At 65.2% G+C, this 47,994-nt stretch carries 47 protein-coding genes, 2 riboswitches and 1 other annotated feature; of the genes, 25 read left to right on the top strand and 22 right to left on the bottom strand.

All coding sequences use genetic code 11. The features are described from left to right. On the top strand, positions 1–341 hold a 341-nt coding region (locus RT513_RS03255; protein ID WP_313533556.1), incomplete at its 5' end, for a hypothetical protein. Here RT513_RS03255 and RT513_RS03250 read toward each other — a convergent pair. Then, positions 298–987: a helix-turn-helix transcriptional regulator gene (locus RT513_RS03250; RefSeq protein WP_290688970.1), complete on the bottom strand. Its 690-nt coding sequence runs from the start codon at positions 985–987 to the stop codon at positions 298–300. The genes RT513_RS03255 and RT513_RS03250 overlap by 44 nt on opposite strands. A gap of 141 nt (positions 988–1,128) precedes the next feature. Between RT513_RS03250 and RT513_RS03245 the strand changes: the two genes are divergently transcribed. From RT513_RS03245 to RT513_RS03210, 8 genes are all read left to right on the top strand, one after another. Continuing rightward, positions 1,129–1,488 carry an antibiotic biosynthesis monooxygenase family protein gene (locus RT513_RS03245; RefSeq protein WP_088214629.1) on the top strand — a complete coding sequence of 120 codons (360 nt, stop codon included), beginning with the start codon at positions 1,129–1,131 and terminating at the stop codon, positions 1,486–1,488. After that, positions 1,481–1,858, top strand: coding sequence for an amino acid-binding ACT domain-containing protein (locus RT513_RS03240; protein ID WP_088214630.1), 378 nt, complete (start codon positions 1,481–1,483; stop codon positions 1,856–1,858). Before RT513_RS03245 ends, RT513_RS03240 begins: the two co-directional genes overlap by 8 nt. 3 nt (positions 1,859–1,861) lie before the next feature. Further along, the gene (locus RT513_RS03235) at positions 1,862–2,605 is read left to right on the top strand and encodes a sulfite exporter TauE/SafE family protein (protein ID WP_290688974.1); all 744 of its coding nucleotides are present in this window, start codon (positions 1,862–1,864) and stop codon (positions 2,603–2,605) included. A 196-nt stretch (positions 2,606–2,801) separates the two neighbouring features. Further along, positions 2,802–3,959 carry an NAD(P)/FAD-dependent oxidoreductase gene (locus tag RT513_RS03230; RefSeq protein ID WP_088214632.1) on the top strand — a complete coding sequence of 386 codons (1,158 nt, stop codon included), beginning with the start codon at positions 2,802–2,804 and terminating at the stop codon, positions 3,957–3,959. A gap of 11 nt (positions 3,960–3,970) precedes the next feature. Further along, positions 3,971–4,744 carry an SDR family NAD(P)-dependent oxidoreductase gene (locus RT513_RS03225; RefSeq protein ID WP_290688976.1) on the top strand — a complete coding sequence of 258 codons (774 nt, stop codon included), beginning with the start codon at positions 3,971–3,973 and terminating at the stop codon, positions 4,742–4,744. 197 nt (positions 4,745–4,941) lie between these two features. Further along, positions 4,942–5,700, top strand: coding sequence for a LamB/YcsF family protein (locus RT513_RS03220; protein WP_290688978.1), 759 nt, complete (start codon positions 4,942–4,944; stop codon positions 5,698–5,700). Further along, entirely contained in the window at positions 5,697–6,371 is a 675-nt protein-coding gene (locus RT513_RS03215) for an allophanate hydrolase subunit 1 (protein ID WP_290688980.1), read from the top strand. Before RT513_RS03220 ends, RT513_RS03215 begins: the two co-directional genes overlap by 4 nt. Beyond that, positions 6,368–7,330, top strand: coding sequence for a biotin-dependent carboxyltransferase family protein (locus tag RT513_RS03210; RefSeq protein ID WP_290688982.1), 963 nt, complete (start codon positions 6,368–6,370; stop codon positions 7,328–7,330). The genes RT513_RS03215 and RT513_RS03210 overlap by 4 nt, the downstream gene beginning before the upstream one ends. Here the strand turns inward: RT513_RS03210 and RT513_RS03205 are convergent. Further along, entirely contained in the window at positions 7,327–8,262 is a 936-nt protein-coding gene (locus RT513_RS03205) for a LysR family transcriptional regulator (RefSeq protein ID WP_290688984.1), read from the bottom strand. The two genes, RT513_RS03210 and RT513_RS03205, sit on opposite strands and share 4 nt — an antisense overlap. A 297-nt stretch (positions 8,263–8,559) precedes the next feature. Beyond that, positions 8,560–8,757: riboswitch (cobalamin riboswitch) on the top strand. Positions 8,758–8,902: 145 nt separating this feature from the next. Between RT513_RS03205 and RT513_RS03200 the strand changes: the two genes are divergently transcribed. From RT513_RS03200 to cobF, 5 genes are read left to right on the top strand one after another with little or no spacing between them, the layout of a single operon-like run. Beyond that, positions 8,903–9,913, top strand: coding sequence for an ABC transporter substrate-binding protein (locus RT513_RS03200; RefSeq protein ID WP_290688986.1), 1,011 nt, complete (start codon positions 8,903–8,905; stop codon positions 9,911–9,913). Further along, complete coding sequence (locus RT513_RS03195) at positions 9,910–10,950, top strand: FecCD family ABC transporter permease (protein WP_290688988.1); 1,041 nt, start codon at positions 9,910–9,912, stop codon at positions 10,948–10,950. Before RT513_RS03200 ends, RT513_RS03195 begins: the two co-directional genes overlap by 4 nt. After that, a complete protein-coding gene (locus tag RT513_RS03190) occupies positions 10,947–11,714 on the top strand; it encodes an ABC transporter ATP-binding protein (RefSeq protein WP_290688990.1) in 768 nt (255 codons plus the stop codon). The genes RT513_RS03195 and RT513_RS03190 overlap by 4 nt, the downstream gene beginning before the upstream one ends. Before the next feature lie 2 nt (positions 11,715–11,716). Then, positions 11,717–12,145 (top strand): pseudoazurin, encoded by a 429-nt coding sequence (locus RT513_RS03185; protein WP_290688992.1) that lies wholly within the window; start codon positions 11,717–11,719, stop codon positions 12,143–12,145. Beyond that, on the top strand, positions 12,138–12,905 hold the full coding sequence (cobF, locus tag RT513_RS03180; protein WP_290688994.1) for a precorrin-6A synthase (deacetylating): 768 nt from the start codon (positions 12,138–12,140) through the stop codon (positions 12,903–12,905). Before RT513_RS03185 ends, cobF begins: the two co-directional genes overlap by 8 nt. On the opposite strand, the gene cobA is transcribed toward cobF, so the two are convergent. Genes cobA through cbiE form a run of 5 tightly spaced genes read right to left on the bottom strand, consistent with a single transcriptional unit; the run spans position 12,884 to position 17,199 of the window. Beyond that, positions 12,884–13,603, bottom strand: coding sequence for a uroporphyrinogen-III C-methyltransferase (gene cobA, locus RT513_RS03175; protein WP_088214643.1), 720 nt, complete (start codon positions 13,601–13,603; stop codon positions 12,884–12,886). The two genes, cobF and cobA, sit on opposite strands and share 22 nt — an antisense overlap. Then, the gene (locus RT513_RS03170) at positions 13,600–14,895 is read right to left on the bottom strand and encodes a cobyrinate a,c-diamide synthase (protein ID WP_290688997.1); all 1,296 of its coding nucleotides are present in this window, start codon (positions 14,893–14,895) and stop codon (positions 13,600–13,602) included. The genes cobA and RT513_RS03170 overlap by 4 nt, the downstream gene beginning before the upstream one ends. Further along, complete coding sequence (gene cobM, locus RT513_RS03165; protein WP_290688999.1) at positions 14,892–15,665, bottom strand: precorrin-4 C(11)-methyltransferase; 774 nt, start codon at positions 15,663–15,665, stop codon at positions 14,892–14,894. The genes RT513_RS03170 and cobM overlap by 4 nt, the downstream gene beginning before the upstream one ends. Beyond that, positions 15,662–16,024 (bottom strand): cobalamin biosynthesis protein, encoded by a 363-nt coding sequence (locus tag RT513_RS03160; protein WP_290689001.1) that lies wholly within the window; start codon positions 16,022–16,024, stop codon positions 15,662–15,664. The genes cobM and RT513_RS03160 overlap by 4 nt, the downstream gene beginning before the upstream one ends. After that, on the bottom strand, positions 16,021–17,199 hold the full coding sequence (gene cbiE, locus RT513_RS03155; RefSeq protein ID WP_290689003.1) for a precorrin-6y C5,15-methyltransferase (decarboxylating) subunit CbiE: 1,179 nt from the start codon (positions 17,197–17,199) through the stop codon (positions 16,021–16,023). Before cbiE ends, RT513_RS03160 begins: the two co-directional genes overlap by 4 nt. Between cbiE and RT513_RS03150 the strand changes: the two genes are divergently transcribed. Further along, entirely contained in the window at positions 17,198–17,938 is a 741-nt protein-coding gene (locus tag RT513_RS03150) for a cobalt-precorrin-6A reductase (protein WP_290689005.1), read from the top strand. The genes cbiE and RT513_RS03150 overlap by 2 nt on opposite strands. Here the strand turns inward: RT513_RS03150 and cobJ are convergent. The 7 genes from cobJ to RT513_RS03115 are packed head-to-tail and all read right to left on the bottom strand — an operon-like array spanning position 17,917 to position 25,761. Next, a complete protein-coding gene (gene cobJ / locus RT513_RS03145) occupies positions 17,917–18,693 on the bottom strand; it encodes a precorrin-3B C(17)-methyltransferase (RefSeq protein ID WP_290689007.1) in 777 nt (258 codons plus the stop codon). The genes RT513_RS03150 and cobJ overlap by 22 nt on opposite strands. Continuing rightward, a complete protein-coding gene (gene cobI, locus RT513_RS03140; protein WP_290689012.1) occupies positions 18,690–19,403 on the bottom strand; it encodes a precorrin-2 C(20)-methyltransferase in 714 nt (237 codons plus the stop codon). The genes cobJ and cobI overlap by 4 nt, the downstream gene beginning before the upstream one ends. Further along, positions 19,403–20,032 (bottom strand): precorrin-8X methylmutase, encoded by a 630-nt coding sequence (locus RT513_RS03135; RefSeq protein WP_290689014.1) that lies wholly within the window; start codon positions 20,030–20,032, stop codon positions 19,403–19,405. The genes cobI and RT513_RS03135 overlap by 1 nt, the downstream gene beginning before the upstream one ends. After that, on the bottom strand, positions 20,016–21,152 hold the full coding sequence (locus RT513_RS03130; RefSeq protein ID WP_290689016.1) for a cobalamin biosynthesis protein CobG: 1,137 nt from the start codon (positions 21,150–21,152) through the stop codon (positions 20,016–20,018). The genes RT513_RS03135 and RT513_RS03130 overlap by 17 nt, the downstream gene beginning before the upstream one ends. Continuing rightward, positions 21,149–24,382 (bottom strand): cobaltochelatase subunit CobN, encoded by a 3,234-nt coding sequence (cobN, locus tag RT513_RS03125; protein ID WP_290689018.1) that lies wholly within the window; start codon positions 24,380–24,382, stop codon positions 21,149–21,151. The genes RT513_RS03130 and cobN overlap by 4 nt, the downstream gene beginning before the upstream one ends. After that, the gene (gene cobW, locus RT513_RS03120) at positions 24,382–25,398 is read right to left on the bottom strand and encodes a cobalamin biosynthesis protein CobW (protein ID WP_088214654.1); all 1,017 of its coding nucleotides are present in this window, start codon (positions 25,396–25,398) and stop codon (positions 24,382–24,384) included. Before cobW ends, cobN begins: the two co-directional genes overlap by 1 nt. Continuing rightward, positions 25,399–25,761, bottom strand: coding sequence for a DUF1636 domain-containing protein (locus RT513_RS03115; protein ID WP_290689021.1), 363 nt, complete (start codon positions 25,759–25,761; stop codon positions 25,399–25,401). 106 nt (positions 25,762–25,867) lie between these two features. Next, positions 25,868–26,072: riboswitch (cobalamin riboswitch) on the bottom strand. A gap of 34 nt (positions 26,073–26,106) precedes the next feature. Here RT513_RS03115 and cobO point away from each other — a divergent pair. After that, a complete protein-coding gene (cobO, locus tag RT513_RS03110) occupies positions 26,107–26,733 on the top strand; it encodes a cob(I)yrinic acid a,c-diamide adenosyltransferase (protein ID WP_290689023.1) in 627 nt (208 codons plus the stop codon). A 38-nt stretch (positions 26,734–26,771) separates the two neighbouring features. On the opposite strand, the gene RT513_RS03105 is transcribed toward cobO, so the two are convergent. Together RT513_RS03105 and RT513_RS03100 are read right to left on the bottom strand one after the other, a co-directional pair. Continuing rightward, entirely contained in the window at positions 26,772–27,695 is a 924-nt protein-coding gene (locus RT513_RS03105; protein ID WP_313533533.1) for a glycine reductase, read from the bottom strand. Positions 27,696–27,802: 107 nt separating this feature from the next. Beyond that, positions 27,803–30,493, bottom strand: coding sequence for an aminotransferase class III-fold pyridoxal phosphate-dependent enzyme (locus RT513_RS03100; protein ID WP_290689027.1), 2,691 nt, complete (start codon positions 30,491–30,493; stop codon positions 27,803–27,805). Positions 30,494–31,247: 754 nt separating this feature from the next. Between RT513_RS03100 and RT513_RS03095 the strand changes: the two genes are divergently transcribed. Next, positions 31,248–31,982: a VPLPA-CTERM sorting domain-containing protein gene (locus RT513_RS03095; protein ID WP_290689029.1), complete on the top strand. Its 735-nt coding sequence runs from the start codon at positions 31,248–31,250 to the stop codon at positions 31,980–31,982. A gap of 264 nt (positions 31,983–32,246) precedes the next feature. Beyond that, positions 32,247–35,201, top strand: coding sequence for a hypothetical protein (locus RT513_RS03090; RefSeq protein WP_290689031.1), 2,955 nt, complete (start codon positions 32,247–32,249; stop codon positions 35,199–35,201). Here RT513_RS03090 and RT513_RS03085 read toward each other — a convergent pair whose 3' ends face one another. Continuing rightward, the gene (locus tag RT513_RS03085; RefSeq protein ID WP_290689034.1) at positions 35,202–36,614 is read right to left on the bottom strand and encodes a SulP family inorganic anion transporter; all 1,413 of its coding nucleotides are present in this window, start codon (positions 36,612–36,614) and stop codon (positions 35,202–35,204) included. It abuts the gene before it with no gap. Positions 36,615–36,641: 27 nt separating this feature from the next. Further along, positions 36,642–36,696: a sequence feature (sul1 is cis-regulatory element that is thought to sense ions involved in sulfur or methionine metabolism; They are found in Alphaproteobacteria), on the bottom strand. Here RT513_RS03085 and RT513_RS03080 point away from each other — a divergent pair. Continuing rightward, the gene (locus RT513_RS03080) at positions 36,681–36,845 is read left to right on the top strand and encodes a hypothetical protein (RefSeq protein WP_313533531.1); all 165 of its coding nucleotides are present in this window, start codon (positions 36,681–36,683) and stop codon (positions 36,843–36,845) included. It overlaps the preceding feature by 16 nt. Here the strand turns inward: RT513_RS03080 and RT513_RS03075 are convergent. Beyond that, positions 36,821–39,112 carry an arginine/lysine/ornithine decarboxylase gene (locus RT513_RS03075; protein WP_088214661.1) on the bottom strand — a complete coding sequence of 764 codons (2,292 nt, stop codon included), beginning with the start codon at positions 39,110–39,112 and terminating at the stop codon, positions 36,821–36,823. The two genes, RT513_RS03080 and RT513_RS03075, sit on opposite strands and share 25 nt — an antisense overlap. Before the next feature lie 148 nt (positions 39,113–39,260). Here RT513_RS03075 and RT513_RS03070 point away from each other — a divergent pair, with 148 nt between their 5' ends. Next, positions 39,261–39,509 (top strand): hypothetical protein, encoded by a 249-nt coding sequence (locus RT513_RS03070; protein WP_290689037.1) that lies wholly within the window; start codon positions 39,261–39,263, stop codon positions 39,507–39,509. A gap of 205 nt (positions 39,510–39,714) precedes the next feature. Then, positions 39,715–40,011 (top strand): PRC-barrel domain-containing protein, encoded by a 297-nt coding sequence (locus tag RT513_RS03065; protein WP_290689039.1) that lies wholly within the window; start codon positions 39,715–39,717, stop codon positions 40,009–40,011. A 107-nt stretch (positions 40,012–40,118) separates the two neighbouring features. On the opposite strand, the gene RT513_RS03060 is transcribed toward RT513_RS03065, so the two are convergent. The 4 genes from RT513_RS03060 to RT513_RS03045 all read right to left on the bottom strand — a co-directional run bounded on the left by RT513_RS03060 (position 40,119) and on the right by RT513_RS03045 (position 43,931). Further along, the gene (locus RT513_RS03060; RefSeq protein WP_290689041.1) at positions 40,119–41,603 is read right to left on the bottom strand and encodes an aldehyde dehydrogenase; all 1,485 of its coding nucleotides are present in this window, start codon (positions 41,601–41,603) and stop codon (positions 40,119–40,121) included. Positions 41,604–41,624: 21 nt separating this feature from the next. After that, positions 41,625–42,221 (bottom strand): thiamine pyrophosphate-dependent enzyme, encoded by a 597-nt coding sequence (locus RT513_RS03055; protein WP_290689043.1) that lies wholly within the window; start codon positions 42,219–42,221, stop codon positions 41,625–41,627. Then, positions 42,209–42,751 (bottom strand): thiamine pyrophosphate-binding protein, encoded by a 543-nt coding sequence (locus RT513_RS03050; RefSeq protein ID WP_290689045.1) that lies wholly within the window; start codon positions 42,749–42,751, stop codon positions 42,209–42,211. The genes RT513_RS03055 and RT513_RS03050 overlap by 13 nt, the downstream gene beginning before the upstream one ends. Positions 42,752–42,851: 100 nt before the next feature. Then, positions 42,852–43,931 carry a LysR substrate-binding domain-containing protein gene (locus tag RT513_RS03045; RefSeq protein WP_290689047.1) on the bottom strand — a complete coding sequence of 360 codons (1,080 nt, stop codon included), beginning with the start codon at positions 43,929–43,931 and terminating at the stop codon, positions 42,852–42,854. Positions 43,932–44,110: 179 nt separating this feature from the next. Between RT513_RS03045 and RT513_RS03040 the strand changes: the two genes are divergently transcribed. The 4 genes from RT513_RS03040 to RT513_RS03025 are packed head-to-tail and all read left to right on the top strand — an operon-like array spanning position 44,111 to position 47,989. Then, a complete protein-coding gene (locus RT513_RS03040; RefSeq protein ID WP_035746904.1) occupies positions 44,111–45,274 on the top strand; it encodes an acyl-CoA dehydrogenase family protein in 1,164 nt (387 codons plus the stop codon). Beyond that, entirely contained in the window at positions 45,274–46,380 is a 1,107-nt protein-coding gene (locus tag RT513_RS03035) for a CaiB/BaiF CoA transferase family protein (RefSeq protein WP_088214666.1), read from the top strand. The genes RT513_RS03040 and RT513_RS03035 overlap by 1 nt, the downstream gene beginning before the upstream one ends. Beyond that, positions 46,377–47,213: a MaoC family dehydratase N-terminal domain-containing protein gene (locus RT513_RS03030; RefSeq protein ID WP_290689051.1), complete on the top strand. Its 837-nt coding sequence runs from the start codon at positions 46,377–46,379 to the stop codon at positions 47,211–47,213. Before RT513_RS03035 ends, RT513_RS03030 begins: the two co-directional genes overlap by 4 nt. Further along, the gene (locus RT513_RS03025) at positions 47,207–47,989 is read left to right on the top strand and encodes an HpcH/HpaI aldolase/citrate lyase family protein (RefSeq protein ID WP_290689053.1); all 783 of its coding nucleotides are present in this window, start codon (positions 47,207–47,209) and stop codon (positions 47,987–47,989) included. Before RT513_RS03030 ends, RT513_RS03025 begins: the two co-directional genes overlap by 7 nt. Positions 47,990–47,994 lie beyond the last annotated feature (5 nt).

Here is a 47,994-nt window from a genome sequence, read left to right as displayed (position 1 = left end):
CTGATCATGACCTCAGGCCATCCGGGAAATTACACAACCTCGACGGACGTGACCGGGGCTGGCTATTGCGCCAGGTTGATGGCGCATCGGATGAGCCTTGTGACGAGGCGCCTTCGCTCTGCTTCATCACACTCTATTCGTTGCATCGAAACCCAAACCGGGAAATCCGTCAGCGAAAACACAAGCTGAAGCGCCGTGTCCGACGGGGTCTCATCCTTCAAGGCCTCGCGCACAAGCGCAGCAACGCCCGCGTCCACGGCTTGCAGAAACTGGTCCAGTTCCGGGATGAGGTGCCGATCAGCATTTGCCTTGGTGAGCCGGAGCGCCCAGCCAGTCCATGAAACCGCGCTCCCCCTCCCGGCTGAAGCTGATGATCCGCGAGGCAGGCGCCCGCCGCGCCCATGACAGGGTGATAAAGCGGTCGAGCATCGCGCGGCCAAGTCGTCCGGCGAGGTGGTGCCGCCGCTGGCTCCAGTCGAGACAGATCCGGCACAGGGGGCGGTTGCTCTGCGGGAGCGCGCCCTCGCTCAGACCCAATGCCGCGAGTTTCGCCCATCCCCGCTCCGTCACCGAAAGGTCGGGGGTCAACCAGCCTTCCGTCCGCATCCTGTCGTACAGATATACACCCATTTCCCCGGCGAGATGGTCGTAGCAGACGCGCGCCTTTCTCAGGGCCGGTTCCCGCGGACCGGTCCGCATGGGCGGCGCGGCATCGCTGGAAAAAACCATCAACGCCTCAAGAAGCGCTGCGACATGTGTCCCGGCCAGCCGGAAGTAGCGATGTCGCCCCTGCGCTTCAACCAGCAGGACATCTCCGTCCAGAAGCCGCGCAAGGTGGCTGCTGGCCGTCTGCTTGCTGACCCCGGCAATCTCCGCCAACTCCCCCGCGGTGAGCGCCCGGCCGTCCATAAGCCCGAGCAGCATGGCGCTGCGGGCCGGATCCGCCACCAATGCGGCGGTGCGGGCTATGTCTGGGCCTTCTGGCATGGTTCGATGATAATCGAACCATCTTGTTCTGCCAATCGGGTAGAAGGGCGAGGCAAGACGAAAGGCCATGACGATGAGATACCGCAATCAGTACCGCTCCCGCCGCGTTGCGGCGACCTACCTGCCCCGCAGGGCAGGCGCATGATCGCCGTGATCTTTGAGGTTTCGATGGCGGAAGAAAACCGCCGCGAGTACCTTGACCTCGCCGCGGGTCTGCGGCCGCTGCTGGCGGAGGTTGACGGTTTCATCTCCGTCGAGCGGTTTCAGAGCCTGACCTCGCCCGACAAGCTCCTTTCGCTGTCCTTCTGGCGGGATGAGGCTGCCGTCGCGCAATGGCGTACGCTGTCCGAGCATCGGAAGGCGCAGGCGGCGGGGCGCGATCATGTGTTTTCCGGCTACCGCTTGCGGATCGCCGGCGTGATGCGGGATTACGGCATGGACAGACGCGACGACGCACCTTCTGACAGCCGCGGCTATCATACGGAGGCGACCGATGTTTGATGTCGCTTTCGACCTGAATGCACACAGTCTGGCCGATCTGGGAGAAGCCATGGGGCGCGCCGGTATCGCATTTGAAGGAGGCGGCATGTTCAGCCACGGGCGCGGCGTGGCGGCGCATTTCCTGTTCGCGGATGCAGAGGCCGCGAAAGCCGCTGCGGAGGCAGCCGGTATTCCCGTGACAGCCGTCTCCCGCCCGCTGATCAGACGGCTGAAACAGGGGGAACCGGGCCAGCTTGGCGCTATCGCACAGGCACTGGCGGAGGCCGGAGTCGCGATCACCGCCCAATACTCCGATCACCATAACCGATTGATCCTGCTGGTGGACGAGCCGGAAGCGGGTCATGTCGCGACGCTCGCGTGGCAGGGGTAATGCATGGACAGCCTTCCGCTCGTCTTCGCGCTGACGTTCCTTGCCGCAGGCTTCGTGAAAGGAGTGTCCGGCATGGGCCTTCCCACGGTGGCAATGGGGGTTCTGGGCACTCTCATCCCGCCCGTCGCGGCGGCGGGGCTGCTGATCGTCCCGTCTTTTGTAACGAATGTGCTGCAATTCTTCAGTGGCCCCCAACCGCGCCGGACGGCGCTGCGGTTCTGGCCGATGATGCTGGCGATAACCGTCGGCACCGTGGCCGCACTGCCGCTGATGGTCCGGGCCGACCCGCGCCTCGCCTCGGCGCTGCTGGGTGTGGCGCTGCTCGGCTATGCGGTGTTCACGCTTTTCGCCGCGCCCCGGACGATTCCCGCGCGGGCGGAACGGGCAGCTTCGCCGGCGGTCGGGCTGGTGACAGGTGTCATCACCGGCGTGACCGGCGTTTTCGTGATCCCTGCCGTACCCTATCTTCAGGCGCTTGGGCTGAGGAAGGATGAGCTGGTACAGGCGCTCGGGCTGTCCTTCACGGTTTCAACCCTCGCCATGGCGGCGGGTCTGGCGGGATATGGCGCGTTCGAGACAGCAGGAATGCTACATTCGTGTCTTCTGGTCGTGCCTGCCTTGGCGGGGATGTGGCTTGGCCAGCGTTTCCGTGAGCGGATTTCGCAGAAGGCGTTCCGGCGCGGGTTTCTGATCGTTCTCGCCATCCTGGGCCTTCAGATGATCGGAAAGGCGATGATTTCGGCATAGCTATCAAATATACGCTCTGTTTCCGTTTCTCTGCGGTGCAAGATATACATTTCCGTTATATCTGATCGAACCAACCGGTCGGAGACAGGGCGGAAGCCGTGGTATAGTCAGAAGGGACAGATCGGCACACGAGGTCCCCCATGCCGCGCTTCGTCACAGACGCTTTCGGAGAGATGTCCGCCCGGTTCCACGCCATATGAGCGGGGTGGTGATCATCGGCGGCGGGATCATGGGCAGCACGGCGGCCTGGTTCCTGCGCCGGGAGGGGTTCACCGGGCCGATCACCGTCGTCGAACCCGACCCCACCTATCAGTTCAGCTCGACAGCGCGGTCGGCTGCTTCCATCCGCACGCAGTTCGGCACGCCGCTCAACGTGCGGATGAGCTTGTTCGGAGTGGAGTTCTTTCGTGGGATTCGCACCATTTTCGGGCCGGAGGCAGACATCGGCTATGTCGAGAACGGTTACCTCATCCTCGGCGGACCGGGGGATGTGGACGCGCGTCGCAGAGGCGCCTCCATGCAGCAGACCCAAGGGGCGGATGTCGCAGTGCTCCTGCCCGATGAGATCGCCGCGCGATTTCCGTTCCTCGCTCTGGAAGGGGTTGGGGTCGGCACTTTCGGGCGCACGGGTGAAGGGTGGTTTGACGCCTGGTCGCTGCTGGCGCTGATGCGCCGCGCGGCCCGTGATCGCGGTGTGATATATGAAAAGGCGAGCGTCCGGGGCTTTGATATTGGTGAGCGGGTGGATGCGGTCCTCCTGAGCGATGGCTCACGCCTCGCCTGCGACATTTGCGTGCTCGCTGCGGGGGCCGCCTCGGGCGCGCTTGCGGCACTGGCGGGGATCGCGCTTCCTGTAAGCCCGCGCAAACGGTCGGTGTTCAACTTCCGCGCGCCCGTAGCGCCGACGGGCTTTCCCATGCTGTTCGACAGGTCCGGCATCTGGGTCAGGCCCGAAGGCACGGGCTTCATCGGCGGCATTCAACCCCCGCCGGACCAAGACCCGGACGCGACAGGCGATTACGAGCCGCATCATGACCTGCTGGAAGACCCGTTCTGGCCCGCACTCGCTGCCCGTATCCCTGCGATGGAGCAACTGCGGCTGGAGCGGTCGTGGGCGGGCCATTATGAGGTCAATTCACTTGATCACAACGGGATCGTCGGCGCGCATGATGAGATCGGCAACCTGATATTCCTCACCGGCTTTTCCGGCCATGGGGTGATGCATTCTCCGGCGGCGGGGCGTGCCGTCGCGGAGCTGGTGATACAGGGCGGTTACCGCAGTCTCGATCTGTCCCCGCTGGGCTATGGACGGATCCGTGCCGGGGAGCCGCTCCATGAAACCGTGGTTTATTGAGAGGATGGACGATGAGGTTTGCTGACAGGGTTGTTGTCATCACGGGGGGTGCGCAGGGCATCGGGCGGGCCTGCGCGGAACGCTTCCTTTCGGAAGGCGCGAAGGTTGTGATCGGCGATGTGGATGCCTCCAGGCTGGCACGCACGGCTGGGGAAATCGGCACGGCGGAGACGGTGCTCCCCGTCACCACGGACGTGTCGCGCAAGGCCGATGTGGATGCACTGATCGCGACGGCTGTCGCGCATCTGGGACGCGTGGATGTGATGGTCAACAACGCCGGGGTCTGTCCTGTCGCCGATTTTCTGGATTTCACCGAAGAGCAGTATGACCGGACGCTTGCCGTGAACCTGAAGGGGGCCTTTCTGGGCACCCAGGCCGCAGCGCGGGCCATGATCGCGGCCGGGCGGGGGGGCGTCATCATCAACATGTCCTCCATCAACTCCGGTCTCGCCAATCCCTCGGTCGCGCCCTATGCGATTTCCAAGGGCGGCATGAATCAGGTCACCTCCACCGCCGCCGTGGCGCTGGCGCCCCATGGTATCCGCGTCTGCGGCGTAGGCCCCGGCACCATCGCGACGGAGATCATCAAGGGTGCCTTTACCGAGCGCGCGGGGATGGATGCGATCCTCGCCCGCACACCCATGGGGCGGCTGGGGGAACCGGAGGAAGTTGCCGGTGTGGTGGCATTCCTCGCCTCCTCCGACGCGTCCTACATCACGGGGGAGACGATCTACCCCGACGGGGGGCGGCGGATACTCAACTACACCGTTCCCGTGCGGGAGTGAGCGATGGTCTTTTTCAGCGGACCGCCGAAAAACCATTCCGGGGTTGCTCTGAGGTGGAGATCCTCCCCCCATTGTTGGAAATCGCCCCGGAAACGGCGAGTTTTGGATTGTGACCAGACCAATTACCTGACGTTCAACGTAAGTCCGGGCCGATGCCCGCCGTTTCAGCAGCCTGTTGAACCCCTGCGGCGCGCGCCATGAAGGTCGATCTGAACGCCGATCTGGGCGAAAGCTTCGGCCCTTGGGTGATGGGCGACGACATGGCGATGCTCGATCTCGTTACTTCGGCGAATGTCGCCTGCGGGGGCCATGCCGGCGACCCGGAGACGATGTTCGACACACTTCGCGCCGCTTCGGCCCGTGGCGTGAGCGTGGGTGCCCATCCGGGTTTCGCGGACCGGGAGGGCTTCGGACGCCGGGTGATCCCGATGCCCGCGGCGGAGATCGGGCGGCTCGTGGTGGCGCAAGTTGGGGCGCTGACGGGCATTGCAGCGCTCGCCGGGGCGCAGGTGCGCTACGTCAAGCCGCACGGGGCGCTCGGAAATCTGGCTGCCGATGATCGCGACGTGGCGGAAGCCATCGTCGGCGCGGTCGCCGCATTGCCGGGAAGGCTGGCGATACTGGCGATCTCGGGCACGGTGCTGGAGCAGGCGGCGCGGGCGGCCGGTCTGCCTGTTTACTCGGAGATATTCGCTGATCGGGCCTATCTCCCGAATGGGCGGCTTGTGCCGCGCACGCGGGAGGGTGCCATGCTGCACGACGCAGACGAAGCGGCGGAGCGGCTCATCCGGTTTCTGGACAGCGGCCGGATGCCGGTGCTCGGCGGCGATCCGATCCCGCTCTCCGCACAGTCCATCTGCGTGCATGGCGATAGTCCGGGCGCGGTGGGCATGGCGCAGCAGGTCCGCAGCAGGCTGGAGAGGGCGGGTGTCACCGTCGCGCCCTTCGCGCCGTGAGGACGCCGGTTTTCCGCCCGGTCGGAGAGCAGGGTCTGCTGGTCGAGTTCGGCGATGAGATTTCCGCGGACATCCATGCCCGCGTTCTTGCGCTGGACAGGTCGCTCAACGCATCGCCCTTTGCCGGCTTCCGGGAGGCCGTGCCCGCCTACGCCGCTCTCCTGATCCGCTTCGATCCGCTCCTGACCGATCACGGCATCGTCCGCCGCACGGCGGAGGCGCTGCTGCACGCCCCGGCCAGCCCGCTGGCGCCCTCGGCATTGCGGGAGGTGGCGATCTGCTATGACGAGGATTTTGCCCCGGATTTGGCGGCGGTAGCCCGCCACGGCGGGATGACGCGGGAGCAGGTGATCGCCGCGCACCTGGCAGGCGAGTATCGTGTCTTCATGTATGGCTTCGCGCCGGGCTATGCCTATCTCGCGGGCGTGCCGGAGGCGCTGCGCATGCCGCGGAAACCGGCCGCTGTCCGGGGTATTGCCGCGGGGAGCGTCGTGATCGCGGGGCCGCAGTGCCTTGTCACCACGCTCACCACGCCGACGGGGTGGTGGATCATCGGGCGATCACCCACGGCGATCCTGACGGGTGATCCTGCCGCGCCGTTTCTTTTCGACGTCGGTGACAGAGTGCGCTTTCGGCGCGCGAGTCGGTCGGAATACGAGGATATGAAATGACCGGAGCCCTGCTGTCGGTCATCTCCGCTGGCCCGCATGTCTCGGTTCAGGATGGCGGGCGGCCGGGTCTGATGCGGTTCGGTGTTCCCCAATCCGGCCCGATGGACCGTATGGCTTTTGCCGCGGCGAATATCGCGCTTGGCAATCCGCCGGATGCGCCGGGTATTGAGGTGTCGCTTGGGGGGCTGACGCTCGAATGCCTTTCGGGAGAGGTCGGCTTTGCCGTGGCGGGCGGTGGCTTCCGCATCGACCATGCCGGGCGACGTCGTGGCTCATGGACCGTCGCCACCCTTCGCGCGGGCGAGGTGCTGGTCATGCGGCCGGGACAATGGGGAAGCTGGTGCTACCTCGCGCTCGCCGGAAATCTGCTCACGCCCATCTGGCTGGGGAGCCATGCCACCCATGCGCTGTCGGGCTTCGGCGGTGGCAGGCTCCAGGCAGGACAGAGGCTGGAGATCGCGGAGGCCCGGGGGGCCACGGCGGGCGACATCCCTTGCCCGGTCTTCGCCCGTCCGCGTCGGTGCGTGCATGTGACCCTCGGCCCTCAGGACAGGTTCTTTTCAGCCGGGGCGCTGGAGACATTCCTTTCGATCTCATGGCGGATGACGGACGCCTGGGATCGGATGGGCGTGCGGCTTTCCGGTCCGGCGATCGCGCCCTCTGCCGCGCTCGACATGCCTTCCGAACCGATCACACGCGGGGCCGTGCAGGTTGCGGGCGACGGGGTGCCCACCGTTCTGCTTGCGGACCATCAGACAACGGGCGGGTATCCGAAGATCGCCACGGTGCTGGACTGCGACCTTGACGCTTTCGTTCAGTTGCGCCCCCATGATGAAGTGAAATTTCAATATGTTGCTCCGGAACAGGCGGTCCTTCGCGCGCGCGCCGCTGCGGCAAGGGCGGCGCTCTACAGACAGGGGATCGAACGGCGGGCGGCAGCGGCGGTGCTGTCTCCCTAGCCGCTGTCCGGCAGGCGTCCTTCCCATGTCCCGGATTGCACAAGGGCGGCTGTTTCGCTCACCACGGTCCGTTCGAGATAGCCCAGCAGGCGGGAGGGGTGGCGGTCCACCGGCACGGTCAGCATGAGCTGCCAGCCGGCCCGCGGATCGACCAGGGGCGCGATGCGAAGGCTGCCCCGCCCGATGTCCTCCCGAATGGGCGACGCGGGAAGCACGGTGTAGCCAAGCCCGTTTAACACCATATCCTTCAGAACCGAAAGACTGTCCGCTTCCAACACGACATTTGCGGTGACCCCCGCCGTCTGGACGAGTCTCTCTACCGTCTCCCGCATTCCGTGCCGGCTGCCGGAAAGGATCATCGGCAGGTCCGCCAGCCGCCGCGCTGCCACCGGGACCGACTGGTCAAGCCCGCTGTCGGCAGGCCCCACAAGAAACAGCTCCTCCTCCAGCAACGGGGAGGCGCGGAGCCATCGCAGCGGTTGCGTTTCGTAAAGGATGGCGATGTCCAGGTCTCCGCGTCGCAGCCAGTCCATCAGGAACGCCGAATAGGCGCTGACGATCCGAAGCCGTGCCTCCGGGTGAGCGCGGCGAAACGCGCGGGCCAGCGGAATGGCAAGGATTGCGGCCACGGTCGGCGGCATGCCGATGGAGGCTTCGCCGCGCAGGGGTACATCGTCTCCGCCAAAGGGCAGGCTGCGGATCGCCTCCAGTTCCCGCATGATCTGCCGCGCGTGGAGGAGCAGTTCCTGCCCCGCTTCGGTCAGCTGCATGCCCCGTCCGTGACGGCTGAACAGCCGGGTGCCGAGTTCCTGCTCCAGCAACCGGACCTGCCGGCTGAGCGCGGGCTGCGCGATATGCAGCCGCTCGGCCGCCCGCGACAGGCTTCCGAGTTCGGCGACATGCAGCACGGTGCGCAACTGGGCGATATCCATGGGTCAGCAATAGCGCGATGGGGGAGCCCGCGGTAGCCGTCTCCTCCCGCCCTTCCGGTCGGTTAGCAGGCTGCTGAAAAAGCCCTGAAGTGTCATGCCCATGCGCCGGAGATCGCAAATCGGCCCGGAAACGTACGGAAATATATAGGTTTCCGGCTGGATTTCGTCAGATGGCGAACGATTTCCGCTCCAACACAGGCCAAAAGCCTTTTTCAGCCGCCTGTCAGAACCCTGGGCGCTATCCGGTGACCGCCCGCCATTGGCCCCATGCCCCGGCTTGCCGGGCGGGCTGCAATGGGTTACGGGTCGGCTGTCGGTTTCCGAGAGGAATTGAAAGGGAATCCGCCGCCAGCCCGTCTGGCGAACCGGAACTGCCCCCGCAACTGTAGGCGGCGAGGAACACTGTGAACATGCCACTGTGGTGCAGACCATGGGAAGGCCGCAGTTTCCGTTGACCCACCAGTCAGGAGACCTGCCGACGTCTGAACGCAACACGGCCCGGACGGGGTGTCCGGGGAGGTGCCATATGACGTCTGTCCAGCGGGTGCCCAGCTGCGCCCGATCAGCCACATCTGCACAACGGCCCATGGCCGTTCCTCTCCGCATCCGCCGGGACCATCACCCTGATCGGAGAGCTCGCATGATCGCGCGAAACATTCTGGCCGCCCTGCTGGGCGCAGCGGCCCTGGCATCCCCCGCGCTGGCGGAAAGCCCCTATCCGCTTCACCTGACGAATTGCGGTATGGACCTGACCTTCGACGCCGCTCCCGCCAGCGCGGTGACAGTCGGGCAAGCGGCGACCGAAGTGCTGTACGCGCTGGGGCTGGGCGACAAGGTGGCGGGCACCGCCGTATGGTTCACCGATGTGCTGCCTGAGTTCAAAGACCTGAACGCCGGGGTGGAGCGGCTGGCGGACAATGATCCGAGCTTCGAGGCCGTTGTGGGAAAGCGCCCCGGACTGGTGGTGGTTCAGTATGAGTGGCACGTCGGGCCGCATGGCATCGTGGCCACGCGCGAGCAGTTCCGCGATGTCGGGATCCCCACCTATATCCTTCCGGCCGACTGCTGGAAGAAGGACAATGCCGTCGGCTCGGACGGCACGCGATCCGCGATGTTCGAGATGGAAAGCATCCATGCAGGGGTGCGGGAACTCTCCCGCATCTTCAACGTGCCAGAGCGGGGCGATGCGCTGGTGGCCGATCTCCGTGCACGGGAGGAGGCTGCCACAGAAAAGGCACAGGCGCTGGCGTTGAAGGACGCCTCTGCCGTGTTCTGGTTCTCCTCTGCGGAGATGGACGTCGATCCCTACGTCGCCGGTCGCAAGGGTCCGCCCGCCTATATGATGGAAAAGCTGGGCCTCAGGAACGTCATCGCAAGCGACGAGGAATGGCCGGTGGTGAGCTGGGAAACCATTGCCCGCGCCAACCCGAGCGTCATCGTGATTGCCCGGATGGACCGTCGCCGGTTCGAGGCGGATGACTATGAAAAGAAGCTCGCCTTCCTGAAGTCGGACCCGGTCGCCAGCCAGATGGACGCGGTGAAGGAAAACCGGATCGTCGTGCTGGATGCGCATTCCATGGATCCCTCCATCCGTAATGTAAGCGCGCTTGAAACGCTTGCCGATGCGCTGCCCTCCTTTGGTCTGAAATGATCGCTGACATCAATCTGCGCGCGCGCTTTGCCGCCCCGGTCTGGATTGCCGCGCTTGGGGTTGGTGTCCTTGTGCTGGCGATCCTTGCCGGGGTCGTCATCGGTGAGATGCCGCTGCCCGTGGAAACGGTTGCAGCGGTCCTTGCGAACCGGTTGCTGGGGGCGGCGCAGCCTGTCGATGCGATAGATGCGGCAATCATCTGGAACTACCGGCTGCCGCGGACACTGGTCGCCGCGGCCTGTGGGGCGGGGCTGGCGCTCTCCGGTGTCGTGCTTCAGGCCCTGATACGCAATGCGCTGGCCGACCCGTATCTGCTGGGCGTGTCCGCCGGGGCATCGACGGGGGCGGTCGCGGTGACCATCCTCGGGCTTGGCGGCGGCGCGATCGGATTGTCGGCGGGGGCCTTTGGCGGGGCAGCGCTGGCGTTTCTGCTGGTGGCGGCGCTTGCTCGTGCGGCGGGCGGCGGACCCGCGCAGCTTGTGCTTGCCGGGATCGCCGGATCACAGCTTTTCAACGCGCTGACGAGCTTCTTCATCGCCAAATCGGCAAATGCGGAGCAGGCGCGCGGGATCATGTTCTGGCTGCTGGGCAACCTGTCCGGGGTGCGTTGGCCCGATGTGGCGCTGGCGGTTCCGGCCGTGCTGCTCGGGCTGATCGTCTGCATCGGGCATGTCCGCGCGATGGACGCATTCTCCTTCGGCGCGCGTTCCGCGGCTTCGCTGGGGATTTCGGTCCGGCGGGTTCACCTGCTGCTGATCGGCGCGACGACGCTGATGACCGCCGTCATGGTGAGCCTCGTCGGCTCCATCGGTTTCGTCGGTCTGGTCATTCCCCATGCTGTCCGGTTCGTGGCGGGGCCGCGGCACGGGGCGTTGGTGCCGCTTTCCGCGTTGACGGGGGCGGTGTTCCTGATTGCGGCCGATATCGTATCCCGCATGCTCATTCCCGGGCAGGTCGTGCCCATAGGCGTGGTTACCGCTCTGGTTGGGGCGCCGGGCTTTGCGCTCATCCTGATCCGCAACCGGAGACGCTCATGAGGGTTCTGGTCAAAGACCTCGGCTGGCGCGTGCAGGCCCGGTCGCTGGTGGAGCGTGTGAGCCTCGACGTGGCATCGGGTGAGACGCTGGGACTGATAGGGCCGAACGGATCGGGGAAATCCACGCTCCTCCGCCTTATCGCCGGGCTGGTTCCGCGAGGTGAGGGGGAGGTGTGGCTGGATGGCGCTCCGCTGTCCCGGCTCCACCGGCGGGAGGCTGCCCGCCGTATCGCCTTTGTCGAGCAGCAGGCCGACACAGTGGAAGCGCTGACGGCGCGGGATGTGGTCGAACTGGGCCGAACGCCATGGCTCTCCGCGCTCCGGCCCTTTGGGGAAGGGGATGACGCCATTGTGGAGGACGCGCTGGCAGCGGTGGAAATGCGTCATATGGCGGCGGCGCTCTGGTCAACCCTGTCCGGCGGGGAGCGCCAGCGTATCCATATCGCCCGCGCGCTCGCACAGCGTCCGCGGCTGCTGCTTCTGGACGAGCCGACCAATCATCTTGATATCCACCACCAACTCGGCCTTCTCCGGCTGGTGGGACAGCTTCCCGTGACGGTGATCGTGGCGCTCCACGACCTCAATCAAGCCATGGGTTGCGACCGGATCGCGGTGATGGACGGCGGCAGACTTGCCGCCTGTGGCCCACCGGAGGAGGTGCTGACACCCGCGCGGCTGGCCAAGATCTTCCGCGTCGATGCCCGCCGCCTGACCGATCCCGCCGACAGGGCGACCATTCTGCGTTTCTGCTGCCTTGAGGAGTGACGATGCGATACGTGAAACATGCCGCCCTGATGCTGGCGCTGATGGCGGGTCCGGTCCTTGCCGAGACCCATGACGTGAAGATGTACAATCGGAGCGAGAACGGGGCGATGATCTACGAACCCTCCTACCTCCGCATCGCGCCGGGGGATACGGTGCGCTTCCTGTCCACCCAGCCCGGCCACAATGCCGCGACCATCGACGGGATGATCCCCGCGGGCGCCGACCCATTCAAATCGAGGATCAACGAGGACTTTGCTGTCACGCTCTCTGTCCCCGGTTCCTACGGCATCAAGTGCTCGCCCCATTACGCGATGGGCATGGTGATGCTGATCGACGTGGGTGAGCCTGCAGAAGCCGACCTGCCGCCCGACCTGCCCAAACGGGCGTCGGAGCGGTTCCGGCAGATTCTGGACGCGCGGCCGGATGCCTGATCCGTTGGAAGTCATTCTGATCGGCATTGGCACGGGAAATCCCGAGCATATGACGCTTCAGGCGATCCGGGCGCTGAACCGGGCGGATGTCGTGCTCCTTCCCCGCAAGGGGGCGGAAAAGGGCGATCTGGCCGCGCTCCGCCGGAGCCTCTTCGCGGATGTGGTCAGCAACCCAGCGACGCGGATGGTCGAGTTCGACATGCCCGTCCGCGATGCGTCGATCCATGACTATCTCGCGCGCGTTGACGACTGGCACGATGCGATTGCGCGCGCCTGGCAGGCCGCGTTGTCCGCATATCCCGACACGCGTGTGGTCGCGCTTATGGTCTGGGGCGATCCCGCGCTCTACGACAGCACGCTCCGCATCGCGGGCAGGCTCGGGCGACCGGCGCGCATCACGGTCATTCCGGGCATCATGGCGCCGCAGGCCCTGACCGCCGCGCATGCCATTCCCCTGAATGCGGTGGGGGAGCCATTCCTCGTCACCACAGGACGGAGGCTCCGGGAGGAGGGTTGGCCGGAGGGGGTGGAGACGCTTCTGGTGATGCTGGACGGGGACTGCGCCTTTCGGACGCTCGACCCGCGGGGCGTGACGATCTGGTGGGGGGCGTTTCTCGGCATGGCAAACCAGATCGTCGATCACGGCCCGCTGGCAGAGGCTGGCCCGCGTATCGCGGCGGCGCGGGCTGCGGCGCGGGCAAAACATGGCTGGATCATGGATACCTATCTTCTGTGCCGTCACTCGGCGAGCGCACCGTAGAGGATCAGCGTTGGCGCCTCCTCCCGTTGCGCGACGGCCAGCCGCCCGGCGAGACCGCCCACCGTGTCACGGTGGAGGGATTGGCGCGGGGTCGATACGCCTTCGGCCATGAGCGCGGGGGTGTCCTCCGGCAGGCCCGCCGCGATCAGCCGCTGGGCAAGCTCGGGGAAGGTCGCCCGCGCCATGAAAACCGCCGTGACTGCGCCCGGATCCGCAAGGGCGGACCAGTTCAGTTCTTCCGGCAGCGCGCCGGTCACGTCATGGCCGGTAACGAACTGCACCCGCCGCGCGACACCGCGCCGGGTCAGCGGAATGCCAGCAGCGGCGGCGGCGGCGCAGGGCGACGGCACGCCGGGGATGACCTCGAACGGGATATCCGCCTGGCGGAGGGTGGCGATCTCCTCCTCAAGCCGCCCGAATACGCCGGCATCGCCGGATTTCAACCGGACGACCCGGGCACCGGTCCGGGCGTGATCGACCAGCAGCCTGCTCACATGGGCCTGCCGGGGTGAGGCGCGGCCCGCCCGCTTGCCGACGGAAATCAACTCCGCGCCGGGGGGCGTCATGTCGAGGATCGGACCGGCGGAAAGGTCGTCGTAGAGCACGACCTCTGCCCGGCGCAGACGGTCCGCGGCCTTCACGGTCAACAGCTCGGGGTCGCCCGGACCGGAGGAGACGAAACTGACGAAGCCGGTCATGAGGCCCTCGCGATCAGGTGAAAGAACGTGCCGCTGACGGTTCCGCGATGGGAGCCCGTCTCCGCAACGGGCGCGCCGTCGGCGTCCTCGACGCGGGCCAGCGGCGCGTCTGGCTGCGACAGGATTGTGGAATAGTGGAATTCGTGCCCCCTGAGCCGCGTTCCCGCCGGGAAACCGGGGAGTGGCACCCGCAACTCCGCCATCCGGTAGCCGAGATGCATGCGTCGGGTGGCGTAGCTGGTGACAAGGCCAAGCAGCCCCGCCATCCGGTGCGAGGTGCCCTGCGCGTCAACCAGCGCCTCGCCCAGCACCATGTAGCCGCCGCACTCCCCGTGCACGGGCCGCGTCGCTGCGAACCGACGCAGACCCGACAGGAACCTTTCCGCCGCCGCGATCCGGCCCGCGTGAAGTTCGGGATAGCCGCCGGGCAGCCAGCAAACCCCCGCATCGGGGGGCGCCTCATCGGCAAGCGGGGAAAACGGCAGGATTTCCGCACCCCGCCGATGCCAGCCGTCCAGAAGATGGGGGTAGGCAAAGGAAAAGGCCGCGTCCCGCGCCAGGGCAATCCGCTGTGCAGGCGGTGGCAGGTGCTCTGCCTCGATCGCCATCGCCCCGCCGGAGGCGGCGGCCTTCAGCGCGGCGAGGTCCAGATGCGTGCGCAGGAAAGTGGCGTATCGGGCGACGGCTGTCTCCAGATCGGGATGCTCCACCGCTTGAACAAGCCCCAGATGCCGCTCCGGCAGCGCCAGATCACCCCGCCGGGGCAGGGCGCCGAAACAGGGGATGCCGATTTCCTCCAGCGACAGGCGGCACAGCCGCTCATGCCGGGGGGAAGCGACACGATTGAGGATCACTCCTGCCACGCGGACACCTGTGCGGAGCGCGCCCAAGCCCGCCGCGACTGCCGCGACTGTCTGTGCCTGACCGGAAACATCGAGGACCAGCACAACCGGCCAACCCGTCATCGCGGCGATGTCGGCACTGGCCCCGGTTCCCTGTTCGCCCGCGGTCGCCACCCCGTCGAACAACCCCATGGAGCCTTCCGCCAGGGCCAGCTCTCCGCCCCGTGCCAGTTGCGCCCCGAGGAGACCGGGCGGCATGGCCCAACTGTCCAGATTGAAGCTCTCCCGCCCGGAAGCGGCGCGGTGAAAGGCCGGATCAATGTAGTCCGGCCCGCATTTGTAGGGCTGCACCGCGATGCCGTCCTCCGCCAGACAGCGGAGCAGGCCGAGCATTACGGTCGTCTTCCCGGAGCCTGACCGGGGGGCGGAGACAAGGAGGCCGCGCGTCACGGTTTCACGGCCTCCAGCCGGCCTGCGCGAAAGCGGCGGTCGTAATCAGCGGCATAGAGGCGGCTTTCCTCGAATCCTTCTTGTGCGAGCGCAGGGCCGACAAGGATAAGCGCCGTGCGCTCCATCGTCTCGCCCACAAGGGCGGTGATGGAGGCGAGGGTGCCGCGCACCACCCGCTCCTCCGGCCAGCTTGCCCGCCAGACCACCGCCACCGGGCACTCCGGCCCGTAATGGTGTCCGAGCTCAGCCGCGATTTCGGCCAGCCGGTGAATGGACAGATGAAGGGCCAGCGTGGCTCCGGTCGCGGCAAAGGTCGCCAGCCGCTCCCCGTCCGGAAGGGGCGAGGCGCGCGCGCCCGTCCGTGTCAACACCACGCTCTGGGCAACGCCGGGAAGCGTCAGTTCCACGCCCAGGCTTGCGGCGGCAGCGGCAAAGGACGGCACACCGGGGGTTACCGTATAGGGGATGTCCAGCGCGCGGAGTCGCCGGATCTGCTCCCCCATCGCCGACCAGACGGAGAGATCGCCGGAATGCAGTCGCGCCACGTCCTGACCCGCGCCGTGAGCCGCCGCGATTTCCGCCACGATGGCGTCGAGATCGAGGGACGCGGTGTTCACCCGCCGGGCGCCGGGAGGGCAGTGAGCCAGCACCGCCTCCGGTATCAGCGATCCGGCATAGAGGCAGACAGGGCATGCCGCGATCAGATCACGGCCCCGGAGGGTCAGCAGGTCGGGTGCGCCGGGACCGGCGCCGATGAAGTGGACGGTCATGGAATATCTCCTGTTACGGCGAGGGCGGCTGCCGCCATCCGGTCGCCGGATATGGCTCTGGGGCCTGCCAGCCGCGCGCCCGCTCCGGCCGCCGCGAGGGCGCAGGCCTCCGCCACGGAGCCGGTGCCATGGGCCGAGCGGGAGGCGGAGCCATCGCTCAACGTCGATTGGGCCGACATGGCGTGACGCGCTATCGGGATCAGCAGGTAGCCTGCCTCGCAAAGGGCGAGTGCCGCGGGTTGGCGCAGCTTGTCCTGCGGGAGCGCGAGGCGACGGCAGCCTTTCGCGCCCGCCCGTTCCAGTGCGTCGAGCACCGAGGCCATCGTCGCCGCCCCGCGGAATCCGATACCGGCGATCATCGGGTGACACTCCACTGAACCACCGGGTAGCTGGCCTTCCAGCCCCGTTTCCGCCCCAGCGGACGGGCCTCCGAAAGTTCGATGCGCAGGAGGCTGCCGCCGTGAACACCATGCCAGCTGGCAAGCAGCGCCTCCGTCTCCAGCGTGACGGCATGGATCACAAGGCGCACGCCGGGCGCGAGCCGTTCCCAGAGCGCGTGGAGCAGGGCGTCATCGGCGCCGCCGCCGACAAAGACCGCGTGCGGATCACCCAGCGTTGCAATCACGTCCTGTGCCGCGCCCTCCCGCACCTCCAGCGCCACGCCGAGACTGGCGGCGTTGCTCTGGCAGCGGAGCGCGCGGGCGGGATCCCGCTCGATGGCAATGCAACGGGCGGTGGGATCGCAGAGCATCCATTCGATGCCGACGGACCCGGAGCCAGCGCCGATATCCCACAGCAGTTCCCCGCGACGCGGTGCGAGAGCGGAGAGCGCCAGCGCCCGGAGGGGCCGCTTGGTGATCTGCCCGTCATGCGCGAACAGGCCGTCCTGCACCCCGGAACACCGCGGGATCACCGGGCCCTCACCGGCGATTTCGAGCGCGGCGATCACCAGCGGATCGACATCGGTCAACGCAAACTCCGCCGCCGTGGTCCCCCGGATCCGTTCCGAGCCGCCGCCCAGCCGTTCCATGAGGGTAAGCCGCGTGGCGCCGAAGCCCTCGCCGGTGAGCCATTCGGCAAGTTCGCCAGCCGCTCCGCCGTCCCGAAGCGTCACAATGGCCCGAAGGCCGGGTGCGAGATGGCGGCGGAGAGACCCCAGCGGTGCTGCGTGAAGGCCCAGCCGCAAGGTTTCCTCCTGCCGCCAGCCGAGACGCGCCGCGGCGAGAGCGGTCGCCGAGGGCGCCGGGAAGGCCCGCCATTCCCCTTTGCCCAGCCGCCCCGTCAGCGTCCCCCCCGCGCCGTGCCAGAAGGGATCGCCGGACGCGAGCACCGCGACCTTTCTTCCCCGCAGCCTCAGGACCGGCTCCACCGAGAACGGCACGGGCCAGGCCCGCCGCTGTGGATGGTCTATCATGCCCAGATGCCGGGAACCGCCGAAGACCACCTCTGCCGCCGCAAGAGCACGGAGGCTTGCGGCAGACAGGCCATCCGGGCCATCTTCGCCGATACCGATGATCGAAAGCCACTCATTCATGCGTCCGACCCTGATCCTTGGCGGCACGACGGAGGCCAGCCGTCTTGCCGCCGCGATGGCCGATGCGCGGCTCCCTGCGATCCTGTCCTATGCCGGGCGGACCCTCGCCCCCCGTGCGCAACCGGTTCCCGTACGGATCGGCGGCTTCGGCGGGCCCGAGGGGCTGGCGGAGTATCTCCTGCAGGAGCGGATCCGCAGGGTCGTGGACGCCACGCATCCTTTCGCCGCGCGGATCAGCCGCAATGCGCGCGCTGCCTGTGACAGGACCGGCACACCGCTCCTCCGGCTGGAGCGCCCCGCCTGGAGACCGGGAGCCGGGGATCGCTGGATGTCGCTGCCCGATATGGCAGCTGCGGCGGCTGCACTGTCCGGGTCGCCGAGGCGGGTGTTTCTCGCCATCGGGCGTCAGCATCTGGACGCCTTCGCGGGAGTTCCGCAGCATCGCTACCTGCTCCGTCTGGTCGATCCGCCCGCAACACCGCCGCCCTTCCGGGATTGCACTGTCGTCATCGGGCGCGGGCCCTTCGATACCGGGGAGGAGCGGGCGCTTCTGGAGAGACACGGCACGGAAATCATCGTCACCAAGAATGCCGGTGGCGAGGGAGCGGCGGCCAAGCTTCATGCGGCACGCCTGCTGGGCCTGCCCGTGCTGATGGTCGAGCGGCCCGCCAGTGCGGGTGAAAGCGTAGCGGGAGTGGAGGACGTGCTCCGCTGGTGTCATGCCGACCTCGGGGTATAGACGAACGGGCCGACCCGGCGTGTCCGTGATGAGCCGACGATGACCACGGTGCGCATGTCCGCCATCTCCGGCAGGGCTTCCGACAGGGCAACGGTGCGGATCGCCTGATCGGGAGTGGACACGGCGCGGGCAAAGATCACCAGCCGTTCCGGCTCGCACAGCTGCCGCAGGGCGGCCAGCACCGCACCGAATTGCGCGGGTCGCGTGCGGGACCGGGGGTTGTAGAACGCCATGGCGAAATCCGCCTCGGCCGCGAGCCGCACGCGCTTGAGCACGAGATCAAACGGTTTGAGGTTGTCGGAAAGGTTGATCGCGCAGAAATCGTGCCCGAGCGGAGCGCCTGCTGCCGCCGCCGCCGCCAGCATCGCGGTGATGCCGGGAAGGACGCGGATGTCCGTCTCCGCCCGCGACAGGCTCTGCGACGGGCTCTCCGACAGACTCTGCGGCAAACCCTCCAGCGCCTCGAACAGCGCCGAGGCCATGGCAAAGACGCCGGGATCGCCGGAGGAGACGATCACCACCCGCCGCCCCTCCGCCGCGAGCCTCAACGCGTGATGGGCGCGGTCCAGCTCCTCCCGGTTGTCGGAGGCATGGCGCGACAGCCCCTGACGCGGGGCGATGCGGGCGACATAGGGCTGATAGCCGATGACGTCGGTGGCTTCGGCCAACGCCTGCTCCACCTCGGGCGTAATCATGCGGGAGGCGCCGGGGCCAAGGCCCGCCACGGTGATCCAGCCGGGCTGCGGAGCGGTCATGGCCGCCGCCCCCGACCATGCACGAGCGCGATGGCAAAATAGGGAACCTCCCCCTCCACCTCCCGCAACGGGCGGACCCGTTCGGTGGGCATCGTGCCGTTTTCCACCAGCCAGGCGTCCGCGAGCCGTCCCGCTATGGCCAGCGCGCGGTGCAGCTTGGCAAGATTTCGACCGATCTTCATGACGACCAAGGCATCGGTATCTTCTGCACGACGGGTCAGTTCGGCCTCCGGCAAGGTGGCGGGAACCACGGTCAGCACATCATCGCCCCAGGTGATCGGCCGGCCCGTTGCGGTCCAGCAGCCGGCCATGCCGGGAATACCGGGGACAACCTCCACCATCCCGGTGGGCAAGCGGGAATGCAGGTGCATGAAGCTGCCGTAAAGAAAGGGGTCGCCTTCGCAGAGCACGATCACATCGGTCTTCCGGGCCTGCTCGGCCAGGCGCGCAGACCACGTGTCGTAGAACGGGGCGAGGGCGGCTCCATAAGCGGGGTCGCTGAAGGGAACCTCCGTTGTCACGGGATATTCCATCGGCCATTCCTCGGCCTCCGCGGGGATCAGCCCGTCAACGATGCGGCGCGCCTGTCCTGACCGCCCGGCCTTGCGGAAGTAGGCGACGATCCGGGCAGTGGTCAGGAGCCGATGCGCGCGCAGGCTTATCAGATCAGGGTCTCCGGGGCCAAGGCCGATGCAGATGACCTTTCCCATCACTCGCTCCGGCTGGCGAGCGCGTTGACCGCCGCGACGGTGACGGCGGAACCGCCGAGCCGTCCTTCGACGGCACACCACGGCGCGGGGTTGTCCGCGATGAGCGCCGCCTTGGATTCCGCCGCCCCGATGAAGCCTACGGGGCAGCCGACGATTGCTGCCGGACGCGGGCAGGCGGGGTCCTCAAGCATGTTCAGCAGGTGAAAGAGCGCGGTCGGTGCATTGCCGATCGCCACGACGGCCCCCGCCAGCCACGGACGCCACAACTCGAGTGCGGCAGCGCTTCGGGTGGTGGCCAGCCGGGTGGCCAGGTCGGGCACCTCCCTTTCGTGAAGGGTGCAGATCACCGCGTTCCCGGCGGGCAGGCGCGCGCGGGTGATGCCCTCCGCCACCATGCGCGCGTCGCAAAGGACCGGCGCGCCCGCTTCCAGCGCCGCACGGGCAACACTGGCGAAATCGCGGGAAAAGCGGATATGCGTGGCCAGTTCCACCAGTCCCGCAGCATGGATCATGCGCACGGCGACGGTCTCCTCCTCGGAGGTGAAGCCGGCAAGATCGGCCTCGGCGCGGATTGTGGCAAAGCTGGCGCGATAGATGGCCGCGCCGTCTGTTTCATAAAGGTGGGGCAAGCGGGCCTCTCAGCAGGGTATGAACATCGTCGATGGATAGGTCCCTCAGGGCGGGAGGGTCGCCCGCGCGCCCGTGGCGGATCAGGTCGAACCTGCCCCTGCGGCCGGTGAGCGTGAGGGCTGCGGATCGTGGATGGGCGCAGCCTTTTGCGCATCCCGACACATGCAGCGACACCGACCCCGGCAGGTGCGGGGCCAGCCATAGGGCAAGATCCCGTGTCACCACACTTGCGGAACCGCAGGCCGGTTGCCCGGGACAGGCGCTGACCCGGAGCCGGGGATCGGCCGGGTCGATGATCCAGTCCGGCGACGGGGGCACCGCCGCTTCCACGAGCACCGACCGCCAGGGGGTTAGCCGGAGGGGTGCCACGGCTAGCGCGCGGAGCGTCGCCGCCGTCAACCGCCCGAAGGGCAGCGCCACGCAACTCCCCAATTCCGTATTGCCGGGCAGGAGCAGCTCGCCCCGGAGCGGCGGAGACGCGGCTTTCAGCGGAGGCTCACCCCCCGCGGCGATGAGAGTGGCCATACGGCGATGGCCAGCGGCATGCGCGCAGAACCACCGGGCGATATCCATTGCCCGCCCCACGGCTGTTGCCGCGCTGACCCGTTCGCCAAGCGCCATCCCGTCGGCCCGCACAATCAGCCCCTCCGCAGCGCGTTCGAGCCGTATATCGGCGGAGGCGCCGCCGAGGATCGCCCTTGCGCCGGTATCCACGGCAAAGCCGAATTTCGCGGGCAGATCCAGTTCCTCCGCCAGATCCTCTGCCAGCGCAGCCTCCAGCGCGGCGCTCAGTCCGAGGGTCTCTGCATCGTTCGCGATGGGCGTCGTCAGGACGTTCCGCCGCGCTTCTCTCGCCGGGTCGGCGTCCAGCATGCGGAGGGTGTCCAGTGCCTGGCGCAGTTCGGGAAGCGCCTCCTGCCGGATGCCACGGAGCTGAAGGCTCGCCCGGCTGCCAAGGTCGATCTCCCCCGACCCGTGCGACTCCGCCAGATCGGCGAGGGCCAGCGCCTGCCCTGCGCCGAGCCGCGAGGCCCGGGGGCGGAGCCGGACCATCAGCCCATCCCCGGCTTCCATGGGGCGGAGCGCACCGGGACACCAGCCCTTCACGTTATGCCTCATGCAAGCCCCGCTGCGCGGCTGTTGGAGCGGGATTGCCAGAGGCCCGCTTCGGCGAGAGCTGCGAAACACCCCTCCATCGCGGCGAGCGCTGCGGGATTGGCAAGGGCGAGGAAGTCCCGAACGTCAGGCTCATCCAGCGTCGCCGCGTGGTAAAGGTCGAACAGATGCGGGGGCACAACGCCTGCCAGATGGGCAAAGGCGGCCATGTGTTCGAGCGTGGCGGCGATCTCCGCCGCGCCGCGAAAGCCGTGCCGCATCATGCCGCGTATCCAGAGGGGATGGGCCGCCCGTGCCCGGACCACCCGGGCGATTTCCTCGGCCAACGGGCGCGCGCGGGGGCGTTCGGGTCGTGTCGCGTCAAGGTGGTAAAGCGCGGGGGCCGGCGCCCCGATCCGGGCCATTGCCGCCGCGAAACCTGCCTCATGCGCCGCATAGTCCTCCGCCAGCAGCAGGTCCGTCTCGGGGAGGTCCTGCGTGTGGACGAAGCTGTCGGCGCTCCGCAAGCGCTCCTCCAGCGCAGCACGGGCGGGAGCGCCGCTCGCATCGTGGGCGGAGGCCGCGAGCCATGCCTCGCCCGCCGCGCGGCAGTGATCCTCCGTCAGGCCGCCGAGCGCGATGCCAAGACCGTAGCTGCCCGGCTCCGGGCAGAAGACCCGCGGGCCACCGGGGGATGCGACGTAGGGGTTCATGTCCGCGGCCTCGTCCCTGAGGGCGAGCGCCCCGGTCGCGGCTTCGAAAAGCCGTGCAAGGTCGGGGAAGACATCGCGGAACAGGCCCGAAACCCGCAGCGTCACCTCCGTCCGCGGGCGATCCATGAGGGCGAGGGGGATGATCTCGTAACCCGTCAGCCGATCGGAGGCCTTGTCCCAGACCGGCGTCACACCCGCGAGATGCAGCGCCATGGCGAAGTCCTCTCCCGCCGTGCGCATCGTCGCCGAACCCCAGAGATTGACCACAAGCCCGCGTGGATAGTCGCCCCGATCCTGCAGGTGACGCCGGACCAGTTCCTCCGCCAGCTTTACCCCCTGTGCGTAAGCCGCGCGCGAGGGAACGGCGCGCGGGTCCGTGCCATACATGTTGCGCCCCGTCGGCAGAACGTCACTGCGCCCGCGATAGGGTGAGCCGGACGGTCCGGGCGGCATGGGCTTGCCGGAGAGGGCGGCGGGGAGAGCCCGTTGCTCCGCCTCGACGGAGGCGGGATCCCCTGCCAGTCCGCCCCCCGCCTGCGGCGTGCCGCGACCCCATATGTGCAGTCCCTCGCCGAACTGGCTTTCCTTCACGTCGCAGACGAAGCGGTCGATACGCGGAATCGCCTCCGCCGCTGATGCGCTCCCCGGAAGGCCAAGGTCGTCCTCAATGCCCGCCCGCTGAGCCTCCTGCCGGATGGCGGAGATCAGCCGGGCGCGGCGCGGCGGGTCCAGCCCGTCGGCGGTGGAATACTCATCCAGCAGCCGCTCGATCCGCAGAAGCTCCGGCGAAAGGCCGCTCTCGGCCAGGGGCGGCGGCAGATGGCCGAGCGTCACGGCACCAAGGCGGCGGCGTGCCTGTGCGGCCTCTCCCGGATCGTTGACGATGAACGGATAGATCACGGGCATCGGGCCGGTCAGCGCCTGCGGCCAGCACACAGGCGAAAGCGCGGCGGCCTTGCCGGGCAGCCATTCCAGCGTGCCATGCGCGCCGATATGCACGATGGCATCCACCTGCTCGCGCAGCCAGAGGTAGAAGGCGGCGTAGGCATGGCAGGGGACGCGGGTCGTATCGTGATAGGCGTCCTCCCGGTCCTCTCCGCCGCCGCGCTCCGGTTGAAGCGCCAGCACCACGTTGCCGCGACGGGTGGCGTGAAAGGCGAAGCCCGCATCCGTGACATCGCCATGGGTCGCGCGCAGCTCCGCCTGCAATGCTTCGGGAAGGCTTTGGAGCGTGTGGCGGTAGGAGGCGAGAGGCCAATGCACCGTTTCGTCGAGCGCCGCTTCCAGCGCCGGGCCGGAGGGCGCCACATGACCTGCTTGGCGCAAATCCTCAAGCATCGCCTCTGCCGAAGCAAACACGTCGAGCCCCACGGCATGTGCCGCCCGGTGGGCCTTGCCAGGGTAGGTGGACAGGACAAGCGCTACGCGCCGCTCTGCGGGGGGCAGGGTTGCAAGCCGGTGCCAGGCGCGCACACGGGCGACCGTCGCGGCGATACCCGGCTGATCCGCCCCATGCCGGGACTGGGTGAACTGCAGATCCGCATTCCGGGCCCGCGGCTCCTTGAAAGAGATCACGCCTGCGCCGATCCGCCCGTCCACCTCCGGCAGCGCGACATGCATCGCCAGATCGGAGGGGGAAAGACCGCGCCCGGACGCCTGCCACGCCGCGCGTGCGGACGTGGCGTGGATCGCTTGAAACACCGGCACGCGGGCCGCCTCGAGCGGCGACGCCCCCTCGCTTCGGGCGGAGAAAGCGGTGGTGTTGACGATCGCCACAGGTGCCAGCGCAGGCAAGATGTCACGAAGCCATGCGGCGGCGGCGCTGTCCTTCAGGCTTGGCAGGAAAAGACCTGCGGCGCGAAAGCCCTCCCGCTCAAACCCCCGGATCAGACCGGCGATCCCATCGGTATCCGCCGCGGCGAGCCATGCGCGATAGAATGGAATGGCGACAAGCGGCGGCGTGCCGCCGGGTGGATCGGTCATGGGGCCGGTATCGGGATGCCAGAAGCCGAAGGAGGGCAGCGTCTTCGGCCCGGGGACGGGTCCGGCATACAGCCCCGCGGCCAGAGCAAGCTGTGCCAGAGCCCCCTGCGCCGCGATCTCTCCCCCTGCTTCGCAGAGGGTGGAAAGCCGCCGCAGCGTTGCCACGGGGAGCGTGGAGGCGGCGTCCAACGCCGGATCGGGGCATCCGTCTGCGGGCAGGATGGCAAGGGCGATGTCCCGCTCCCGTGCCAGTCGCGAAACCTGCTCCACGCCGTAGGACCACCAGGATGCGCCCCCGATGAGCCGGATCAGAACCCCCTTCGCCCCCGAAAGCGTACGGTCAACATAAGTGTCCACGGACAGCGGATGGGCGAGCGCGGACAGATTGGCCAGCCGCAAGGACGGCAACCCCTCCCGCCCCCGATGCCAGCCCGCCGCGAAAGCCCCCAGATCGCTGTCGGAAAACGACAACACCACAAGGTCCGCGGGCGATTGCCCCAGATCCTGCGGGGTGACCGTCTCCTCCAGCCCGTGGCTTTCGCGGAACAGGACGTGCATCAGAGGAGCGCCGCACGCACGGCTTCGGCATCAAGATCGCCCTTCTCCGCGATGATGACGAGCCGCCCCTGCCGCGGTTGCTCCCCCCAGAGGCGGTCGAACTGATGGCGGACGCGCGGGCCGACGGCCTGAACCAGAAGGCGGAAGGGCCTGTCCGTCACCGCCACATGGCCCTTCACGCGGAGGATCCTCTGCTCACCCGCCAGCGCCGCGACCCGCTCGGCGAGCACCTGAGGATCGGCTATCTCCGGCATGTCGAGGACAATGGTATCGAAATCATCGTGGTCATGCTCCTCCTCCCCGTCGTGGTGGGAGGGGCGGGCGTCCAGCCCATCCTCTGCCGCGGCGTTGAGGCCCAGCACGACGCGGGGGTCGATCACGCCTTCGGTGAGCGCGATCATGGGCAGCGCGCGGGGTGCTTCGGCGCCGATCACCCTGCGCGCCTCGGCCAACCCGGCCTCACCGGCCAGATCGGCCTTCGACAGCAGCACGATATCGGCGCAGGCGATCTGATCCTCGAACACCTCCGACAGCGGCGTCTCGTGATCGACCTCCGACGCGTCGCCCGGATGTGCGGGATCGGGCGCGAAAAGGCCCTTCGCCACCGCCTCCGCATCCGCCACGGCCACCACGCCGTCGATCGTGATCCGCGAGCGCAGGTCGGGCCAGTCAAACGCCTTCAGCAACGGCTTCGGCAGGGCAAGGCCGGAGGTCTCGATCACGATATGATCGGGCCGCGGCTCCAGCGCCATCAGCCGCTCGATGGAGGGGATGAACTCATCGGCGACGGTGCAGCAGATGCAGCCGTTGGTAAGCTCGACGATATTCGCCTCCGGGCAATCGGCATCCGCACAGGCGCGGATCAGGTCGCCGTCCACCCCGACATCGCCGAATTCGTTGACCAGCACCGCCAGCCTGCGTCCGCCGGGGTTCTGGAGAAGATGCCGGATCAGCGTGGTCTTTCCCGCGCCCAGAAATCCGGTGACGATGGTGACGGGGGTCTTTTCGATGGACATTCAATCCTCCAGGGGCGGTATGCGGGCGATGGTGTTCTTGCGGATGACTTCGGGCCGTGCGCGCCACGGCACCACGCCATCGGGCGCGGTCGCATAGGCGTGGATCATGGCGATCAGGTCATCGAGGTGGAGGTCCGGGTTCAGTGCGCCCTGCACATAGGTCCAGCGCCCCGGCCCGCGAAGCACCACGGCACAGCCCCGCGAGCAGGCGGACAGGCACGGCTGGCGCCGGTGGTCGATGCCCGCGCGCGCAAGCGCGTCGGACAGGCGCGCGCCATCGCGGGGCGCATCGGGGGCGACGTTCGGGTCGGCACCCTGCAGGCGGCAGGTGGTACAGACCACCAGTTCCATTGCATCGCTCATCGGCCCCTCCGGCCAGACGGTCTTGGCGGACGGGAGCAGAACGGGGCTGCCGGAACGGCAATCACCGCCCTGCGGCACACCCCGGCCGCGGCTTCGGACAACCGCCCTCGGGGCGGCAGATCGCGGCAGGTCTCCCGGCTTGCGGATGTCAGGGTTTCCCCTGGCGGGCGCCCCACCTTCCCGGTTTCCCAGTGGCTCTGCGGGCGACCTCTCCGGTCACGGTCGCGGGGGCGGCTGCGTTGGGGCGGTGAAGCCTGTCGCATTCCCTCTTAGCCTGCCATATGGCAGGAACCAGCGATGCGGACAGCCAAGCCACGCCGCGCGCCGGAAGTCAAGGAGAGTGCCGTGCCCGATGACACTATCACGCCGGAGGAAGCCGCCGCCCATGCGGGGAAAAAGGCGCGCATCAAGGCAGCGCGGGACCGCATGATGGCCGAACGGACCGGAGAGAAGGGGCTGGTGATCGTTCTTACGGGTCCGGGGAAGGGCAAGTCCTCCTCCGCCTTCGGCATGGTGCTGCGCTCCATCGCCCATGGCATGCCAACCGCCGTGGTGCAGTTCATCAAGGGGGCGATGACCACCGGGGAGCGCGATCTGCTGACCGGCAGCTTCGGCCACCTCTGCCGGTTCCACACCATGGGCGAGGGTTTCACGTGGGAGACGCAGGACCTTGCCCGCGATCGCGCTGCCGCGAGGGCGGCGTGGGAAAAGGCGAAAGAGATGATCCGCGATCCCGCGATCCGTATGGTGCTCCTCGACGAGATCAATATCGCGCTCCGCTACGATTATCTCGACATAGCAGAGGTGGTGGCGTTCCTTCGGGACGAAAAACCCCCCATGACCCACGTGGTGCTCACCGGGCGGAACGCGAAATCCGACCTGATCGAGGTTGCCGATCTGGTCACGGAGATGCAGGCCGTGAAACACCCGTTCCGCAGCGGTATCCGGGCACAGGCGGGGGTCGAGTTCTGAACGCGCGCTCCGCCGCTACCTGCGGGCCGGGCTGGAGGTCAGGACGCGCCGAGCGTCTCGGCCCTGATCTGCCGGGCGGTCAGCCGCGCGCTCTCCGCTTCGGCCCGCAGAACGGCGACCTCATCGGGGGTGCGGCTGTGAATGTTGGAGTAATCGAGCTTCCAGCCCATATCAGGCGAAAACGTCTCCGGAGAGTGCATTGTCGTCCGAGGTCCGGGCGCGCGTTCCAGCATGTCGAGCGCGCGGTGAACGTTGCGCAGCTGAGAGTCAGGGTCGTTGGGACGCCCCGCCGCATTGCCGAGCGGCATGTCGCTGAACAGCAGACGCGGGGCGCCGGCATGCTCCACGATGTCCTTCGCCGCGCCCATGATGACAGTGGAAATGCCGTTTTCCTCCAGATGCCGGGCCACGAGCGTGACCGTCTGATGGCAGACGGGGCAGTTCGGCACCAGAATCGCGGCGGTCACGCCATCCTCCCGGCAGCGGGCCAGTATTTCCGGCGCATCCACCTCCATGGTATGGCGTTGGCTGCGGTTGGTCGGAGCACCGTGAAACCGGGGGGCGATCCACCCGATCCGCGCAGCCGCCTGTCGCAGCGCCGCCAGAGGGAACCACGCGCCCTGATCGGTCATGTCGGCATTCTCCCGATCGATGCCGACATGGGCGATCCGCAGGTCCGGGTCTGTGGCGGTGGGGAGGGAATAGACCTCGTAGAACTTCGCTGCGGAATTGTACGGCGCGCCCTGTCCCTGCGGACCCTTGGCCGGATCGTAGGGAACGGCGGTGGTGATGAGGGTGACCGTGCTTTCGGCCAACGGAAGGGTCAAAGGCGCAAAGGGCGCGTCGGGATTGTGGGCCCATTCGTAGGGCGTGTCATAGCCAAGGCCCAGATACCAGTCCCGCGTCCGGCGCATGTAGCCGACAGGTTCCGTCAACGCGGCATCACTCTGGGGTCTTTGCATCATCCCGGCCCTCTCTCCCTCTGCGTGGCGCGTATCGGAGCGCCACGCCCGGGCCAGTTGTGCGCATAGACAGCCGGTTTGTCCATGGCCGCGGTGATGCGGCAACCTTACCAGAAACGATCGGACCGATTGCGGATGCCCGTGTCCGCGGCGAGGGACGGCAGGGAATGGTCAGAGAGCGGAGGCACGCCCGCCCGTCCACCGACCCGGTCGACGGCTTTCCGGCGGAACTGGGCAGCGAAAGCGTTGATTGCTGCCTCCGTCACCATGTCACCATACCACTGGGCGGGCGCCGGCTCGAAGCCATGTTCCTCCGCCAGAGCCGAGAGCAGGTCGGCATCCGCGAGCGTGAGGGTGGAGCCGATGCTGAAGTCCCGCTCCTGACCGGAGAGGGCCAGCAGCATCGTCTCGCTCAGGCAACCCCAAGCGATGTTGGCAGGCAGCGTCTGGAAAGGCCCGAGGTCCACTTCTCCCGGCGGGCGGACGAGACCGCCGTCAAAGACCATCACGCCGGTGCCGCGCAGATCGGCTTTCTGCACATTCGGCGGACGCGCCACATCGCAGACCAGCGTTCCGGGCTTCAGACGCCGCGGATCGACAAGCACGGTATCCGAACTCGTGGCCACGAGGACGACATCCGCATCCGCCAGCGCCGGTTCCAGATCGGTCGTCCAGGAGAGGACGTGCCCGTAACCCGCTTTCGCCTTCGGAGGAACGTGGATCGTCTTCTCCGTGTCCATCTGGCGGACGGAGCGCGCCAGCAGTCCCGGCGTCCAGGCATCGGTGCGCGGGCTTCTGGCCAGCGAGGCAAGGATGTCGTCGGCGACCTTGGAGAGCAGGCGCGGAGCAAAGGGATTGCGGGCGTTCCCCACCAGCGTCATGCGTCCGGCCCGCCGGGCAAGCAGCATGGCTCCAAGCCGCCCGATCGCTCCCGATGCGCCCACGACGACCACATGCGCGTCCTCAAGGGCGATGCCGGTGCGCCGGCAGAGCTGGGTGATCGCCTTCACCGCAGAGACGGTGGTCAGTGTATTCCCGCTGGTGATAGGCACGCCGCGCCCAGTCACGGTTTCACCGCCGCGTGTGACGATTGAGGTGAAGGCACCGAGACCCACACGGCACGCGCCCTGCTCCCCTGCGATGGCCACCGCTTCCGCGATCATCTGACGGGCCTCGGCCTTTCCCTTGCCGCGCATGTCGCCGGGCAGCATGGGCACCGAGAGTAGCCAGCCGGAGGCAACCTTGCCTGCACGGGAGGTGACATCGGGAATCTCGTGGACGATGCCCGGGCCAAGGCCCTTCACCCACGCCTTCCAGCTTGCCAGTTCCTCCTCGTTGAACTGTCGCAGGGAGGCGTCGGAGCGGAAGATATCCTCGTCCTCGGTGTAGTGGATCACGAACCCGAAGCGACCCGGGACAAGGCTGCCCTTCGGCACGACTGCCGTCTGCGTTCCCGTCTGTGGCGCCATCTGCGGCCCTTCTTCCGCAAGCTCCCCTCCCCTCCGCGCGACGAGGTGGCGCACGAGAGAGTAGTAGTCGTTCTCATGGATGATCCGGCAGACCGCTTCGAGCGCGGCCACAGCCTTGTCGAGCCCGTCGCGTCCGAGGATGAGCGGCGGTTGAAGCCGGAGAACACGGCTGTCGTTGAACAGCGGAGCCGTAAGCACCTTCTGCACGTTTACCAGATAGGAGGCGATAAGCGCCGTCACGCCACCGTTGAAGCCGGCGTGCGCCATGATGGCCGAATTGCGACGCTCCTCAAGCGGCTGGAACTCCAGGCCGAGCATATATCCCCGTCCCCGGACCTCCCGGATCACGTCGGGATAGGCGCGCTGCAACTCTTCAAGCCGCGCCCGGATGTAGGTGCCGTTCTCCGCCACGCGCCGAACCAGCGCCTGATCATCCTCCAGCAACTGATCGAGCGTCGCACAGGCAACGGTGGCAGCCAGTGCATTGTTGGCGAAAGTGGAACTATGGAGCCGCCCGAAGCGGTCATCCCATGCGGAAGGGCGTACGATACAGGCTCCAATCGGCATCAACCCGCCGCCGAGCGCCTTGGAGAGCAGCAGCATGTCGGGGACTTCCTGGAAGCTCGAGCAGGCGAAAAGCTCGCCGGTGCGCCCCAGACCGGTCTGAATTTCATCGAGAATCGTCAGGACGCCATGCTTCCGGCAAAGGGCGATCGCTGCTTCGGCGTAACCTTCGGGCGGGCAGACCACGCCGCCCTCTCCCTGGATCGGTTCGAAGATGAAGGCCGCGATACCATCCGCAGACGCGACAAGCCGCGCTTCAAGAGCGGCAAGATCGCCGTAGGGCACATAGTCGAAATCGGGGGCCGGGGCATTGAAGCCCTGTTGGTAAAGCGATTTTCCCGTGGCTGAGAGGGCGCCGAGCGTCTTGCCGTGAAAACCGTTCCGGGTGGACAGAATCAACGCGCGACCGCTCCTGATCCGGGCGAGCTTGATCGCGGCCTCCACCGTTTCCGCTCCGCTGTTGGCAAGCGTCGTGATGGAAAGGTCACCCGGCGTGACCTCTGCCAGCCGCTTGGCCAGCCGCTCGGCCTCCGCGGAATGGAGCGGCTGGATCAGGGACGGCATCTGCGCCGCCTGAGCCGCGCCCAATGCCGCCCAACCGCGCTCAGGATTATGCCCGAACGGCAGTGCGCCGTACTGGGAGAGGAAGTCCAGATACTCCTCTCCGTTTTCATCAAAGAGACGCGCGCCGCTTCCCCGGACCATTGCTCCGTTCAGCGCGAAGATCTCCAGCAACTTTGAGCGAGCAGGATTCAAAAAGGACATGGAGGCTCCATTCAGATCTCGGTCGGCTGCTGTCACCGGGGTGAAGCAGTCGGTTGAAGAAGGTCAAACGCATCACGGAGTTGCCGGCGCGAGGGTCGGCAACGTCGGCTCGTCGGTATGTGTCTATGAGAGGGCAGCAGGCAGCAGCAGATTGCGAAGTCAGGTCTTGTGATTGCTGGATAGCTGGCAATGCCTGCCCTAAGAAGCCCAACTTCAATCATGTCTGACATTTCGGCATTTTGCTGCCGACGATGATGATCCCAATGCGCGGTTTTGCGCGACAATCCCCCAATGGTTGTGTAATTGTCTCGGAAACGAGCGTGATTTTTTGAGCAGCTCGCGAATTTCACTGCTGCGCCGCCGCATCCAGTCTCGGCTATTCGGTGACTGATCAGTCCAGTGGTGAAGGGGCGATCTCGCCGATTTCCGGCGCGATTTTTGCCGGATCACCGGGGATGCAATGTTTCTTTATTGATTACAATGCGAAATTTTCCGGTTGAAGGCGTGGTTGGCTTGAGGCCGTCGCTGATGCCTCATCGCGTTCAAGTCGACGTGAGTCGTTCCACCATAATTTCTAAAGAAATTCCTGCGCCGCAGCGCCCCGCCGTTCCGATGCAAGTGGACAATCCGTAGGCATTTTTAGATTGGACGCTGATTTTGCAAAACTTTTGTCAAAAAGACTCGCGCATTAATCATTTATAGGTTTAGATGGTTAAGCACTTTTGATCGGTTGTGACACCCTAGGAGGTATCCAATGGTATTTAAATTCCTCGGCGCCGCAGCATCCACGGCGTTTCTTCTTACGGGCGTCCCCGCATCTGCGGTGACCCTCGTTCTGGACAGCTTCTCCTCTGAGCAGTGGGTTCAGGATGGCCCCACCAGCGACAACCCCAATGCTTCCGAACTAGCGGACATGGGTATTCTGGGTGGCGCTCGCGATCTTGCTGTTCGGAACACCAAGGCCGATGGCAACAACACGGCCACCTCCGAAATGCGCGTTACGGGCGGGAACCTGAAGTTCTCTAACGTGGCTGGCGCGCGCGGCACGGGTTGGATGACCTATGACGGCATCGACGGCGACGGTGTTAACGTTGCGACCACCGGTCTTGGCGGTGTGAACCTGAACATCGGGCGGAACCCCTACTTCTACTTTGCCGCGCCGGCGAATATCGTGTTTGACCATATCGCCGCCTTTAGCGTCACGGCTTGGGACATGACCGGCAAAACCGTCACCTACAACGAACTGCTGGCTCCGGGCTATAATCCCAATCTTTACTTCAGCGAGTTCACGGGCGACGCCGGCTTTGACTTCGGCAATCTTGGAGCGCTTCAGTTCATGATCAGCTCCTCCGATACCGCCGATGCGGTTGACGGAGCAATCAGCCAGATCGAAGTACGCGCGAGTGTTGTCCCGCTTCCCGCCACAGCCCTGCTTCTGATGGGCGGTGTGGGTGGTCTCGCGGTGCTTCGTCGTCGCAAGCAAGCGTGATCACATTAGCTCTCTGAGCTTGATATTCTGAAAGACGCCGGCCCGGATAAAGGGTCGGCGTCTTCGCATTTAAAGAAGTTTGTACTGAATTGAGAGCAATTTACAGGTGCGAGATAGTATTCGTTTTTAACCATATGTCATGCTGAACTGCTGTTTTGTGTCTATTTGATAAACGAATCGATCTTTTTCTCAGAAATCGTGGCATGATCTAGAAATCTTTTAGATTATTATTATGCAAATCCTCTTAGCAATGGATCGAGTGCCATGTCGCGTTTTTTTGCCGGCTCGCATTCTGCAACGATGTTTTTGGCATTTTTGGGGCTTGGGATCGTCCCTGCAGACGCCAGACCTGTGCCTGTCACTGTGACCATAACGTCTGTCGAGTGTACACAGGATGAGGAGTGCGACGCTGCCGGGATAGAGGCCGCGGGAGAAGATTGGCCGGACTTTTATGCACGTGTGTTCATCAATGGGGTGCAGATCGACACGCCCAGAGCAGACGACGATCAGCAGAAAATTCAGCCATTCTGGACTGTCACCAGCACCGTGGACGATTCGGTCACATCTGTGGTCCCCATCACGATCCAGATCTGGGATCATGACAGTACGAGCGGCGACGATATCGCCGATGCGTCTCCCCAGTACGATCACAACAACCTCGATCTGGTTCTTGATCTCACTACTGGCCGTTGGTCGGGGGATACGGCGACGAGTTGCGCCACCGGAGACGGGGTGGATACGGATGACGATGAATACTACCCGGTCCGCGTCTGCTTCGACATCTCCACGATCTCCGCTTCCGGCGATGCCGATGGCGACGGGCTTTTGGATACGTGGGAGATTTCCGGGCTTGATGCCGATGGCGACGGCACGATCGATATCGATCTTCCTGCTATGGGCGCTGACCCGCAGCATCAGGATATTTTCCTTGAGCTTGACTACGAGACCGGCCGGGCGCCCACCCGGGACGGTATAAATGCCATGAAACGGGCTTTTGCGGCTGCGCCGCGCCCCAATCCAGACGGCACGACGGGGATAAACCTTCATGTCGATGCGGGTGCGCTTTTCGATGCCGGCGCGGATGAGGCAGGTAGAGCAGGTACCTGCACGAACGGCATCGATGACGATGGCGATGGGTTGACGGACGGCCAGGATGGCAGTTGCTTCTATCTCGACGCCAGTCGGGAGGTGGGTGTCGGTGATTGCGGCAACGGTATCGATGATGATGGCGACGGTCTGGTTGACTCTGCTGATCCGCAATGTCTGGTAGGTGACAATCTGGGCGGAGGCACGGCCCTCACCATTACCGCGGCAACGCGCGCCTGCGGGCTGGACGGCAATTTTGCCGCTATCAAGGCCGCACAGTTCAATCCCAATCGGGTGTGGGTGCTTCACTACGCCATACAGGCCGCCGCTCCGCCAAATCCTCCGCTTCCGCTTCCACCGCTCAGGTGCGCGGGCGGCGAAGGAGAGATCGGGGGCAACGATTTCATCTCTCACAATCTCGATGCGGGGACGGTGATGCACGAGCTTGGGCATAACCTGAACCTGCAGCATGGCGGCTCCAACTCCATGAACTGCAAGCCGAACTACATTTCGGTGATGAACTATAACCTGCAAGGCGGCATTCTGCAGGTCACGGGCGGCAGAATTCTTGACTACTCGCCCCCGCGGACCGCGCTCAACGGATCGACACGGGCAACTGCGCCACTTCTCCCGCTTGCGGAAAATTTGCTGAGCGAAGCGCTCGCCGTCGACCCGGCCGATCCGAGGAACTCCATCGTGTTCATGAACGGGCGGAACCAGATTGCCACCGTCGGCGCGAATACGCTGCCGGACTGGACGGGCGATCCCACACTGCCTACCGCGGCGGGCATCAATATCGACAATGGTATTCCTGCAACCGCAACGACGCCCGCGACAGGCGCTCCCGGCTGTGCCAATACCGCGTTAGATAGCCTGCTTGCCGGTGATAACGACTGGAACCGGATCGCACTGAACTTTCACCAGTTCGGCGCGGGGGCAAGTGGTGCCATCGTGCGCAACCCGGAAACCAGCCCGACGCAGGAAGATTTGGACCGGATGCAGCAGGAAATGCGGCGCACCGATCTTGAACTGACGCTCACCGCCACGCCCGACCCGGTCGCTGCGGGAACGCCTGTGACCTATGCCGCCGTCATCGTCAATCACGGGCCAAATCCATCGCTTGCGACGAGCCTCGATCTTGAGGTTCCGCCTGCGACGGCCCTGTTTCTTTCTCCCCCGCCCGGTTGCGCTGCACCCTCTCCGGATAAGCTGTCCTGTGCCATCGACATGCTCCATCCCGGAGAGACCCGGACGCTTACGATGGCCGCCATGCTACCTGCCGATCTGGTTTACCTCGCCGGTGCGCCCTTTACGATTGACGCCAAAGGCAATGTCACCGATCGGGCTGGAAACGATGCCGCTCCGACAAACAACACAAGCATGGTGACGGTAAATGCGGTGGCTGTCGCAGACCTTGCCATCAGCTCCTTCGACGTCCTCAACCCGCCGCGTCAAATGCTGGCCGGTGAGCCTGTGGTGATAGAACTCGCCTCCATTCTGGGCAGCGGGGGACCCTCCAGCCCCATGGATACGCTTCTCACCTTTCGGTCGACCACCGATAACGGCGCCAGCGTGACGCCGACCTACCTTACCACGACGCAGGCGGCACTGCGGCAGGATGAAGCCCGTACCGTCTTTGACCACGCGATCCTGCTGTGCAAGGAGCCGGGAGGCCACAAGTTCCGCTTCGAGCACCAGATAACACCGGATCGCGCGCCCGACAGTGATCCATCGATGGGCAACAACACAACGGCCCATGATTTCGCCATCGAATGTCTGCCCAGTAACCAGCAGCCGCCTGTATTCGAAACACCGGAAGGGCTTCTGCGGGGATTGCGGGAGGCAGGACTGGATACCAGCGTGGCGGAGAGCGATCTGCTTTCCTGGCTATCGACCCAACCCCCCTCAACCTCCTATCCGGCGATCATCACGTCGATCATGCAAAACGGCTGGCACTTCCGCCAACCTGCCTACATCGACGTGATCGTGGGGAACTACGAACATACCGCTGGCGTCACCTCTCCGCGCCTGACGGCGGATGTCGATACGGAGGTTTTGAAACGCGCGATCCTCGCCGCCTCCAATGAGCGGAACGGACAGACCATTGAGGATTTCAACGCCTTGCTGCGATGACTAGCGGGGGGTGGGGATGGCGGTGTCGAGTCCCCGGATTGTCACGTCCAGCCCGTGTTGTGCAAAACGGGCCTTCACCTTGTCCAGCGCTGAAAGAGCGCTGATATCCCAGAGGGTTGCATTGGTCAGGTCTATGACCACCGGCCCGTCGTGGTCGATCGGATCGAAGGCCTCGGTGAAGGCGTCGGCAGAGGCAAAGAACACCTGTCCCGCGACGGTATAGACATCGCCGTTGCGGCGGACGCTTTGCATCCGCGCGACTTTGGCGGCAAAGAAGACGCCGCTCATCAGCACACCGACAAGAACGCCCAGCGAAAGGTTGTGGCTCACCAGCGTCATCGCGACAGTCGCCAGCATCACCAGATTGGAGAGTGCCGGCGTTCCGCGAAGACGGCGCAGCGAGCTCCAGTCAAGCGTGTCGATGGAAACCATGATCATGATCGCCACGAGGGCGGCGACCGGCACCTGCCCGACGATGTCCCCGAGCGCTACCATCAACAGGAGCAGAACACCCCCCGCCGCCATGGTCGAGAGCCGGCCCCGCCCGCCGTATTTCACGTTGGAGACGGTCTGACCGATCATGCCGCAGCCGGCGATGCCGCCGAACAGGCTCGCCGCGACATTGGCCAGTCCGAGCCCGCGCGCCTCCATGTTCTTGTCTGAAGGCGTCCCGGTCTCATCGTCCACCACACCGGCGGTCATCAGACTTTCGAGCAGGCCCACCATGGCGATGGCAAGAGCGGGCAGAAAGATGATGTTGAGCAGGTCGAGACCCAGCGGAACGTCTGGCAGGGCGAAGGCCGGTAACCCTTCCGGCAGCCTGCCAAGGTCGGCCACACGGGGAATGTCTATGCCGAGCGCGGAACACAGCGCTGTCAGCGCCACGACGCAGATCAGCGGCGCAGGTATCGCGGTGGTCAAACGGGGCGCCAGATAGATAATCGCGAGACCGGCTGCAATCACCGCATATCCGGTCAACCCGGCGGCGAGGATATGCGGCAGTTGCGCCGCAAAGATCAGGATCGCCAGCGCGTTGACGAAACCTGTCCGCACCGACCGGGAGACATAGCGCATGAGCGTCGCCAGCCGCGCGAAGCCGAAGACGATCTGGAACATCCCCGCCAGCAGCCCCGCGGCGAAAAGATACTGGACCCCATGCTCCTGCACCAGCGGCGCCACCACCAGCGCGACGGATCCGGCCGCGGCCGAGATCATGGCGGGGCGTCCGCCGAAAATGGCGATCACTATGCTGATGACGAAGGAGGCATAAAGCCCCACCGCCGGATCGACCCCGGCGGTGAAGGAGAAGGCGATGACCTCCGGGATAAGGGCAAAGGTCGCCACCGACCCGGCAAGAATTTCTCGGACAGGGTTTTCCCGCCACTGACGCAGATAGTGTCGTGTGCTGTTCATTTGATGGGAGCGGACGCGTTTTGAATGCGTTGTCCGGCGGATCGGCGGCCGGAATAGCCACCCGGATTGAACCGGGTCCATGCGAATGCGGCGCTTGTAGCGGAGAAGGCGGTTGTTGCCAAGCGCCTCGTGCCGCTGATGGACGCTCTCGTGGGTGAGCGGCTCGGGCGCGGCGGTTTCTCGCCGCGTCCGGCCGAAGTCATGGTTCAGACAGCAATGCAGTCGGCATAGAACTGGACATCGCCATTCTCGTCCTCCTCCTGCACAAGGCCGTGGATATCCGTTTCAAATCCGGGGCATTCCTTGGCGAATTCGCGGTTGAACTTCAGGTAATCCACGATCTGCCGATTGAACACCTCCCCGGGTATGACCAGCGGGATGCCGGGCGGGTAGGGGGTGACAAGGCTGGTGGTGATCCGCCCCTCAAGCTCGTTGATCGGGACGCGCTGGGTCGTGCGGCGGGCGATATGGGCAAACGCATCGCTCGGTTTCATAGCGGGGACAAGCTCGCTCAGATACATCGCGGTGGACAGGACGGCGACATCGTAGCGCGCGTAGAGTTCGTGGACATGCTGGCAGAGGTCGCGCAGACCCATGCGCTCGTACCGGGGATGCTTGGCACAGAACTCCGGCATGGTGCGCCACATCGGCTTGTTCTTGGCGTAGTCGTCCTTGAACTGCTGAAGCGCCGTCAAGAGGGTGTTCCAGCGGCCCTTGGTGATGCCGATAGTGAACAGCACGAAGAAGCTGTAGAGCCCGGTCTTTTCGACCACCACGCCATGTTCCGCCAGATATTTCGTCACGATCGACGCCGGTATGCCGGTGGCTTCGAACCGCCCGTCAAGGTTCAGCCCCGGCGTGACGATCGTGGCCTTGATCGGATCGAGCATGTTGAAGCCGGGTGCCATGTCGCCGAACCCGTGCCAGGACTCCTCGCCGTCGGAGGGATGGACCCCGTCCGCGTCGGTCCGGCGGAGCACCCAGTCCTTTGCGCGGCCGATACCCTCCTCCTCCAGCTCCTCCGGGCCCCAGACCTGAAACCACCAGTCGTCGTCGCCGAATTCGGCATCGACCTTTCGCATGGCGCGGCGGAAGTCCAGCGCTTCGGCGATGCTCTCCTCCACCAGCGCCGCACCCCCCGGCGGCTCCATCATGGCGGCGGCCACGTCGCAGCTCGCGATGATGCTGTACTGGGGGCTTGTGCTCGTGTGCATCAGATAGGCTTCGTTGAACAGGTGCCGGTCGAGCTTGGTATCCTGCGAATCCTGAACGAGCACGTGGCTCGCCTGACTGATGCCCGCCAGCAGCTTGTGGATGGATTGGGTGGCATAGGTCACAGAATGCCGCGCGCGGGGCCGCTTCCGCCCCATCGCGTGGAACTGTCCGTAGAAGGAATGGAAGGAGGCATGCGGAAGCCACGCTTCATCGAAGTGGAGGTTGTCCACGTAGCCATCCAGCATACCCTTGATGACTTCGGTGTTGTAGAGCACGCCATCATAGGTGGATTGCGTCAGTGTCATGATCCGTGGTTTGACGGTTTCCGGGTCCACCCCTTCCAGCAGCGGGTTCGCGCGGATTTTTTCCTTGATGGACTCGATCTCGAATTCGCTGTGCGGGATGGGGCCGATGATGCCGAAGTTATTGCGCGTCGGCCGCAGGAATACCGGTACAGCACCGGTCATGATGATGCTGTGCAGGATCGACTTGTGGCAGTTGCGATCCACCACCACCACGTCACCGGAGGCAACCGTGTGGTGCCAGACCATCTTGTTGGAGGTGGACGTGCCGTTGGTCACGAAAAAACAGTGATCGGCGTTGAAGATGCGGGCGGCATTTCGCTCGGACGCACCGATCGCGCCGTTGTGGTCCAGAAGCTGCCCCAGCTCCTCCACAGCGTTGCAGACATCGGCCCGCAGCATGTTTTCGCCGTAGAACTGGTGATACATCTGGCCGATGGGGCTCTTCAGGAAAGCCACGCCTCCCGAATGCCCCGGGCAGTGCCAAGAGTAGGAACCGTCCTCCGCATAGTCGAGCAGCGCCTTGAAGAACGGCGGCTGGATGCTTTCCAGATAGCTCTTGGCCTCGCGGATGATGTGGCGGGCCACGAACTCCGGGGTATCCTCGAACATGTGGATGAAGCCGTGCAGCTCTCGCAGGATGTCGTTGGGCAGGTGGCGGCTGGTCTTGGTTTCGCCATAGACGTAGATCGGTACATCTTCGTTCTTGCGCCGCACCTCGCGGATGAAGCTGCGCAGATCCTCGATCACCGGGTCGTCGTCGGGACCGGGGCTGAACTCCTCATCGTCGATGGAGAGGACAAAGGCGCTGGCACGGGACTGCTGCTGGGCGAATTGCGACAGATCGCCGTAGCTGGTCACGCCAAGAACGTCGAAGCCCTCGTTCTCGATGGCCTCCGCCATCGCGCGGATCCCCAGGCCCGAGGAGTTCTCGGACCGGAAATCCTCATCGATGATGACGATGGGAAAGCGGAATTTCATGTCATCCTCCGGGGGAAGTGGCAGCGGTTACGCGACAGGTGCTTTTTGCACAGCCGCCGTCAAGGTCAACCCATGCACTGAACCTGTGGGAAGGCGGAGCCGCCCAATGTCGGAATGGTGATCTCCAGCCTGTCTGAGCCGGCCCCCAGTGAACGGACGGTCCTTTGCGCCGCTGCATCGACAGATCATCCCGACCATCGGGCAAGATGCTGCAAGGGCAAACGGCGGGGTCGCTTCACCGAATATCCCATCAGTCATTTGCACCTCCCCGTGGCAGACGGGTGAGCATGCGCTGATGCAGGTGGAAGAAATGCCCATGAATTCCGCTTATGTTTTGGCTATTCTGGCCTGCGGACGTGAAATATTCATGAAGTTTCGCGTGTTATATGGGAAGTGAACGCGCCTCTGCATGGCAGCGAAAGCCTCCCGGTAAGATGCTCTCACGCGTCACGATCGCGGTCGGACAGCTTCCGTGGCGCACGAACCCACCCCGGCACCCTCACTGTCTCCGGAAGTCACATGGCATGCGGTTGGCGGGGAAGCGGGGGAACACCGATGGCATGGCAGACGTTTCAACTGCATAGCCACGAAAGAGGACGATCATGGACCATTCTGCACATACGCGACTCGCCCCCGAAGAAATCACCGACGCTGTGCTGTCGGGAGCTACGGTCTATGGGCCGGGCGATGAGAAGGTCGGGCACATAGATCATCTGCACGGGGCCGGATCGAATGCTCAGGTGATTATCGACGTCGGGGGTTTTCTTGGGATCGGCGCCAAGCCGGTTGCGCTCAACGTCGCCGATCTGGATATCATGCGTGACGAAAGCGGTGACGTGCATGCCGTCACGCGCTGGACAAAGGATGACTTGAAGTCGATGCCTGAGCATCACCACTAAAAACTGCTGTCGGTCGAAGGTTCGAACCTTCGACCGCTTCACCTCGGCCGCGGACTTTTCCTGAGGCCAGCATTTTGCTTAGGGTTAGCAAGGCCTCTAGTCTGCACCTATCTGAGCACAAACGGATTTGCGACGCCTTCCGCCAGATTCAGCCAAACGCATTTGGTTTGCATGAATTCGTAGATTGCATCTTGCCCATTCTCGCGACCGATACCGCTTTTCTTGAAACCGCCGAACGGCGCCATGAAGCTGACCGCGCGATAGGTATTCACCCATACGGTTCCTGCCTTGATAGCATCCGCCATCCTTATCGCGCGACGCATATCGCGGGTCCATACTCCGGCGGCAAGTCCGTAGATGGTATCGTTGGCAATGCGGATCGCATCATCCTCATCCTCGAACGGGATGATGGACAGAACGGGTCCGAATACTTCTTCCCGTGCGATGCGCATGTCGTTCGTTACATCGCCGAAGATCGTCGGCTCCACGAACCAGCCGTCTGAAAGCGTCTCGTCGCCCGGGATCCCGCCGCCGAGCAGGCAAGCGGCGCCTTCCTCCCGTGCGATACGGATGTAGTCGAGAACCTTCTGACGTTGCGGGCGGGTGGTGATCGGCCCGACCTGCGTCGTGTTCTCCATCGGGTTGCCGAGCTTTGCTGTCGCCGCAAACTCCACCACACGGCGGGAGACCTCGGCATATATCGACCGCTGAACCAGCAACCGCGATCCTGCGATGCAGGTCTGCCCGGACGCCGCGAAGATACCGGAGATTGCGCCCTTCACCGCGTCGTCGAGATTGGCGTCATCGAAGACGATGTTCGGCGATTTGCCACCAAGCTCAAGCGAGACGTGTTTCAACCCCTTCGCAGCCCCGGCGTAAACCGACGCCCCGGTCGCATCGCCGCCCGTGAAGGCGACCTTCTCGACCAGCGGATGCTCGACCAGCACAGCGCCGATCTCCTGCCCGTAACCGGTGACGGTATTGATGACCCCGTCTGGAAAACCCGCCTGCTTGGCCAGCCTGACGAATTCCAGCGTGGAGGCTGATGTGAACTCCGAGGGCTTGATGACCACGGTATTTCCGGCAGCCAGCGCCGCCGCGAGCTTCCACGTCAGCAGCAGCAAGGGCGAGTTCCACGGCGTGATGCAGACGACGACGCCCAGCGGTTCGTGGCGTGTGTAGCTGAATATGTCCGGCTTGTCGGACGGCAGCACCGCCCCTTCGATTTTGTCGGCCAAGCCACCGAAATAATGGTAATATTCCGGCAGATACCGAACCTGACCGGACATCTCGGCGTAGAGCTTCCCATTGTCCCGGGTTTCGATCTCCGCAAGGCGGTCGGCATTGGTCTCGATCAGATCGGCAAACCGTCGCAAGAGCTTGCCCCGCGCGGTCGCCGTCATTCTGGACCATGGCCCTTTAAAGGCGGCATGGGCGGCCTCGATTGCGGCGCGGGCATCATCGGCGTCGCAATGTGGAACCTCGGCCCATGGCTTGCCGGTGAATGGATCCTCCGACACCAGCCAACGGCCTGTTCTGCTCGCCGTCTCCTGCCCGTTCACCGTATTCGTAAAGCGTTCAAGGCCGCTCATATCCGTACCCCCTCACGTCCTTCAGATAGGCTGGTGGCCGAGCGCCATGCGGAAGCGGTTCTTGACATGGACGCCATCCCGCGGCGGCAGAACACGTGGCAGATTTTCCGGCTTTATCTTCAGGGTGGCAAGGCGCAGCCCGTCCCGCTTGTAGATGTCATCGCGGAGCGATTGCACGCCCGTCATATCGGTGATCCGCCCCGTGTGTGGAAATCCGCAGGCGGCCGCCACCTGATCGAGCTCGATACCGCGCCCCGCATGGCTCTCCTGCATGCCGGTTTCGCCGAAGTGACCGTTGTCCAGAATGGCAAGGGTCAGGTTCTGCGGCCTGCGGAGGGCGATGGTGGCCAATGCGCCGAAGCCCATCAGGGATTCACCGTCTCCCGTCAGAACGAGAACGGGCTTGTCGGTCTGGGTCGCGGCGATACCGAGGCCCACCATCGCTGCCGACCCCATGGCGGCCCACAGATAGTAGTTGTTGTCGTGATCACCCGCCGCCATCACGTCATAGGAGGCAGACCCCAGTCCCGTGACCACCAGCAGATCCTTGCGGTCCGCCAGAAGGGCACGCACGACCTCGCGGCGGTCAAGCGAGCCGCCTGCTTTCACTTCACCCATTTCTTCTCTCCGATCAGGCGCTGACCCAGAAGGACGGCGGTTGCGCTATCTCCGTTGAAGGCCATGGTCGCCGCGCCATGGATCAGCGGTTCGACATCTTCCGGTCGGTCAGCCCGCCACACCATCACACCCATGGCGCGCAGCGTTTCCTCCGTCGCCTGACCCATCGGGTTTTGCCAGCCGTTGAATTCCGCCCAGTCGCCCCGCATCGTGATGACCATGAGCAGTGGAAACCGCGCGACCTGCTGCAAGGCCAAGGTGTTGATGCAGTTGCCGACACCGGAGCTTTGCATGAGCAGGGCGCCCCGCTCGCCGCCAAGCCACGCACCTGCGAGATAGCCGATGCCTTCTTCCTCCGTCGTCAGCACGACGGAATTCATCTCATTATCGGCCTCGGCACGCCGGATGGCCGCGGAATGTCCGGCATCCGGTACGTAGGCGACATGCTTCACGTCATGGTTCTTGAGGACGCGATAGACATCCTCCTGCCAGTTCGGCTCAGCCGGAGCATCCGGCGCAGACCTGTCCATTGTTCCACTCCCTGCACTGTTCGGGAGAGCTTACCGCCGGAGGCATATAAAGAATAATGTTAGTATTTTCTTTGAGATATAGCGGTAATAGATGGCTCGTTTACAGGAGCGTCCCTTTCCAAATTCCGCTTTCCACCCTTTCCTGCGTCAGCCGGATGAACAATTCGCCGACGTAGCGGGCCGCCGGACTGACGGGCCGATCGGCAGAGTAGCAGAGCACCAGCTTACGTTCCGGTGCGGGATCGACAAGCGGCGCGCAGGACAGTTCGCCCGCGGCCAAAGACCTGTGAATGGGGGCGACCGGCAGGATCGTCGCACCGAAGCCGGCACGTGTGAGGTCGATCATGGAGGCAAAGGAATCGGCTTCGATCACCTGTGTAAACGTGATACCCGCCACCCGCGCACAGTGATCGAAAATGGCGCGCAGCCCGTGGCGCGGACTGGGAAGCACGAGCGGCTGGAGAGCCAGATCGCGGAACCGGACAGGCCGATCCTCACAGAGAGCGCCCGAGGGGCCGATCAGGAACAGGCTTTCCATGAGCACCGGCCTTACCCGGAGCGAGCGCGTGGACGCCGGGTCATAGGAGATCATCACGTCGAGTTCTCCCCGCGCCATCCAGTCCACCAGATAGCCTGCGAAGGCGGAGGAGAACCGGACGGCAAGTTCAGGGTGATCGTTCTTGATCTGGACCATCAACGGGACTGTCATGAGTTCTGCGACGGTGGGCGTTGCGCCGATCCGGACCAATCCGCGGAAAGAGGACCGCCCCTCTTCCACCGCCCCACGCAGGGAATCGATCTCCGCGAGCACCCGAAGCGCGTGATCCACCGCCGCCTGACCTGCCGGCGTGATAGCCACACCGCGGCCGTGGCGTTCAAAAAGCGGCACCCCCAGCTCCTCCTCCAGCAGACGTATCTGCCTGCTGAGCGCGGGCTGCACGATATTCAGCCGGTCGGCGGCCTTGCTGATACTGCCCAGTTCGGCCACGTGGACGAGGGTGATGAGTTGGTTGATTTCCAAGACCTGCGCCTCCGCTACCTGACGGAAGGATGACATGTCGTCATAATGCGACACCAGCCGGAACAGCGCCGCGAAAGCCCCGCTCGTCCATATGTTTTCGCTAATATCCACGGCAGGAAGGGCGCAACGCGCGTGGAAGCGGCTTACCTTGAGGGTCATGACCCTCAAGCCCGCGGAGCAATAGCGGCAATTGCAGTTAAACAACGTAATGCCCTCGCATGAGGGCCACCCTATTCATGCCGATCCGGTATAGGTGGTAGCATCATCATATATTTGATGTATCGCCACACCTGCTGCACACTTCGCGAAACGATGAGAGGTTTGGGGAGAGTCGGGGTATGTTTGATCACGGCGCGGACGATTATCAGGATATCCGGGATGCGGTTCGGGCGCTTTGCGCAGAATTCCCCGATGAATACCACCGCAAGATCGATGAGGCGCGTGGCTACCCGGAGGAGTTCGTCGAGGCGCTCACACGAGCGGGCTGGATGGCCGCACTGATCCCGGAGGAGTACGGCGGCTCCGGGCTTGGGTTGACGGAAGCGTCGATCATCATGGAGGAGATCAACCGGTCGGGCGGCAATTCGGGCGCTTGCCACGGGCAGATGTACAACATGAACACGCTCGTCCGGCATGGCTCGGAGGAGCAGCGGCGCAGATATCTGCCGAAGATCGCCAGCGGTGAATTGCGCCTGCAATCCATGGGCGTGACCGAGCCGACCACCGGAACGGATACCACCAAGATCAAGACCACCGCCGTTCGCAAGGGTGACCGCTATGTCATCAACGGCCAAAAGGTCTGGATCAGCCGGGTGCAGCATTCCGACCTGATGATCCTGCTCGCCCGCACCACGCCGCTGTCGGAGGTCAAGAAGAAATCCGAGGGCATGTCGATTTTCATCGTCGACATCAAGGAGGCGATGAAATCGGGCATGGAAGTGCGCCCGATCCTGAACATGGTCAATCACGAGACCAACGAACTGTTCTTCGACAACCTCGAAATCCCCGTGGAAAACCTGATCGGCGAGGAAGGCAAGGGCTTCAAGTATATCCTCACCGGCCTCAATGCAGAGCGGACGCTGATCGCGGCCGAGTGCATCGGAGACGGTTACTGGTTCACCGACAGGGTCGTGAAATATGTCAGCGAACGCAATGTCTTCGGTCGGCCCATCGGCCAGAACCAGGGCGTGCAGTTCCCGATCGCGGAGGCCTATATCGAGATAGAGGCCGCGAACCTCATGCGGTTCGATGCCTGCCGCCGCTATGACGCGCACGAGGATTGCGGCGCACAGGCCAACATGGCGAAGTATCTTGCCGCAAAGGCAAGCTGGGAGGCGGCGAATGCCTGTCTCCAGTTCCACGGGGGCTTCGGTTTCGCCTGCGAATACGACGTGGAGCGGAAGTTCCGTGAAACCCGTCTCTATCAGGTTGCACCGATCTCGACCAACCTCATCCTGTCCTATGTCGCCGAACACGTTCTCGGCCTGCCGCGGAGCTTCTGATGGTGTATCAGCCGCTGAAGGGCCTGACGGTCGTCGCCATCGAGCAGGCCGTCGCGGCTCCGTTCACCACCTCCCGGTTGGCGGATGCCGGAGCGGAAGTCATCAAGATCGAGCGGCCGGAAGGTGATTTCGCGCGCGGTTACGATGACGTGGCCAACGGGCAGTCGAGCTATTTCGTCTGGCTGAACCGGGGCAAGACCTCCGTCACGCTCGATCTGGCGAGCGATGAGGGCCGGGAGGAGCTGGCGCGGTTGCTGGACGGGGCCGACGTGCTCGTTCAGAACCTCAAGCGCGGGGCGCTCGAAAAGCTCGGCTTTTCCTTCGAGCGTCTGGCGCAGGAGTGGCCCCGGCTCATCACCTGCTCGATCACCGGGTATGGCGAGAACGGGCCGATGGCCGATCGGAAGGCCTATGACCTGCTGATACAGGCCGAGTCCGGTTTGTGCTCGATCACCGGCGGGCCTGAAGCCGCGGCTCGCGTCGGTATTTCCATCGTCGATATCGCGACGGGAGCCACCGCTCATGCCGCCATTCTCGAAGCCCTAATCGCGCGGGGGGTGACGGGCAGGGGGGCACAGATTTCTGTCTCCATGTTCGATGTGATGGCCGACTGGCTCACCGTCCCGCTGCTGAACCATGAGGGTGGCAAGTCGCCACGGCGGCTTGGCATGGCCCATCCGTCCATCGCGCCTTACAGCGTGTTCACCTGCAGTGACGGCAAGCCGATCCTGATCTCCGTGCAAAGCGACCGGGAGTGGCGCAAGCTGGCGGATGTATTTCTGGGGCGGCCCGAACTGGGCAGCGATCCGCGCTTCGCGACCAACGTGGCCCGGGTGCGTAACCGGCCGGAGACCGACAGCCTGGTCGCCGAAGGTTTCGCGCGCCGAACGGCGGAGGAGGCAAGCCTTGCACTTCTCAAGGCGGATGTCGCCTTCGCCTCGGTCAGCGACATGCAGCTGCTGTCACAGCATCCGCATCTGCGGCGCATCACGGTGGAGACGCCCAACGGACCGGTCAGCTACCCCGCGCCGGCCGCCGTTATCTCCGGCGAGCAGCGCAGCTATGGGCCAGTGCCCGCTTTGAACCGGGTGGAGGTCAAGGCATGACCGTGGATATCGATTACTTGCGGGAGTGGATCGGGCGCGGTGAGCGGAAATCCGAGCGTGTCACGCAGGCGCTGGTTGAACGCTTTAACGCCACGCTGGATCTGGACGGCGATGCGAGGGACGGGGATGCCGCCCCGCTGCTCATCCATCTCTGCCTCGCGCCCCCTGCCGCTCCGACTGCCAGCCTGGGGGTGGACGGGCACCCCGCGCGGGGCGGTTTCCTGCCTCCCGTGCCGCTGCCGCGCCGGATGTGGGCCGGAGGAGCATTTGCTTTTCACGACGCGATCCGCGTGGGGGAGCAGGTAACGCGCATCTCCACCATCCGGGACGTGACCTTGAAAGAGGGGCGCACCGGGCCGCTTTCCTTCGTCACGGTGGACCACCGGATCGAGAGTGACGACAGGCTGGTGATCGAAGAACGGCAGGACATCGTCTATCGCAATGCGGACGCGCCGGGCGGCACCCCGAAACCGGTGGAACCGGCGGCGCGGGGGATGCATAGCACCCCGGTCACTCCCACGCCGCCGTTGTTGTTTCGTTATTCCGCGCTGACATTCAACGGCCACCGTATCCACTACGATCAGCCCTATGTGACCGGAGAGGAGGGCTATCCCGGTCTCGTGGTCCATGGGCCGCTTCAGGCGACGCAGCTTGTGCAGTTCGCCGCAAAACTGCGTGGCAGCAGTCCCGCCCGCTTCGACTTCCGCTCGCTGTCTCCGTTGTATGATACCGCCGATTACACGCTCAATGCAGAGACTGACGGCGACGGCCTGCGGCTCTGGACTGCCCGCGTCGATGGGCCGGTGGCGATGGAAGCACGTGCGACATGGTGACCGCCATTCGGGCGCCGTTGTTCGTGCCGGCAAACCGGCCCGAGCGTTTCGCCAAGGCCGCAGCTTCAGGCACTGACGCGGTGATCCTTGATCTGGAAGACGCGGTTGCCGCCGATGCGAAGGACACGGCCCGCGCCGCGCTGACCGCCGATTTCACGGATCTGCCGGTCATCGTGCGGATCAATGCCCTCGGAACGCCCTGGCATGAGGCGGATATCGCGGCGGTCGCGGCGCTTCGCCCGGCTGCGGTGATGCTGCCCAAGGCGGAGGAGGCGGGCGCGGTGGCGGCCGTGGCGGCGCAGGTCGGTCTGCCCGTTATCGCTCTGGTGGAAACGGCGCGTGGGCTGGCTGCGGCACGATCCATCGCCGCGGCGGAAGGTGTCATGCGGCTTGCCTTCGGTTCGGTCGATTTCTGCGCCGATCTGGGATGCGCGCATCTGCGAGAGGTTCTGCTTCCTGCGCGGTTCGAACTGGTTCTTGCCTCGCGCCTTGCGGGGATCGCCGCTCCCCTCGACGGTGTGACAGTGCAACTGGATGACCTGTCCGTGAGCGGTGAAGACGCCGCCCATGCCCGCTCGCTCGGGATGACGGGCAAGCTTTGCATCCATCCGAAGCAGGTCGGGGTCATCCGCAACGCCTTTGCCCCCTCGGAAGCAGAGATCGACTGGGCGCGCCGGGTGATCGCGTCCGGCGATGGTGCGGTTTCCGTCGATGGCGCAATGGTGGATGAGCCCGTACGCCTTCGCGCCCGCGCCATTCTCGCAACGGCGGGCTGATACCC

It is taken from the genome of Haematobacter sp. (assembly GCF_032102465.1).
GTDB lineage: Bacteria > Pseudomonadota > Alphaproteobacteria > Rhodobacterales > Rhodobacteraceae > Haematobacter.
Note: the sequence above shows the minus strand (reverse complement) of the source record. Positions and strands in the feature narration are given on the sequence as shown.

Excerpts from the sequence above, each read along its gene's own strand:
- RT513_RS03225 (WP_290688976.1), top strand. The coding sequence starts at position 3,971 with ATGAGGTTTGCTGACAGGGTTGTTGTCATCACGGGGGGTGCGCAGGGC.
- RT513_RS03045 (WP_290689047.1), bottom strand. The coding sequence starts at position 43,931 with ATGACCCTCAAGGTAAGCCGCTTCCACGCGCGTTGCGCCCTTCCTGCC.
- cobA (WP_088214643.1), bottom strand. The coding sequence starts at position 13,603 with ATGACCGGCTTCGTCAGTTTCGTCTCCTCCGGTCCGGGCGACCCCGAG.
- cobM (WP_290688999.1), bottom strand. The coding sequence starts at position 15,665 with ATGACCGTCCACTTCATCGGCGCCGGTCCCGGCGCACCCGACCTGCTG.
- RT513_RS03150 (WP_290689005.1), top strand. The coding sequence starts at position 17,198 with ATGCGTCCGACCCTGATCCTTGGCGGCACGACGGAGGCCAGCCGTCTT.
- RT513_RS03030 (WP_290689051.1), top strand. The coding sequence starts at position 46,377 with ATGACCGTGGATATCGATTACTTGCGGGAGTGGATCGGGCGCGGTGAG.
- RT513_RS03050 (WP_290689045.1), bottom strand. The coding sequence starts at position 42,751 with ATGGACAGGTCTGCGCCGGATGCTCCGGCTGAGCCGAACTGGCAGGAG.
- RT513_RS03240 (WP_088214630.1), top strand. The coding sequence starts at position 1,481 with ATGTTTGATGTCGCTTTCGACCTGAATGCACACAGTCTGGCCGATCTG.
- RT513_RS03040 (WP_035746904.1), top strand. The coding sequence starts at position 44,111 with ATGTTTGATCACGGCGCGGACGATTATCAGGATATCCGGGATGCGGTT.
- RT513_RS03250 (WP_290688970.1), bottom strand. The coding sequence starts at position 987 with ATGCCAGAAGGCCCAGACATAGCCCGCACCGCCGCATTGGTGGCGGAT.
- cobN (WP_290689018.1), bottom strand. The coding sequence starts at position 24,382 with ATGCACGTCCTGTTCCGCGAAAGCCACGGGCTGGAGGAGACGGTCACC.
- RT513_RS03105 (WP_313533533.1), bottom strand. The coding sequence starts at position 27,695 with ATGCAAAGACCCCAGAGTGATGCCGCGTTGACGGAACCTGTCGGCTAC.
- RT513_RS03075 (WP_088214661.1), bottom strand. The coding sequence starts at position 39,112 with ATGAAATTCCGCTTTCCCATCGTCATCATCGATGAGGATTTCCGGTCC.
- RT513_RS03190 (WP_290688990.1), top strand. The coding sequence starts at position 10,947 with ATGAGGGTTCTGGTCAAAGACCTCGGCTGGCGCGTGCAGGCCCGGTCG.
- RT513_RS03160 (WP_290689001.1), bottom strand. The coding sequence starts at position 16,024 with ATGATCGCCGGTATCGGATTCCGCGGGGCGGCGACGATGGCCTCGGTG.
- RT513_RS03230 (WP_088214632.1), top strand. The coding sequence starts at position 2,802 with ATGAGCGGGGTGGTGATCATCGGCGGCGGGATCATGGGCAGCACGGCG.
- RT513_RS03065 (WP_290689039.1), top strand. The coding sequence starts at position 39,715 with ATGGACCATTCTGCACATACGCGACTCGCCCCCGAAGAAATCACCGAC.
- cobF (WP_290688994.1), top strand. The coding sequence starts at position 12,138 with ATGCCTGATCCGTTGGAAGTCATTCTGATCGGCATTGGCACGGGAAAT.
- RT513_RS03095 (WP_290689029.1), top strand. The coding sequence starts at position 31,248 with ATGGTATTTAAATTCCTCGGCGCCGCAGCATCCACGGCGTTTCTTCTT.
- RT513_RS03100 (WP_290689027.1), bottom strand. The coding sequence starts at position 30,493 with ATGTCCTTTTTGAATCCTGCTCGCTCAAAGTTGCTGGAGATCTTCGCG.
- RT513_RS03245 (WP_088214629.1), top strand. The coding sequence starts at position 1,129 with ATGATCGCCGTGATCTTTGAGGTTTCGATGGCGGAAGAAAACCGCCGC.
- RT513_RS03115 (WP_290689021.1), bottom strand. The coding sequence starts at position 25,761 with ATGAGCGATGCAATGGAACTGGTGGTCTGTACCACCTGCCGCCTGCAG.
- cobJ (WP_290689007.1), bottom strand. The coding sequence starts at position 18,693 with ATGACCGCTCCGCAGCCCGGCTGGATCACCGTGGCGGGCCTTGGCCCC.
- RT513_RS03220 (WP_290688978.1), top strand. The coding sequence starts at position 4,942 with ATGAAGGTCGATCTGAACGCCGATCTGGGCGAAAGCTTCGGCCCTTGG.
- RT513_RS03035 (WP_088214666.1), top strand. The coding sequence starts at position 45,274 with ATGGTGTATCAGCCGCTGAAGGGCCTGACGGTCGTCGCCATCGAGCAG.
- RT513_RS03235 (WP_290688974.1), top strand. The coding sequence starts at position 1,862 with ATGGACAGCCTTCCGCTCGTCTTCGCGCTGACGTTCCTTGCCGCAGGC.
- RT513_RS03055 (WP_290689043.1), bottom strand. The coding sequence starts at position 42,221 with ATGGGTGAAGTGAAAGCAGGCGGCTCGCTTGACCGCCGCGAGGTCGTG.
- RT513_RS03130 (WP_290689016.1), bottom strand. The coding sequence starts at position 21,152 with ATGAGGCATAACGTGAAGGGCTGGTGTCCCGGTGCGCTCCGCCCCATG.
- RT513_RS03205 (WP_290688984.1), bottom strand. The coding sequence starts at position 8,262 with ATGGATATCGCCCAGTTGCGCACCGTGCTGCATGTCGCCGAACTCGGA.
- RT513_RS03195 (WP_290688988.1), top strand. The coding sequence starts at position 9,910 with ATGATCGCTGACATCAATCTGCGCGCGCGCTTTGCCGCCCCGGTCTGG.
- cobW (WP_088214654.1), bottom strand. The coding sequence starts at position 25,398 with ATGTCCATCGAAAAGACCCCCGTCACCATCGTCACCGGATTTCTGGGC.
- cobI (WP_290689012.1), bottom strand. The coding sequence starts at position 19,403 with ATGGGAAAGGTCATCTGCATCGGCCTTGGCCCCGGAGACCCTGATCTG.
- RT513_RS03210 (WP_290688982.1), top strand. The coding sequence starts at position 6,368 with ATGACCGGAGCCCTGCTGTCGGTCATCTCCGCTGGCCCGCATGTCTCG.
- RT513_RS03025 (WP_290689053.1), top strand. The coding sequence starts at position 47,207 with ATGGTGACCGCCATTCGGGCGCCGTTGTTCGTGCCGGCAAACCGGCCC.
- RT513_RS03060 (WP_290689041.1), bottom strand. The coding sequence starts at position 41,603 with ATGAGCGGCCTTGAACGCTTTACGAATACGGTGAACGGGCAGGAGACG.
- RT513_RS03090 (WP_290689031.1), top strand. The coding sequence starts at position 32,247 with ATGTCGCGTTTTTTTGCCGGCTCGCATTCTGCAACGATGTTTTTGGCA.
- RT513_RS03185 (WP_290688992.1), top strand. The coding sequence starts at position 11,717 with ATGCGATACGTGAAACATGCCGCCCTGATGCTGGCGCTGATGGCGGGT.
- RT513_RS03085 (WP_290689034.1), bottom strand. The coding sequence starts at position 36,614 with ATGAACAGCACACGACACTATCTGCGTCAGTGGCGGGAAAACCCTGTC.
- RT513_RS03200 (WP_290688986.1), top strand. The coding sequence starts at position 8,903 with ATGATCGCGCGAAACATTCTGGCCGCCCTGCTGGGCGCAGCGGCCCTG.
- cbiE (WP_290689003.1), bottom strand. The coding sequence starts at position 17,199 with ATGAATGAGTGGCTTTCGATCATCGGTATCGGCGAAGATGGCCCGGAT.